Source organism: Betaproteobacteria bacterium, assembly GCA_016713305.1.
Classification (GTDB): domain Bacteria; phylum Pseudomonadota; class Gammaproteobacteria; order Burkholderiales.
The window spans coordinates 229,810-287,480 of record JADJPK010000008.1 but is presented as its reverse complement, the minus strand read 5'-3'; the positions used below and the strand labels follow the sequence as shown (position 1 = coordinate 287,480).

At 66.1% G+C, this 57,671-nt stretch carries 47 protein-coding genes and 5 pseudogenes (2 of these 52 only partly in view); 34 read left to right on the top strand and 18 right to left on the bottom strand.

Annotated features, from left to right (window positions below; all coding sequences use genetic code 11):
* Window positions 1-227, top strand: the 3' portion of a protein-coding gene (locus IPK20_11390) for a PQQ-binding-like beta-propeller repeat protein (protein MBK8017253.1). 844 nt of this gene lie to the left of the window's left edge; only the last 227 of its 1,071 coding nucleotides appear in the window; its start codon lies off the left edge, out of view; it ends in the stop codon at window positions 225-227.
* A 61-nt stretch (window positions 228-288) separates the two neighbouring features.
* On the top strand, window positions 289-639 hold the full coding sequence (locus tag IPK20_11385; GenBank protein MBK8017252.1) for a c-type cytochrome: 351 nt from the start codon (window positions 289-291) through the stop codon (window positions 637-639).
* Here IPK20_11385 and IPK20_11380 read toward each other — a convergent pair whose 3' ends face one another.
* Window positions 640-1,590 (bottom strand): helix-turn-helix domain-containing protein, encoded by a 951-nt coding sequence (locus tag IPK20_11380; protein ID MBK8017251.1) that lies wholly within the window; start codon window positions 1,588-1,590, stop codon window positions 640-642.
* A 100-nt stretch (window positions 1,591-1,690) separates the two neighbouring features.
* Here IPK20_11380 and IPK20_11375 point away from each other — a divergent pair, with 100 nt between their 5' ends.
* The 10 genes and pseudogenes from IPK20_11375 (at window position 1,691) to IPK20_11330 (ending at window position 12,421) form a co-directional block, all read left to right on the top strand.
* Window positions 1,691-3,064 carry a hypothetical protein gene (locus IPK20_11375; protein MBK8017250.1) on the top strand — a complete coding sequence of 458 codons (1,374 nt, stop codon included), beginning with the start codon at window positions 1,691-1,693 and terminating at the stop codon, window positions 3,062-3,064.
* Window positions 3,065-3,130: 66 nt separating this feature from the next.
* A complete protein-coding gene (locus IPK20_11370) occupies window positions 3,131-3,499 on the top strand; it encodes a response regulator (protein MBK8017249.1) in 369 nt (122 codons plus the stop codon).
* A 10-nt stretch (window positions 3,500-3,509) separates the two neighbouring features.
* Entirely contained in the window at window positions 3,510-3,794 is a 285-nt protein-coding gene (locus IPK20_11365; protein MBK8017248.1) for an STAS domain-containing protein, read from the top strand.
* Window positions 3,791-5,936: pseudogene (locus tag IPK20_11360) on the top strand (chemotaxis protein CheA). Before IPK20_11365 ends, IPK20_11360 begins: the two are co-directional and overlap by 4 nt.
* A gap of 843 nt (window positions 5,937-6,779) precedes the next feature.
* The gene (locus tag IPK20_11355) at window positions 6,780-8,783 is read left to right on the top strand and encodes a PAS domain-containing protein (protein MBK8017247.1); all 2,004 of its coding nucleotides are present in this window, start codon (window positions 6,780-6,782) and stop codon (window positions 8,781-8,783) included.
* Window positions 8,784-8,792: 9 nt separating this feature from the next.
* A complete protein-coding gene (locus IPK20_11350) occupies window positions 8,793-9,317 on the top strand; it encodes a chemotaxis protein CheW (GenBank protein MBK8017246.1) in 525 nt (174 codons plus the stop codon).
* 9 nt (window positions 9,318-9,326) lie between these two features.
* Window positions 9,327-10,133 (top strand): protein-glutamate O-methyltransferase CheR, encoded by an 807-nt coding sequence (locus tag IPK20_11345; protein MBK8017245.1) that lies wholly within the window; start codon window positions 9,327-9,329, stop codon window positions 10,131-10,133.
* Window positions 10,134-10,143: 10 nt separating this feature from the next.
* Window positions 10,144-10,662 carry a chemotaxis protein CheD gene (locus IPK20_11340; protein MBK8017244.1) on the top strand — a complete coding sequence of 173 codons (519 nt, stop codon included), beginning with the start codon at window positions 10,144-10,146 and terminating at the stop codon, window positions 10,660-10,662.
* A pseudogene (locus tag IPK20_11335) lies at window positions 10,659-11,739 on the top strand (chemotaxis response regulator protein-glutamate methylesterase). Before IPK20_11340 ends, IPK20_11335 begins: the two are co-directional and overlap by 4 nt.
* Window positions 11,740-11,920: 181 nt before the next feature.
* On the top strand, window positions 11,921-12,421 hold the full coding sequence (locus IPK20_11330; protein MBK8017243.1) for a BLUF domain-containing protein: 501 nt from the start codon (window positions 11,921-11,923) through the stop codon (window positions 12,419-12,421).
* 217 nt (window positions 12,422-12,638) lie between these two features.
* On the opposite strand, the gene IPK20_11325 is transcribed toward IPK20_11330, so the two are convergent.
* Complete coding sequence (locus tag IPK20_11325; protein MBK8017242.1) at window positions 12,639-14,180, bottom strand: sulfotransferase; 1,542 nt, start codon at window positions 14,178-14,180, stop codon at window positions 12,639-12,641.
* A gap of 241 nt (window positions 14,181-14,421) precedes the next feature.
* Here IPK20_11325 and IPK20_11320 point away from each other — a divergent pair, with 241 nt between their 5' ends.
* Window positions 14,422-15,264, top strand: coding sequence for a PEP-CTERM sorting domain-containing protein (locus IPK20_11320; protein MBK8017241.1), 843 nt, complete (start codon window positions 14,422-14,424; stop codon window positions 15,262-15,264).
* A 229-nt stretch (window positions 15,265-15,493) separates the two neighbouring features.
* The gene (locus tag IPK20_11315) at window positions 15,494-17,704 is read left to right on the top strand and encodes a cytochrome-c peroxidase (protein MBK8017240.1); all 2,211 of its coding nucleotides are present in this window, start codon (window positions 15,494-15,496) and stop codon (window positions 17,702-17,704) included.
* Between the two features lie 64 nt (window positions 17,705-17,768).
* Here the strand turns inward: IPK20_11315 and IPK20_11310 are convergent, their stop codons facing one another.
* The 6 genes from IPK20_11310 to IPK20_11285 form a co-directional block, all read right to left on the bottom strand.
* A complete protein-coding gene (locus tag IPK20_11310) occupies window positions 17,769-18,602 on the bottom strand; it encodes a PEP-CTERM sorting domain-containing protein (GenBank protein ID MBK8017239.1) in 834 nt (277 codons plus the stop codon).
* 202 nt (window positions 18,603-18,804) lie between these two features.
* On the bottom strand, window positions 18,805-19,791 hold the full coding sequence (locus IPK20_11305; protein MBK8017238.1) for an FAD:protein FMN transferase: 987 nt from the start codon (window positions 19,789-19,791) through the stop codon (window positions 18,805-18,807).
* Between the two features lie 57 nt (window positions 19,792-19,848).
* The gene (locus IPK20_11300) at window positions 19,849-22,380 is read right to left on the bottom strand and encodes a DUF3570 domain-containing protein (protein MBK8017237.1); all 2,532 of its coding nucleotides are present in this window, start codon (window positions 22,378-22,380) and stop codon (window positions 19,849-19,851) included.
* A gap of 112 nt (window positions 22,381-22,492) precedes the next feature.
* A complete protein-coding gene (locus IPK20_11295; protein ID MBK8017236.1) occupies window positions 22,493-22,744 on the bottom strand; it encodes a DUF4266 domain-containing protein in 252 nt (83 codons plus the stop codon).
* A complete protein-coding gene (locus IPK20_11290) occupies window positions 22,719-23,321 on the bottom strand; it encodes a TlpA family protein disulfide reductase (protein MBK8017235.1) in 603 nt (200 codons plus the stop codon). The genes IPK20_11295 and IPK20_11290 overlap by 26 nt, the downstream gene beginning before the upstream one ends.
* Before the next feature lie 13 nt (window positions 23,322-23,334).
* On the bottom strand, window positions 23,335-23,535 hold the full coding sequence (locus IPK20_11285; GenBank protein MBK8017234.1) for a PEPxxWA-CTERM sorting domain-containing protein: 201 nt from the start codon (window positions 23,533-23,535) through the stop codon (window positions 23,335-23,337).
* Between the two features lie 1,132 nt (window positions 23,536-24,667).
* Here IPK20_11285 and IPK20_11280 point away from each other — a divergent pair.
* From IPK20_11280 to IPK20_11270, 3 genes are all read left to right on the top strand, one after another.
* Complete coding sequence (locus IPK20_11280) at window positions 24,668-25,939, top strand: HAMP domain-containing histidine kinase (GenBank protein ID MBK8017233.1); 1,272 nt, start codon at window positions 24,668-24,670, stop codon at window positions 25,937-25,939.
* Window positions 25,936-26,472: a response regulator transcription factor gene (locus IPK20_11275; GenBank protein MBK8017232.1), complete on the top strand. Its 537-nt coding sequence runs from the start codon at window positions 25,936-25,938 to the stop codon at window positions 26,470-26,472. The genes IPK20_11280 and IPK20_11275 overlap by 4 nt, the downstream gene beginning before the upstream one ends.
* Before the next feature lie 578 nt (window positions 26,473-27,050).
* Window positions 27,051-27,695, top strand: coding sequence for a pyridoxamine 5'-phosphate oxidase family protein (locus tag IPK20_11270; GenBank protein MBK8017231.1), 645 nt, complete (start codon window positions 27,051-27,053; stop codon window positions 27,693-27,695).
* A gap of 132 nt (window positions 27,696-27,827) precedes the next feature.
* Here the strand turns inward: IPK20_11270 and IPK20_11265 are convergent, their stop codons facing one another.
* Window positions 27,828-28,682: a DMT family transporter gene (locus IPK20_11265; protein MBK8017230.1), complete on the bottom strand. Its 855-nt coding sequence runs from the start codon at window positions 28,680-28,682 to the stop codon at window positions 27,828-27,830.
* Window positions 28,683-29,113: 431 nt separating this feature from the next.
* Here IPK20_11265 and IPK20_11260 point away from each other — a divergent pair, with 431 nt between their 5' ends.
* Together IPK20_11260 and IPK20_11255 are read left to right on the top strand one after the other, a co-directional pair.
* Complete coding sequence (locus tag IPK20_11260) at window positions 29,114-30,133, top strand: SMP-30/gluconolactonase/LRE family protein (protein MBK8017229.1); 1,020 nt, start codon at window positions 29,114-29,116, stop codon at window positions 30,131-30,133.
* 242 nt (window positions 30,134-30,375) lie between these two features.
* On the top strand, window positions 30,376-30,846 hold the full coding sequence (locus tag IPK20_11255) for a septal ring lytic transglycosylase RlpA family protein (GenBank protein ID MBK8017228.1): 471 nt from the start codon (window positions 30,376-30,378) through the stop codon (window positions 30,844-30,846).
* Between the two features lie 30 nt (window positions 30,847-30,876).
* On the opposite strand, the pseudogene IPK20_11250 reads toward IPK20_11255, so the two are convergent.
* Window positions 30,877-31,682 (bottom strand): annotated as a pseudogene (locus tag IPK20_11250) (fumarylacetoacetate hydrolase family protein).
* Window positions 31,679-32,500 carry an aldolase gene (locus tag IPK20_11245; protein MBK8017227.1) on the bottom strand — a complete coding sequence of 274 codons (822 nt, stop codon included), beginning with the start codon at window positions 32,498-32,500 and terminating at the stop codon, window positions 31,679-31,681. The pseudogene IPK20_11250 and the gene IPK20_11245 overlap by 4 nt, the downstream one beginning before the upstream one ends.
* A gap of 357 nt (window positions 32,501-32,857) precedes the next feature.
* On the opposite strand from IPK20_11245, the gene IPK20_11240 reads away from it, so the two are divergent.
* The 6 genes from IPK20_11240 to IPK20_11215 all read left to right on the top strand — a co-directional run bounded on the left by IPK20_11240 (window position 32,858) and on the right by IPK20_11215 (window position 39,415).
* Window positions 32,858-34,339, top strand: a complete 1,482-nt coding sequence (locus tag IPK20_11240; GenBank protein MBK8017226.1) for an extracellular solute-binding protein — start codon at window positions 32,858-32,860, stop codon at window positions 34,337-34,339.
* A 200-nt stretch (window positions 34,340-34,539) separates the two neighbouring features.
* Window positions 34,540-34,986, top strand: a complete 447-nt coding sequence (locus IPK20_11235; protein ID MBK8017225.1) for a sugar ABC transporter permease — start codon at window positions 34,540-34,542, stop codon at window positions 34,984-34,986.
* Window positions 34,983-35,423 carry a sugar ABC transporter permease gene (locus tag IPK20_11230; protein ID MBK8017224.1) on the top strand — a complete coding sequence of 147 codons (441 nt, stop codon included), beginning with the start codon at window positions 34,983-34,985 and terminating at the stop codon, window positions 35,421-35,423. The genes IPK20_11235 and IPK20_11230 overlap by 4 nt, the downstream gene beginning before the upstream one ends.
* A 10-nt stretch (window positions 35,424-35,433) precedes the next feature.
* The gene (locus tag IPK20_11225; protein ID MBK8017223.1) at window positions 35,434-36,240 is read left to right on the top strand and encodes a carbohydrate ABC transporter permease; all 807 of its coding nucleotides are present in this window, start codon (window positions 35,434-35,436) and stop codon (window positions 36,238-36,240) included.
* 50 nt (window positions 36,241-36,290) lie between these two features.
* On the top strand, window positions 36,291-37,394 hold the full coding sequence (ugpC, locus tag IPK20_11220) for a sn-glycerol-3-phosphate ABC transporter ATP-binding protein UgpC (protein ID MBK8017222.1): 1,104 nt from the start codon (window positions 36,291-36,293) through the stop codon (window positions 37,392-37,394).
* Window positions 37,395-37,444: 50 nt separating this feature from the next.
* Complete coding sequence (locus tag IPK20_11215; GenBank protein MBK8017221.1) at window positions 37,445-39,415, top strand: hypothetical protein; 1,971 nt, start codon at window positions 37,445-37,447, stop codon at window positions 39,413-39,415.
* 119 nt (window positions 39,416-39,534) lie between these two features.
* On the opposite strand, the gene pbpG is transcribed toward IPK20_11215, so the two are convergent.
* From pbpG to IPK20_11195, 4 genes are all read right to left on the bottom strand, one after another.
* On the bottom strand, window positions 39,535-40,476 hold the full coding sequence (gene pbpG, locus IPK20_11210; protein MBK8017220.1) for a D-alanyl-D-alanine endopeptidase: 942 nt from the start codon (window positions 40,474-40,476) through the stop codon (window positions 39,535-39,537).
* Between the two features lie 201 nt (window positions 40,477-40,677).
* The gene (locus IPK20_11205) at window positions 40,678-43,773 is read right to left on the bottom strand and encodes an efflux RND transporter permease subunit (GenBank protein ID MBK8017219.1); all 3,096 of its coding nucleotides are present in this window, start codon (window positions 43,771-43,773) and stop codon (window positions 40,678-40,680) included.
* Window positions 43,774-43,950: 177 nt separating this feature from the next.
* Window positions 43,951-45,105, bottom strand: a complete 1,155-nt coding sequence (locus tag IPK20_11200; protein MBK8017218.1) for an efflux RND transporter periplasmic adaptor subunit — start codon at window positions 45,103-45,105, stop codon at window positions 43,951-43,953.
* Window positions 45,102-46,394 (bottom strand): TolC family protein, encoded by a 1,293-nt coding sequence (locus IPK20_11195; GenBank protein MBK8017217.1) that lies wholly within the window; start codon window positions 46,392-46,394, stop codon window positions 45,102-45,104. The genes IPK20_11200 and IPK20_11195 overlap by 4 nt, the downstream gene beginning before the upstream one ends.
* Before the next feature lie 191 nt (window positions 46,395-46,585).
* Between IPK20_11195 and IPK20_11190 the strand changes: the two genes are divergently transcribed.
* Both IPK20_11190 and IPK20_11185 read left to right on the top strand, forming a co-directional pair.
* Window positions 46,586-47,263 carry a response regulator transcription factor gene (locus IPK20_11190; protein ID MBK8017216.1) on the top strand — a complete coding sequence of 226 codons (678 nt, stop codon included), beginning with the start codon at window positions 46,586-46,588 and terminating at the stop codon, window positions 47,261-47,263.
* A gap of 99 nt (window positions 47,264-47,362) precedes the next feature.
* Window positions 47,363-48,256, top strand: coding sequence for a sensor histidine kinase N-terminal domain-containing protein (locus IPK20_11185; protein ID MBK8017215.1), 894 nt, complete (start codon window positions 47,363-47,365; stop codon window positions 48,254-48,256).
* A gap of 140 nt (window positions 48,257-48,396) precedes the next feature.
* On the opposite strand, the pseudogene IPK20_11180 reads toward IPK20_11185, so the two are convergent.
* The 3 genes and pseudogenes from IPK20_11180 to IPK20_11170 all read right to left on the bottom strand — a co-directional run bounded on the left by IPK20_11180 (window position 48,397) and on the right by IPK20_11170 (window position 51,663).
* Window positions 48,397-50,207: pseudogene (locus IPK20_11180) on the bottom strand (ABC transporter ATP-binding protein/permease).
* Between the two features lie 84 nt (window positions 50,208-50,291).
* A complete protein-coding gene (locus IPK20_11175) occupies window positions 50,292-51,098 on the bottom strand; it encodes a sel1 repeat family protein (GenBank protein ID MBK8017214.1) in 807 nt (268 codons plus the stop codon).
* A 76-nt stretch (window positions 51,099-51,174) separates the two neighbouring features.
* Window positions 51,175-51,663 (bottom strand): hypothetical protein, encoded by a 489-nt coding sequence (locus IPK20_11170; GenBank protein MBK8017213.1) that lies wholly within the window; start codon window positions 51,661-51,663, stop codon window positions 51,175-51,177.
* 601 nt (window positions 51,664-52,264) lie between these two features.
* Between IPK20_11170 and IPK20_11165 the strand changes: the two genes are divergently transcribed.
* The 7 genes and pseudogenes from IPK20_11165 to IPK20_11135 form a co-directional block, all read left to right on the top strand.
* Window positions 52,265-52,747: a hypothetical protein gene (locus tag IPK20_11165; protein MBK8017212.1), complete on the top strand. Its 483-nt coding sequence runs from the start codon at window positions 52,265-52,267 to the stop codon at window positions 52,745-52,747.
* 121 nt (window positions 52,748-52,868) lie between these two features.
* Complete coding sequence (locus tag IPK20_11160) at window positions 52,869-53,615, top strand: glucose 1-dehydrogenase (protein ID MBK8017211.1); 747 nt, start codon at window positions 52,869-52,871, stop codon at window positions 53,613-53,615.
* A 46-nt stretch (window positions 53,616-53,661) separates the two neighbouring features.
* The gene (locus tag IPK20_11155) at window positions 53,662-54,753 is read left to right on the top strand and encodes a mandelate racemase/muconate lactonizing enzyme family protein (GenBank protein ID MBK8017210.1); all 1,092 of its coding nucleotides are present in this window, start codon (window positions 53,662-53,664) and stop codon (window positions 54,751-54,753) included.
* A 176-nt stretch (window positions 54,754-54,929) separates the two neighbouring features.
* The gene (locus tag IPK20_11150; protein ID MBK8017209.1) at window positions 54,930-55,259 is read left to right on the top strand and encodes a hypothetical protein; all 330 of its coding nucleotides are present in this window, start codon (window positions 54,930-54,932) and stop codon (window positions 55,257-55,259) included.
* Between the two features lie 79 nt (window positions 55,260-55,338).
* The gene (locus IPK20_11145) at window positions 55,339-56,265 is read left to right on the top strand and encodes an MBL fold metallo-hydrolase (GenBank protein ID MBK8017208.1); all 927 of its coding nucleotides are present in this window, start codon (window positions 55,339-55,341) and stop codon (window positions 56,263-56,265) included.
* 53 nt (window positions 56,266-56,318) lie between these two features.
* Window positions 56,319-57,153: pseudogene (locus tag IPK20_11140) on the top strand (DUF3883 domain-containing protein).
* A 219-nt stretch (window positions 57,154-57,372) separates the two neighbouring features.
* On the top strand, window positions 57,373-57,671 hold the beginning of the coding sequence (locus IPK20_11135; GenBank protein ID MBK8017207.1) for a matrixin family metalloprotease. It continues 946 nt past the right edge of the window; 299 of the gene's 1,245 nt are visible here — the first part of the coding sequence; it begins with the start codon at window positions 57,373-57,375; its stop codon lies off the right edge, out of view.

Here is a 57,671-nt window from a genome sequence, read left to right as displayed (position 1 = left end):
TCGACATCCGTACCGGCGAGGAACTGTGGTCCTACGCCACCGGTTCGGGCATCGTGGGCAGCCCGATCGCGTTTGCGGTGGACGGCAAGCAATACATCGCAGTGCCGTCGGGCTGGGGCGGCTGGACGGGCTGGGCCACCTGGGGCGGCAAGGGTGGCGCTCCGCACCTCAAGGACAACCGCAAGGGGGGTACGCTGTTCGTCTTCGCGCTGTTCGACGTCAAGTAATGCGCGCCGGCAGACGGAGCCCCGCCGGACCCCGTCTGCCGCTCTCCGGAGCCATCCCAGAATGAGAAGACTGCTTTGCCTGTTTGTATGCCTCGTGTCCTGCTGCGTTCAGGCGCAAGGTCTCACCAACCCGCTGTCGCCGGACCCCGAGGTCGTGGCCCATGGCCGCAAGCTGTTCCACCGCACCGGATGCATCGCGTGCCACGGCACGAACGCACGTGGCGCGGTGGGGCCGGATCTGACCGACGACGAGTGGCTGCGCGCGCCCTCGGACGAGATGATCTTCAACACCATCCGCAATGGACGCTCGGGGACGGTGATGTCGGGCTTCGCCGGAGATCTGTCCGAAGAGGAAACCTGGACGATCATCACCTGGCTGCGGGACGAGAACCGCAAGCGCAAGGCGCCCTGATCAGCGCTGGGAAAGAGTCGCGGAAGGCAATTCGCCGAACAGACGCCGATACTGCCGGCCGAAGAGGCTCGCATTCCAGAACCCCCACCTCGCCGCGACAGCCGACACCAGCACGTCGTGACGCCCCTTTGCGGCCAGGAGATCCCGCCGCGCATTGTTGAGCCGGATGAGCCGCAGATACTCCGCGGCACTCGTCCCCACCGAGCGGTGGAAGGCGTAGTTGAGCGTCCGCACGCCCACGTGAAGGTGCTCGCAGAGTTCGGTGAGCGTCGGAGCATCGGAGGAGTGGCTGGTGACGAAATCGCGGGCCCGCTGCGTCAGTCGCTCATAGGACGAACGTGGCCGGCCGACGCCACGGACCCCGGCTCTGCCCAGATAGGCGACGAGGACCAGCAACGCTGCGCGTTCCTCGATCTGCGCCTGGACGGCGGCGGAATCCCGGCTGGCGTGGTTGCTCTCCAGGTTGGAGAGCACCGACTGGCAGAAGCGCCGCAGAGCCAGCGTGCGGTGGGCGGGCAGATCCAGGATCCGTGGAAGATTCGACAGGTGTTTCGCGTCCGCGATGTGCATCGTGGCCGCGTAGTGCAGGAGGACCGGGGCCGGCAGGGAGATGCCGCCAACCTCTGCACCCGCCGGGCAGATGCCCCACAGGTCCACGCCGGGTTCCAGGGTGAGCACCCCGGTATCGTTCAATTCCTGACCGAAGAACCGGCTACCGGCGCAACCGGACAGCGGAAACAGGCAGGCGTACGTGGGGAGATGGTAGGCAACTCTCACTTCGGTCGCCGTCGACACCTTCTCCCGGAACACCAGCGTCTGCCCGATATGCCCGACCTCGGCGGTCACCTTCCACACGCCGGGGGTGAGCTGTTCGTAACGCCGCTGGGCCGTCTGCCCGTACGCGTCCGTCACCACATCGGGGCTGGTCGTTGTGACGCGGGTCCAGTGCATGTGCCCCTCCGAGGACTCCATCCCTTGTCCGGTTCCGCTCGAGGTCTTCGCGATCGCTTGGGGACTCACGCTGGCTCCTGCCGGCTGCGGACCGCGGTGAATGCGGTCACTCACGTCGGATTATGTCCGGACAGGAAGACGCTCTGCAGGAGGGAATTGTCTTCGCCCTGCCAGATTCCGGCAAATATTTAAGAAAGGCAGATTTGCCAGCCTGCCTCCCTCCTCAAGGGAGAGATCGCGGGCCGTAGACAGGGACATTGTTGTCGGGTCACACCGGCCCCAAACCTTGGGCCGGCCGCGGGTCCGACGCTGCATCAGGAGCCTTGCAAACATGCTGCACCTCGGGGGAATGGTCGCCGCCGCACTGGCCGCGTCCATCACTTGGCTGATTTCCAACGGTCTTTCCACCGGCGGAGTCGCCGGGATATCCCTCTGGTCCGCAGCCTGCGGGCTGGCTTGGGCCGCGGGCCGTCACCGCGCAACAGATGCGCCGATTCCAACGGCCAGCGCGGATCCCGAGCCGGAAACGAAAGCTTCCTCCGAACGACTGGTCGAACTGTGCGACGGTGTCCTGCCCATCTGGGCCAAGAACATCGAATCGGCCCGGGCGCAGACCCAGGACGCCATCGAGGACCTCGCCGGCCGCTTCGCCGGCCTCGCGACCCGGCTGCAGACAGCGGACGGCACGGGACAGGCAGGCGCCACTCACCACAACGACGTGGTGTCGACGCTGAAAGGATGCGAAGACCGCCTCAACCCGGTGCGCGAAAACCTCTCGAGCGCTCACAGCGTTCAGCAGCGGATCATGAGCGATGTCTCCGCACTTGCCGCGTTCACGGAAGAGATGCGCCACATGGCCTCGGACGTGGGGCGCCTGGCCGGACAGACCAACCTCCTGGCGCTCAATGCCGCCATCGAGGCGGCTCGCGCCGGCGAGTCGGGCCGTGGCTTCGCGGTGGTGGCGGACGAAGTCCGCAAGCTCTCCAGCCAATCCGCCGAGACAGGCAAACGGATCGGTGACAAGGTGTCCACGATCACCGCGGCAATCGAAGGCGTCGCCGCCGCCGCCGCGCAGGCCGCGCAGTCCCAGGCCCACGCCACCACGGCGACGGAGTCCGCCATACAGGAAGTGCTCGACCGCTTCTCGCAACTCGCCGAAACGCTGGAGGGCGACGCGCAGCGGCTTCTCACGGAGAACGCCGCGGTCCGCGACGAAATCGGTGCGTTGCTGGTGTCGTTCCAGTTCCAGGACCGCACCAGCCAGATCCTGCAGCACGCCATCGGCGACATCACGCGCATGCACGGCGTGGTTCAGGACTCGCGCGGCAATCCGGCCGCGCTCTCCTCCCTCGATCCTGCGCGCTGGCGTGTGGAACTGGCCAGGCGCTATGCGACGGAAGAAGAACGGCACAACCATGGCTCCACGGGTTCCCGGAGCGCGGCAAGCACGGTGACGGGCGTCAACTTCTTCTAGATCTGATCAACGGATACAGCCGGGCGGCCAGGGAGCCTTCCGGACGGAATCGGCACGGAGCGACAAATGGCAAAGACAATCATGATCGTGGACGACTCGGCCAGCCTGAGGCAGGTGGTCGGCATCGCGTTGAAGGGCGCCGGCTACGAAGTGCTGGAAGGCTCGGACGGCAAGGACGCGATGGGCAAGCTCGATGGCCGCAAGGTGCATCTCATCGTGAGCGACGTGAACATGCCCAACATGGATGGCATCAGCTTCGTCAAGGCAGTGAAGGCGCATCCGAACTACAAGTTCACGCCCATCATCATGCTGACCACCGAGAACCAGCAGGAAAAGATGATGGAGGGCAAGGCGGCAGGTGCGAAAGCGTGGATCGTGAAGCCGTTCAAGCCGCCAGAACTCCTGGATGCCGTGTCCCGCCTCGTGCTTCCCTGAGCGCGGACCCATGAGCGACACGACACTGACCATTGCCGGAGACTTCGGCATCTACCGTGCGGCCGAGCTGAAACCGCTCATCGCCGCGCAGGTGGCGGACTTCGAGGAACCGGCGCTAGATCTGGGCACCGTCACCGAGATGGACTCGGCCGGTCTGCAGCTGCTGTTGTTCGCGGAACGCGAAGCGGCAGCCCGCGGCCGCACGCTGCGCATCGCGTCGGCGAGCCCCGTTGTCGCGGACGTGCTGAGCGTCGCCGGAGTGCAGGCGCGATTCACGGTGGAATCCGCCTCATGAACGAACTCGAACAGGCAAGACAGACCTTCTTCGAGGAAAGCCGCGACATGCTGCGGCAGATCGAGGATGCGCTGCTGGCCCTCGAATCCGGAACGCAGGATCCCGAAACGCTGAACGGGCTCTTCCGCGCCGCCCACACCATCAAGGGATCGGCCGGACTGTTCGGGTTCGATCGCATCGGCCGGTTCACGCACGAGGTCGAGACGGTGCTCGACCGGCTGCGGTCGGGCGAGATCGCGTTCAGTCCCGTGCTGGCCGCGCTGCTGCTGCAATGCTCCGATCACATCGGACACCTTCTCGACGAAACCGCCCAGCCCACCGAGCGGCCCGAGACCGGTGCTGCAGGCGAGGTGCTGCTGGCCAAGCTGGTCACTCTGACGAACGCCACGGCACGCTCCGACTCGCCGGCCGCCGCGACGGCCGGGCCGGAGCTTTCGGACGAAGGCCCCAAGCCGTGGAACATCCGCGTGCGCTTCGGTGCCGACGTCTTTCGCAACGGCATGGATCCGCTGTCCTTCCTGCGTTATCTCGGAACTAAGGGCGACATCCTCGACGTGAGCACGACGGCGTCCGGGGATGCCCGAAGCAGAGGCATTCGACCCCGAGTCATGCTTTCTCACGTTCGAGATCGTGATGCAGTCCGCGGGCACGAAGGCGGAGATCGTGTCGGTGTTCGACTTCGTGAAGGACGACTGCACGCTCGAGGTGCTCGCGCCGGGAGACAGGATCTCCGAGTGGATCGCTCTGCTGAAGCGCATGCCGGTCCACGAGAAGCGCATGGGTGACATGCTCGTCGAATGCGGCGCCATCACGCGCGCCGAACTGGATCGCGCCCTCCGCGCCCAGGAAGCAGGCGCGGCCGACCAGCCGCTGGGACAATTGCTCGTCTCGCAGAACGCCGCGACGCCGGAGGTGGTTCAGGCTGCCGTGTCCCGGCAGCGCGAGCAACGCTCGGAGGAAGCCAAGTTCATCCGAGTGCAGGCCGACAAGCTGGACAGCCTGATCAGCCTCGTGGGCGAACTGGTGATCGCCGGTGCGGGAGCGAATCTGCTCGCACGCCAGGCAAAGGACATGCGGATGCTGGAGGCCACCCAGTCCATCACCGATCTGGTGGAGGAGATCCGCAACGGCGCGCTCCAGCTGCGCATGGTGCAGATCGGCGAGACATTCACGCGCTTCCGCCGCGTGGTCCGCGACGTGAGCCAGGAACTGGGCAAGCAGATCGAACTGGTGATCTCCGGCGCCGAGACGGAACTCGACAAGTCGGTGGTGGAAAAGATCGCCGACCAGCTGATGCACCTCGTGCGCAACTCCATGGATCACGGCATCGAGATGCCCGATGCCCGGATGGCGGCCGGCAAGCCGGCCAACGGTACGCTGCGGCTGAACGCGTATCACGATTCCGGCTCCATCGTGATCGAGGTGATCGACGATGGAAAGGGGCTGGACCGCGACCGGATCCTGCAGAAGGCATGGGAGCGCGGCCTGGTCGCCTCCAACGCCGAACTGACCGATCAGGAGGTCTACGGGCTCATCTTCATGCCCGGCTTCTCCACGGCAGAGAAAGTCACGAGCCTGTCGGGCCGCGGGGTCGGCATGGACGTGGTCAAGCGCAATATCGAGGCGTTGCGGGGTTCCGTCACGCTGAACAGCCGTCCCGGCGCCGGCACGACCATCTCGATCCGCCTGCCCCTCACGCTCGCCATCATCGACGGCTTCCTCGTCACCGTCGGCAAGTCGTCGTTCGTGGTGCCGCTGGACATGGTCGTGGAATGCATCGAGCTGCCCGCGGAGACGCCTGCGGCCGCGGGGTACCTGAACCTGCGTGGCGAAGTTCTGCCCTTCCTCCGGCTGCGCGACGTCTTCGACATCGACGCGCCCGCGCCCGTGCACGACAACGTCGTGGTCGTGCGCAACGGGGCACAGCGCGCGGGCTTCGTGGTCGACCGGCTTCTGGGGGAATTCCAGACCGTGATCAAGCCGCTCGGACGCCTGTTCCGCAATCTTCAAGGCATCGGTGGTTCGACGATTCTCGGCAACGGCGAAGTCGCGCTCATCCTCGATGTCCAGGCGCTCATCGAGCGCGCCACACGCAAGCATTCCGCGCACGAACTGGCAGGTTCCCGCGCTGCTCAGTCCTAACGCAACGAAACGTCACCAGGAGAAACATCCATGGACAAACGAATTGGCATCGGCTTCGGCATCGTCGCCGGGCTGCTTGCTCTGGTCACCGTCGTCACGACGAACGGGCTGGGCAACATCGGAACGCGGGCGGGCGACGAAGCCTCCGCGCGGATGGCCGCGATGGACGCGGTGCGGCAATGGCGCGAGACCGCAGTGGAACGCGCTGCGGCCGTCCGATCGGGCGCGCGCGATGTCGTCGAAAGCGCGAGCCTCCGTGCCGCCGAAACTCTTGGCCGGCTGCCCGCCGGCGGCCCGGTGGATGCCGCCAAGCTCAAGACACTCGAGACGCAGACGGCCGGCGCCGCTCGCGATGCCGGGTCAGGCAAGGGTTCGCAGGAATTCGGCACGGCGCATGGTGCACTCATGGCCGGCTCTCTCGACGCCACACTGGCGCTCAAGCGTGATGCGGAATCGGCCGGCGCCCGGATGCATGACGCCGGGTCACAGACCCGCACGCTGGCATTCGTCCTGATGTTCGCAGGCCTGGGCGTGGCGGTCTACGGATTGACCGTCGCCCGTCGTACCGGCGCAGACCGGCGTGTGATCGAAGCGGCCAAGGCATTGGCGGATGGCGACGTGGGCGGGTCTGTCGAAGCCGGGGACGACGAAGCGCTGTCGCACCTCGAGCGGGCGCGCACGAATCTCAGGTCTCTGCTCGATGCGCAGGCGGCGTGGGCTCACGCTCATGCCGGCGGTTCCGTGCGGGAACAAGCTGCCGCGACCGTCTTGCCGGGCGCCTGGAAGGATATCGCGCGTGCCACCGAAGACATCCTGCGGTTGCAGGCCGACGTCGAATCGCGCATGGAGTCCGTCATCCTGGCCTATGGCGAAGGCAAGCTCGACGTGCGCATGGAATCCCTTCCGGGCGACCGGGCTCGCCTCGGAACCGCCATCGAGAGCCTGCGCGAGAAACTGGGCCAGGTCATGGAGACGCAGGCCCACGGCACGCGCATCCGCAATGCACTGGACAACGTCACGACCAACGTGATGATCGCCGACAACGACGGCACGATCACCTACTGGAACAGTTCGCTCAAGGAAATGCTCACGGGCGCGGAGTCGGACATCCGCAAGGCGTTGCCTCAGTTCGACGTGCGCACGGTCATCGGCACGAACTTCGACCAGTTCCACCGCAACCCGGCCCATCAGCGGAACGTCCTGGCCCATCTGCGCGGCACGCACAAGGCGCAGATCGAGGTGGGCGGACGCATCTTCCAGCTCATCGCCAACCCGGTGTTCGACGACCAGGGCAAGCGCCTGGGATCGGTCGTGGAGTGGAAGGACCGCACGCAGGAAGTGGTGCTGGAGAACGAGATGAGCACCGTGCGCAACGCGCTGGACCAGGTCACCACCAATGTGATGATCGCCGACAACGACGGCAACATCCGCTACTGGAACACGTCGCTGAAGGAAATGCTGACGGCGGCAGAGGCCGACATCCGCAAGGCGCTGCCCAACTTCGACGTGCGGACCGTCATCGGCACCAATTTCGACGCGTTCCATCGCAATCCGGCACACCAGCGCAACCTGCTGGGCCAGTTGCGCGGCACGCACAAGACGCAGATCGAGGTGGCGGGACGCAGCTTCCAGCTCATCGCCAATCCGGTCGTGGACGCGCAGGGGAAGCGCCTGGGATCGGTCGTGGAATGGAAGGACCGCACGCAGGAAGTCGCCATCGAGCGCGAGATCAACGATATCGTATCGGCGGCCGCGCAGGGCGATTTCACCCGCCGCGTGGCCATCGAGAACAAGGAGGCCTTCTTCAAGGCGCTGGGCGAACGCATGAACACGCTGCTCGCCACGAGCGAGGAAGGCCTGAACGAGGTGGCGCGTGTGCTGTCCGCGCTCTCGCAGGGCGACCTCACCCAGCGCATCACCAAGGACTTCCAGGGAACCTTCGGGGTGCTGAAGAACGACTGCAACGCAACCTCTGAACGCCTGAGCCAGGTGATCTCGGAGGTAAGGACGTCGGCAGATTCGCTGACCGGAGCCGCGGAGCAGGTCAGCGCCACGGCGCAGTCGATCTCGCAGAGCGCCAGCGAGCAGGCGGCGAGCGTGGAAGAGACGAGCGCATCCGTGGAGGAGATGTCCGCCTCCATCTCGCAGAACTCGGAGAACGCCAAGGTCACCGACGGCATGGCGTCGAAGGCGGCGACGGAAGCATCCGAAGGCGGGAACGCGGTGACACAGACCGTGCAGGCGATGAAGCAGATCGCCGACCGCATCGGCATCATCGACGACATTGCCTATCAGACCAATCTGCTCGCTCTGAACGCCGCCATCGAGGCGGCCCGCGCCGGCGAGCACGGCAAGGGCTTTGCCGTGGTGGCCGCCGAAGTGCGCAAACTGGCGGAGCGCAGCCAGGTGGCCGCGCAGGAGATCGGCACCCTGGCCGGCAGCAGCGTGGATCAGGCGGAGCGCGCCGGCAGGCTGCTGGAGGAGATGGTGCCCAGCATTCGCAAGACCTCGGATCTGGTGCAGGAGATCACGGCCGCTTCGGAGGAGCAGTCCACCGGGGTGTCGCAGATCAACGGCGCCATGAATCAGCTCAACCAGGCGACGCAGCAGAACGCGTCCGCTTCCGAGCAGCTCGCCGCCACGGCCGAGGAGATGAGCGGCCAGGCGGAGCAGTTGCAGGAGCTCATGGCGTTCTTCCAGATCGATTCCCGCACGGCCGCCCGGCGGGCAGCGAGTTCTCCCGGGTCCGAGCCCGGACGCCGGCAATCGATGCGCAATGCCGTTCCCTTGCGCCGCACGGGAACGGACGGCGCGGCGTTCGACGAGTCCTACTTCGAGAAATTCTAGGAGACCGGAATGAGTCGTGTCATGGAGTCCGCGGCCCATGCCGCGGCCCCGGTTCCGGCCGCCAGGCAGTTCCTGACGTTCCAGCTCGCCGGGGAGATGTACGCGGTGGGCATCCTGAACATCAAGGAGATCATCGAGTGCGGGGCGCTCACGTCCGTTCCGATGATGCCGCAGTTCATTCGCGGCGTGATCAACCTGCGGGGATCGGTGGTGCCCGTCGTCGACCTGAATGCCCGCTTCGGCCGTCCGCCCTCCGGTATCGGCAAGCGCTCGTGCATCGTCATCATCGAGGCCGAGACGGAGGGCGAGTTCCAGGACGTCGGCGTGCTGGTCGACTCGGTGAGTGAAGTGCTCGACATCGCGGACGCGGACATAGAACCGGCGCCGACCTTCGGCGCCGGCATCCGTTCCGATTTCGTGTCGGGAATGGGCAAGGTCGCAGGCCGTTTCGTGATCCTGCTGGAACTGACCCGGGTACTGGCCGTGGACGAGATGGCCGCGCTGGCTCTCGACCCGCAAGCGGTCACTCACTGAGGCTCCCGCATGGTCCTGGAAACCGCCATCACCGACCGCGAGTTCGACTCGCTGCGCACCCTGCTCTACCGGGAGGCGGGCATCACGTTGTCGTCTCAGAAGAAGCCCATGGTGTGCGGCCGACTCGGACGGCGGCTGCACAAGCTCGGCCTGCGGTCCTATACGGACTATCTGCAGCGCATCGATGGTGGCGTCGATCCCGCGGAGCTGCAGACGGCGATCGACCTGCTGACCACCAACGAGACCTATTTCTTCCGCGAGCCGAAGCACTTCGAATGGCTCAGGGAACGCATGCGTGCCGCTCCGGCGGGCCGTGCATTCCGCGTGTGGAGTGCCGCATGCTCCAGTGGGGAGGAGCCGTACACCATCGCCATGGTGGCGGCGGATACGCTCGGAGAGAGGCCATGGGAAATCCTGGCCTCCGACATCTCCACCCGTGTGCTCGACTCCGCACGTCAGGGCCTTTATCCGATGGAACGGGCCGAGCACATTCCCAAGGCCTATCTGAGCCGCTTCTGCCTCAAGGGAACCGGTCCGTACGAGGGGCAGTTCCTGATGGCGAAGGCCTTGCGCAACCGCATTCGTTTCCAGCAGGTCAACCTGCAGCGCCCGTTCGCGGAGGGCCCCCCCTTCGATGTGATCTTCCTGCGCAACGTGATGATCTATTTCGACGTGGAGACCAAGAAGTCGCTGGTCGAGCGGCTCGCTCAACGCCTGGGACCGGAGGGACGGCTCGTGATCGGCCACTCCGAGAGCCTCAACGGCGTGACGGCCGCCTTGCGCGCGGAACTGCCCACGGTGTACGCGCCCACCTGAGCCCCCGACGATGATCGCAACCTGGCAGCCCGCCATCGAGGAGATCTACCTCATGCCGGGCGATCTCCATTTCGGTCCTGCGCCGGGCCGCATCAGCACCCTGCTGGGCAGTTGCGTGTCCATCGCGCTGTGGCACCCCAAGCGGCGCATGGGGGGCATGTGCCACTATCTCCTGCCGTCGGGCCGCCGGCGGCCTGGCTCCAAACCGGGTGCCTACGCCGACGAGGCAATCGCGGAACTCGTAAGGCACATCACACGCGCCGGCAGCAGGCCCGCTGAGTATCGCGCCAGTCTCGTGGGCGGCGGGCACATGTTCCCCATGATCCGCCGCTCGTCGATCTCCGAGATCGGCGACCGGAACGTCGCCGCCGGCCGATCCCTGCTCGAGAAGAACGGATTCACGCTCTACATGGAAGACACCGGCGGCAGCGGGCACCGGCACGTGGAGTTCGATCTGGCGACCGGAGACGTCCGGGTCCGCTTTGAACGCCAGCCACCGTCCGACGAGACTCTTCGGAGACCCGCATGAGCAACAAGACGCAAGTTCTGGTGGTGGACGATTCGGCGGTCGTGCGCAAGGTGCTGACCGATCAGCTCGCGCGCGACCCGTCCCTGGAAGTGATGGCGGCCGTCGCCGATCCGTTGCTCGCCATGGAACGGATGAAGATGAAATGGCCCGACGTCATCGTGCTGGACGTGGAGATGCCCCGCATGGACGGCATCACGTTCCTGCGCAAGATCATGGCGGAACGCCCCACGCCGGTCGTCATCTGCTCCACGCTCACGGAAAAAGGCGCGGAAACGACCATGCAGGCACTGTCCGCCGGTGCGGTGAGCTTCGTGACCAAACCCAAGATCGGACTCAAGGACTTCCTCACGGAATCCGCGGCCGAACTCATCGGGGCCGTCAAGACCGCAGCGCGTGCCAAACCTCGCGCGACCGCCGCCAAGAGTCCGGCACCCGCGGGAATGGTGAATCCCGCGCCCAAGCTGACCGCCGATGCGATCCTGCCTTCGAACGCGCATGCGATGGCCCGCACCACCGAACGCGTGGTCGCCATCGGCACCTCCACGGGAGGGACGCAGGCACTCGAAGAGGTCCTGGTGGCATTGCCACGGGTCTGTCCCGGCATCGTGATCGTGCAGCACATGCCGGAGAAGTTCACCGCATCCTTCGCCCAGCGGTTGGACAGCGTCTGCCAGATCGACGTGCGGGAAGCCGCGCACGGAGATCGCGTCGTGCCCGGCCGCGCCTTGATCGCCCCGGGCGGGAAACACATGCTGCTGCAGCGAAATGGCGCCTACTACCAGGTCAACGTGATCGATGGCCCGGTGGTCAACCGGCATCGGCCCTCCGTGGACGTGCTGTTCCGGTCGGTCGCGCAGCAGGCCGGGCGGAACGCCACGGGCATCATCATGACGGGCATGGGGGACGACGGCGCGCGCGGCATGAAGGAGATGCACGACGTCGGTGCCCCGGACCGTCGCGCAGGACGAGGCGACCTGCGTGGTGTACGGCATGCCGAAGGAAGCCGTGAAGCTTGGCGCCGTGGACGCGATCGTGCCGTTGGCCGAGATCGCCAGAGAGATCAGCCGACTGGCGTGAGGACCGGCAGCCACCCGCGGGCAGACCGATCAGACCATGCCGAGGTCGGGGATGGAAGCAAGCCGGATCGGGCAGGAGTCGACCCGCCCGGGCCGGAGTCGTTCCAGGGAGACGGCACCGTCATGCAGCGTGGACTGCAGACGCGCCGCCTGAGTCACGTCGTGCCAATCGGGAGATCCCCATGAATCTGGTGCAACTGGTATACGCGAGCAGGATGTCCGGGCCGCTGTCCATGTCGGAACTCGTCCAGATGCTGGATGTGGCCCGAAGCCGCAATGCGCAAGCGGGGCTCACGGGCATGCTGACGTTCGGGGCCGAAGAGTTTCTCCAGGTCCTGGAGGGACCCGCGGATGCCGTGAACGCGCTCTATTCGAAGCTCATGACCGACCCCCGGCACAAGGATCTCGTGCTCCTCGGTTACGGCCCGATCGCCGTGCGGCAGTTCGCCGACTGGTCCATGGGCTTCTATTCGCTGGGCGACGATGGCCTTCTGGCGGAAGCCGGCTTGCCCGCGGACAGATTCGATCCGGCATCGATGAAGTACGAGCAGGCGCTGCGACTTCTGCGCGCGATGTCGGACCGGTTGGGTCGGGCCGGGTCCGGCGCCGGCCCCGCCGGGACCCGGGCGATGTCCTCCCGGCCGAGGGAAGGCGCCGCCCCGATCCGGCAAGTATCGGGCTAGACGCGATCCGACCCTTGTGCGCGGCCGCGACGCAGGTCTTGCGGCTGGCCGCTGCCTGGGACGGTCCGCACACGTCCCGGTTTCCGGGCTGGCAACCCGCGGCGAGGGGGCCCGGAACCATGCGGCAACCACCGACCCGCCAGTGCAGTGGCACCGGTCGCCATGGAATCCGGGATGGATGCAGGGCCGCGCCGGGGGGACTCCTCCGAACGGGAGATCACTCGACTCGCGCGCGATCGCCGTAGCCGTAGCGGATCACGTGCGGATCGAGCCACTGCGCGACGCCATCGAACTCCTTCGCGTAGCGGCGCCAGCGGCCTTCGGCGGATCGATACAACGGGCGCGACACGTCGGCAAAGCTCGGCGTGGATATCACCTTGCCGCGCGCATGCTCGTGAAACGAAGCCGGCGCGTCCTGCCACTCCAGCCCCATCTGCGACAGGACCGGCCCGACCGCCTGCCGCAGATCGCGCACCAGGTCCTCGTAGCGGATCTCGACGCACGCGATGTCCAGTTCGCTGCGCATGTGCTCCCAGTGCGACATCACCGCATCGTAGAACCGGGCGCCGGTGGTCCAGTCGAGGAAATGCACCGTGAGCGGATCCGGTGCGAAAGCCTGCATGAAGCAGCTCAGGAGCACGTCGCGCGGATCGCGCAAGCAAAAGACGACCGGCGACTGGGGAAACAGGGCGCGAATGAAACCCGCGTGCAATGTGTTCATGGCCGTCTTGTCCACGAACCGCTCGGAGGCCGCAAGAGCACGGCCCACCCTCTCCTCCGCCAGCGTCCAGTACTGCGAACGCAGCTTCTGCCGCCCCGCGGGCCCCACGGCCTGGAACGTCCGCGTCCAGTGCTCGCCGGGGCTTGCGGCCTGCCGCCCGAGATGGCGCATCAGCCTGGGCACGATGTCGTGCTCGTCGCTGGTCGACACTTGCGGATGGGCGTCCAGCACCTGCTCGAGAAGCGTTGTCCCCGAACGGTAGAAGCCGATCATGAACACCGGCGACCGTGCTTGGCCCTCGTCTGCCGTGTCCTCGACGAAACTGGCGGTGCAGAGGGTGCGTTCCAGCGCGAGACTCGAGGGCACGGCATTCGCGTCGAAGCGCCCGGGCGGCAGACGGGACAGCGCGAGCCGGCCCGCGCGCGATATCGACTCGAAAGCCCGCGGAGCATCTCCCTGCCGGTCCAGCACGCGCCCCAGCTCGAACAGCGCACGACCGAGATTGGGATCGCCCGGCTTCGCCCCCACCGTCTCCAACAACGAACGGGCCTCGTCGAGCCTGCCGAGTTCGATGTCGATCGTGGCGAGAAGAATCGCCGCGTTCGATGCGTCCGGCGCCAGCGTGCGGGCCCGCAGGGCGGACACGCGGGCCTCTTCATGCCGGTTCATGCGCACCAGGGCCTGTGCACGCAGGTGATGGCCGCGGGCGGCGGCCGGATGGATCTTCAGCGCCGCATCGATGACGGCCAGGGAAGGTTCGAACGCGAACAGCCCGTGCAGCTCGTGCGCGAGATCGAGCAGCGGATCGACGTTGCCGGACTTCCGCGCGGGTCGCTGCAGGAGCCGCGCGGCTTCCAGCAGGCGCTCGCGCGCCTCCCGGACGTGTCCCAGCCGGGCGAGACAGTGCCCCAGCCCGCCTAGCGCGATATCGGACTGCGGCGCGATCCGCAGGACCTCCTCGAAGCACGCCCGTGCGCTGTCGTAGTCGCCACGTTGCACTGCGGTCCGGCCCCGTGCGATCAGCTGCACCGCATCCATCGAACGATCGCTCTCCGCTCCACCTCTGAATCCCGCCGCGGCACCCCTGGCGGTAGCCCGATGATGGGCGAGCGGGGCCGTTCGCGACATGCGTCATATCGTCGCATGTGACGTCATGACGCAGTCCTGGGCAAGGCACCCAAACCTAGAATCGGCCTTCACGGTGCAACGGTCGGAAGCCCCCGCAATTCACGACAGACCGGTGCCGGAAGTCCAAACCCATCCACCAGGAGCCTCCTCCATGCAATCAAGCAAAGTCTTTCAACGGTCCGCCATCGCAACCGCTCTGACGGCCATGGTCGCCGTCTTCGCAGCAGCAGACGCGGTGGCCGCTGGCGCCGTCACGTTCCAGAGCTGGAACGGTGTGGTCGGCGACGCGTCGATCGGCGCCGGTGACACGCTCACGGCATTCAAGGATCTGCCCAAGAGCAACTATTCCGACAACCCGAGCCTGAACTTCTCCGCGTGGGCACACGCCGGCGGCTCTCCCTGGTGGACGTTCCAGCTCACCGAAGCCGTCGACACGACGATCCGCCTGGAAGCCACGACAAGCAGCGCGGCGTACAAGCCCGCGATGACCGTCTGGGCCTCCGGCAACACGAAGTTCGACGGTGGCGAATCGGCCGTGACGACCGAAGTCGCGAACAACGGCTGGGACACGCCTCACTCCTTCAATGCCGTCGGCGAACTCGGCTCGTTCGGCACCTACTGGATGAGCGGCGATGGCGTCACGACCTACTCGAACATGAAGCAGACGCTCGCCTATGGCGTGACGGGTCCTTCACACGACAGCGGCACGGGTTGGGGAGAGAGCATTCTGCAGGGTGTGCACGACGTCAGTGTCGATAACACCTACGAGAGCGGCGTCGCCGGCAGCACGGGTTCGAACTGGCTGGAGATCAGCTTCACGAACCTGCAGCCGGGCTGGTACGTCATCTTCGCCGGCGGGTCCGATCATTCGCTCAGCACCCAGAACATGACGCTCTCGGTGAACACCGCACCCGTTCCCGAGCCCGAGACCTGGGCCATGCTCGCTGCGGGCCTCGTCGGGATGGCATTCATGCGCCGCAAGCAGCGCGCCTGAGCGTCTCCATCGAAGAATTGGCGGGCCGGCAAGGTACAGGGCGCTTGGCGGTGCCACCTGTCGCTGCGCCGGCTCGCCAGCCATGCAATCGTCGAAGTCGTCTTCACGCACGTTCCGCGTCGTCGCAATGACGCGGAACCTCCAGGCTGAACGTCATGGGGCCAGGGGGAGCAGTTTCCGGTCCGCCGCCCGGCTTGCGCGAGACCTTCGAGCATCCGTCGGGTAGGTCATGTCATCACTCTCGTTTTCCAGACGCCGCACGGTCACAGCCGTGTCGGCGCTGCTCGCACTTGCGGGCATCACCGGCGCGTTCGCGCACCTCGGCCCCGTTCCTGTTTCGCTCAAGGGCGTGGCCATCCCCGAGGTTCCCGGTCTCACCACCGGACCCGACCCCATCATCGTCAATCGCCAGAAGGCGATGATCCTCGGGAAGGCGCTTTTCTGGGACATGAACGTGGGCAGCGACGGCATGGCTTGCGCGTCGTGCCACTTCCACGCGGGTGCCGATGCAAGAGTGAAGAACCAGATGGCGCCGGCCGGACCGGGCGGCGTCCCGACGTTCGACAAGGCATCCGACGGATTTCCCCGTGGTGCGAACTACACGCTGAAGCGCGGCGACTTTCCTTTCACGCAGTCCAAGGATCCGGCGATCGAGATCGAAGTCGCGGGACTCGCCAGGAAATCCGATGATGTCGCCGGGTCGGCCGGCACGTTCGGGGGCGGATTCAGGACGGTGGAACTCGCCGATGCGTCAGCCGACGATTGCAGCCGGTCGGCCGATCCGGTCTTCCACGTCGGCAGCGTCGGCGCACGGCGCGTGATCGAACGCAACGCCCCGAGCGTCATCAATGCCGTGTTCAACTACCGCAACTTCTGGGACGGCCGCGCGAACAACACGTTCAACGGCAGCAGTCCATGGGGCGACCGCGACCGCACTGCGGGCGTCTGGGTCAAGCAGGCGAGCGGCGCCGTGGCAAAGCTCAGGCTGCGGCTTTCGAACTCGGCCCTGGCTTCGCAGGCGCTGGCGCCCCCGGTGAGCGCGACGGAAATGAGCTGCGCCAACCGCAGCCTGGCGGACCTCGGCCGCAAGCTCATGTGGCGCCGTCCGCTCGAGTCCCAACGCGTGCATGCGTCGGACAGCGTCCTGGGGCCCTTGGCGTACAGCACGGGGAATGCGCTCCTGCCCGGCCTCAAGACGTACTACGTCACCCTGATCCGGGAGGCGTTCAATCAGAAGTTCTGGTCGTCGGGTGTCCGTGGCCCCTTCGGCTCGCCCAAGCCGACGGGAAGTGGTGATGTTCCCCTGCCCTACAACCAGTTCGAAGCGAACTTCGGCATGTTCTTCGCCCTGGCATTGCAGGTGTACCAGTCCACCCTTGTCTCCGACTACTCTCCGTTCGACCGCAGCCGCCGCGACGCCGAAGGCAATCCGGTGGATCTGTCTCCCGGCGCGATCCGCGGCATGCAGCACTTCCGCACCGCTCACTGCAATCTCTGCCACATCGGACCGCTGTTCACCTCGGCCGCTGTGGAAACCAACGCTGCTCTGGTGCGAAGCAACCCGATGGCTTTCGGCACGGAGACCTTCACGGTGAGCACGACTCGCAACGTGATCGGACGCACGCCGGCGATCAAGGGCACGGGCTTCGTCGACACGGGCTTCGCCGCGACAGGCGTCGTGGAGGACACATGGGATCCGGGGCTGGCAGGCAAGGATGCGTTCGGCAATCCGCTGTCCTTCGCCGAGCAGTATCTGCAGTACCTCGTCGGAAATCGGACCGCGGTCGTGGATCCCGTCGTGATGACAGTGCGCCCCTGCGACCTCCAGGTTCCCATCGCGTTCAACCTGCCGATCCCGCACCCGCTCATCTTCACGCAGGTGCAAGGTGTGGTTCCGCAGTCGCAACAGACGGCCGACTGCTACAACCCGTCCGGCGTCTATGTGCCGACACAGGCGGCCGCCGCAGCCGAGCTGGCAAGCAGCAACAACCGCAGGATGCTCGCCGTCACGGACGCGGCATTCAAGGTGCCATCGCTCCGGAACGTCGAACTGACCGGGCCCTACATGCACAACGGAAGCATGGCCACCCTGGACGAGGTGGTGGAGTTCTATTCCCGTGGCGGAAACTTCGAGGGGCGCAGCAAGCAGTTCGGCATGGTGTTTCCGCAGTCCACGCTGCAGCTCGACGCCCAGGCCCGTGCCGACGTGGTGGAATTCCTGAAGTCTCTCACGGACGACCGAGTCCGATACGAGCGCGCGCCGTTCGACCATCCGGAACTGCGCGTGCCTCACGGCAGCCCGGGCGACCACACGCGCATTCTGGGAACGAACGCATTGAGTCCGGTGCTGGGCGACGACGAGTTCATCCTGGTCCCGCCCATCGGCGCCGCCGGACGCGTCGACGCGCTGCTGCCCTTCGACACCTTCCTGGCCCCCTGACCACGAAACGAAAAGGCCGCGACGGAGCGTCGCGGCCTTTGGCCGGAAGATGAAACGCAGCGGATCAGCGCTGAGCGCGGCGACCGCGAGTCGCCAGCAGCATGAGAGCCAGTCCCGCGCCGGTCAGTGCCCAGGTCTCGGGTTCGGGCACCGGGGCCAGCGTGAGCGACGCCGAGAAGACACGGTTGGAGCCCCAGGTGCTCGGGTCTTCCGTGTACTGGCACGTATAGCACGCTCCGCCCACGGCAACCGTATAGCTGCCTGCGGCCAGCTTCCATGTTCCGGTCACGCTCTGATTGGCCGATCCATCGCCGGCGTAGTCGATGATGGGCTGGCCCTGCGCGTTGCGGTCGCCATTGACATCGACGCCCGCACCGTCGATCGCGTAACCGATGAACGTGACTTCAGCGGCATCGCCGTTGTCGTTGGCCATCCAGAAGTTGCCCAGTCCGTTCCAGGCGCCTTCCTTGTCGCCAAGCTTGCCGGTCTCGGCGGCATAGGGGGTACCGGGCAGAAAGCCCGGGTGATGCGCAAGGTAGGCAGGGGCCGTGGCGCCTTCATGGGAAGCGGCAGGAATGAGCCCCGAATACAGTGAGAAGGCCGGGATCAGATCTCCAAGTCCCAGGCCAGGATCGTTCTGCGCGCTGACGGACAGCGTGACGAACGATTCCTGCGTCAACGTGAACTTGAGGAAACGCCCCTTGTGACTGTCGCCCCAATCGGCGTCGGCGGCATCGGCCCAGGAGAAATTGGAGGCGACGCGAAGGCCGGTAAGCGTGTAGGTGTCCACTCCGTCGAACGTGGCCGGGGCCGCGAAGAAGTCGCGATTGTTGTAGCTCACGTGAGCGGAGGCGATCGATGCCGAGGCAAGCAGTGCAAGGCCCACAATGGCGCGCAGGGATGTCATGGGGATCTCCCGAATCGTTGGTGATATTGGGTGTGGTCCGGCAACGCGATGTGCTGGCCGTGTGGCTTGACGCGGCTCGCATCGAAGCGGGACATGCCGGAGCCCGCAACTTTAGGTTCGTGCAACGCACTCGGGAATGCGACGCAATGCCGCACCCCCCCCCCGGCGCGCACATACCCATGGCCCTGTCCCGTCAGCGTGGGCCGCTAGCGCTCTGCCCCAGCGTTCCGCCCACTTCACCGGCGGCATCCACCCACACATGCGGAAAGCCGAGACGCTGCAGCCATTGCGGCCCTTCGTCTTCCTTGAGCAAGGCGATGGTGGACGCGCTGCCGGCCACCAGGCAGTAGGGGCCGATCACCGTCACTGACGCGAGGTGCCGGACGGGCCAGCCCGTCAGCGGGTTGAGGATGTGCCCGTAGCGGACGCCGTCCACCACGATGCATCGCTCGTAGTCTCCGCTCGTGGCCACGCCGCCTTCGCGCACGGAAAGCCCGCCAGCCACAGCGTCATGTGCACGGGGATGACGAACACCGATCTGCCAGGGCCGGCCATCGGGTGCCGCACCGATCACGCGGATGTCGCCGCCAAGATTGACCAGACCATGGGCGATGCCGTGCTCGCGGCAGATGCCGGCAGCGCGGTCTGCGGCGTACTCCTTGACCACCCCGCCCAGATCGATCTCCATTCCCGGCGCGAAGGTGATCGACGACCTTGTCCACCGCACCTTGTGCCAGCCGACGCGCGGCAGCAGCGCCTCGACGTGGCCACGGTCCGGCAGCAGCCCGGAATCGAAGCGCCAGGCTGCGCGCAACACGCCGGACGTGATGTCGAACAATCCGTCGCTCTGGCGATGACACGTGTCGGCATAGTGGAGAAGCGACGCCGTTTCGGCGTCGATGTCGATGGTGCCCCCGTGCAGGGCGACACGATTCATTTCCGACAGGAAGCTGTCGGTCCGGTAACGCGAATATCGCTGTTCCAGCCGCTCGATGTCGGCGCGCGCCATCTGGAACGCCCGCTGCGCGGTGGTCTCGTCACGGGCATGACACTGCAGTTCGCACGGCGAGCCCATTGCCTTGAAACGGAGCGCATGGAGCCTCACGGCGATCTCCCGTCGAGCACCATGCGAGGGAACCGCACGGCCCCGGGGCCCCGGGTTGGAACACGTGCCGGGCATGGGCGCCGCATCGCGGGGGAGAATCGGGTACGGCACCGTGCACTCACGCAGCGCGCCTCAGAAGTCGAGCGACCAGCTCACCCAGAGGTTGCCCTTGCGTTCGAGCTGATAGCCGTTGAAACGGTCGCGCACGGGCTCGAGCCATTCGATCCCCAGCCTGCCGGCATCGGACTCGAACCCGGGCACGACGAAATTCACACCCACACCCACGTCGAGAAACCGCCCACCGTAGTTGCCCGGATGGTCGGGAGGACTGGTGGTCATGTGCGTCCCTTGACGGACTCCGCGCACCGCGCCCTGCGTGGAACGCAGACCGCGCAACGATACCGCGAGCCGGTCGCCCACACTGTAGCCGGTCCATACGGAAAGTTGCGTGGCATCGCCGAGCGCATACCCGGCATCGTTGTAGCCGCCCGTGCGCCGGGTGGCCATCGCCTGGGCGCCCCAGAAGAGGCGTGCGGTGCGCCCGTTGTACGTGACGCTGGGCTGGACATCCCAGGTGCCGCTGCCGGGCTGCATGCCGTAGTCGAGCGCATGACCGGCGCTCATGAGCTCCGAGGTGCTGCCCGTGGGTATGCTGAGCCCCAGTCCTGCGTGCAATTCGTGCGACCCGCTGCCCGCAATCCGGATCAACGCGGCGACGGTCGTGTCGCCGAGCCCGCCCGATCCGTGACGGTCGTGTCCACCGTGGCTGTGCGTGGCAGAGGCGTCGACGATCGCGCCGGCCAGGGGCCGCATGGTCATGGTCATGTCCATGAATTGGGGCATGATCATGAGATCGATCCGATCGGTCAGCCCGTACATGATGTCCAGCATGTGCATCTGCATGCTCATGGACGTGGGCACGAGCGAACAGGACGTCCCTTCGCAGGCCTGCGCCGTCACCTCGGCATCGCCGGCCTTGCGGTCGCCGCGTATCGTCGGGCCCGCTTGCCGCGATGCCGCGAACCGGTACGCGATCATGAGGCTGCCCTTCTCGCCCATGGAATGCCCGTACATCAACCCGGCCGGCTGCCACGTTCCCGCGTGCCCTGCGTGCGCGTGCGGCATCTGCGCGTGATCGTGGTGGGAGGCATTCTCTCCGCCCGGATCGTCGAACGAGTCTCCGGGACGCCTGGCACGGCGGCCGTCGAAATCCAGCTTGAGCCCCACGTTGAAAAGCCAGTAGTGATAGTCGGCAAAGACGTCTTCGCCCCCGCCACCGGCCTTGAGCCTGCCCCCATGCAGGTAATACTCGGCGCCGGCCTCGACCTTGAGTCCCCGGGACAGTTCGCGTGTCACCGAAACGCCGGCGCTCACTGCGCCATAGCCCGACAGCCGGTGGTCGCTGGAGTAGTGCTGAGCCGGCAACCGGCCGAAATCCAGATGCCCGTCGGGCAGGGTCGGTGCCCGCAGCGCGAAGAGGAAATAGGGCTGGTAGAAATCGGCGGCGGTCTGCGTGTAGTAGCGCATCCGCGGCGTGACGAGCCAGTCAGGGCCGATGGCCTGGCTCCAGAGTGTTTCGAAGGTGTGCGAACGGATGCTCCAGTCGTCCTGGGCAAAGCGGTAATCCAGCTGCAGTGCTGCGTCCGGACCGGCAAAGTAGTGCGACCATCGGGCGTCCATGGCCCATTGGGCGCGCGACTGCGGGCGGTTCTCCGCGACGTTGAAGACGCGCGTGAACCACAGACCGCCGAAGAGCACCGGTGGGGTCGCCGGATCGGCGAAACCCATCATCACGAGCTTGTAGGGGTTCTCCAGGAATCCGGAGCTGCGGTCGAAGGAAACTCCGAGCGAGGCGGTGGTGTTCCGGTCGATCACCTGCTTCAGCGACAGCCCCGCCGACCAGTCCTGGCGTTCGCCCTTGAAGCGTTGGACGGTGAGCCCGCCCTGATCCTGGTCGACGATGCGCGGCCCCGAAGAGGCCTGCCGATAGAGGCCGTAATCGATCCAGGCCGACGCAGGACCGAGGTTCGCATCGACTGTGCTGCTGGTGTAACCCGCCGACGCCGTCACGGTCGTGCGTTTTCCGGCGAAGTCCCACGCGTTGGCGATCCGGCCGAAGCGCGAGCGGAAATCCGGTTCGTCCGATGTGCCGAAGGCCACGTCGGTCGTCGCACGATCCCATTCGCGGGACAGCGTCACGTCCACCTGTCTTCGAGTCTCCGCCGACGCGGCCGTCATCATGTGGTAGATGTCGCGTTGCGGCACTCGGGTGGAGGCGGGACCCAGGCCGAACGGAACCAGTTGTCGATTGGTGCGGGAGTCGCTGACCGGATAGGCGGAGGCCCCGGTCACCGTAAGGAACGCTTCGGGTGCGGAGAGGATCGGTGTCGCGCCCGACCAGGTGTCCTGCACGAAGCCGAAGGCGAGCTTCAGCCGGTCGGTGAGCCTCAGCCTTGCATCGCCATGCATGCTGTCGACACGCAGCGGAGCGAGCCCCCGCACCGTTCCTCCCGGGCCCGGCCAGTACGTGCGGCCGCCCTCCTGATACTGGCTGTAGTGGATCTCCGCGTCGTCGACATCGGCGCCCGCCACCATGCCGGGCAGCGCCATGGCGGCAGCCATCAGTGCGGACGCGATGGACGAGTCCAGTGCATCCAGCGGCACGGCGCGGCTGGCCGTGAGCCGCGCCTCCAGCGTCGCGTCTCTTGCTGCCGTTGTCGAAACAGGGCGTCGCCACCCCGCTCGTCGATGTCGAAGGATCACGAACGGTTCAGGTTCAATAACAACCGCAGCCGCCGCCTCTGGCGGCAGCGCTGCCGGCGGTCGCCTCCCGGCTGCGGTAGATGTGCTGACGCATGACTTCCTGGGCAGGATGAGGCGCATCGCTCATCTGCGGTTTGGCCAGCCTGCCGCGTTCCCAGGGCTGGACGGGACTGCACCCCGCGAACGCCACCCCGGCAATGACTGCAGCAATGATTCGGAATGGAGGGCCGAAGCGGCCGTCAACGCGTGGAAGTCGGAGCGGCATGTCCGGCATCGTTCAGAAGGCGCACGATCCGTTCCCTGAGGACAGGTCCGTCGGAAGAACGGAATCCCGGGTGGACATGGCGGATGTTTCCCTCGCCGTCGACCAGCACCGACGTGGGCATCGCGGCAACGCCAAACCGGCTCGCGCATTCGCCGTCGGCCCCCTGCGCCAGCGGAAAACGCGCCGGGTGCCTCGCAAGGAAGCGCTGCGCATCTTCGCGTTTTTCATCCACGTTGATGCCCAGCACGACGAGACCACGCGAACCGAACTCGTCGTGGAGCGCATTCATGAACGGGAACGATTGCGCACAGGGAGCGCACCATGACGCCCAGAAGTCCACGTAGACGATCTTGCCCCGATACCGATCGCGCAGAGAGACGTCGTCGCCGTTCCAGGCGGTGAGATTGCATGCGGGCGCCCGCGCCCCCGGTGACTGTGCTGCGGACAAAGCGGAGAACAACAGCACTGCGAGAGCCCCGGCGACGGCCAGTGAACGCCTCGCGATTCGGGCCCGCAAGGCCGGAGAGTTCAGGACGGCACCGACCGGTCCTGCAGCGATCGGTGCCGCTCGCGACACTCGAAGTTCCGTTTCAGCGGCGCGCGCGTCGGCGGGAGGCCCCCGTCACGAGGCCCAGTCCCGCGGCCAGCAGAGCCCAGGTTTCGGGTTCGGGCACGGCGGCCACCTGGAGGGACAGCGTGAGATCGAGTTCGGACGCGACGCCCCCGAAGGCATTGCCCGATTGAGGCACGGCGTAGCTCAGGGGCGTGGCATTGCCGCCGAAGGCGATCATGTAGTCGCCCGCGCCGAGAACGATCTCCAGCGTGTTCGAGTTGGAGTTTCCCGCCCATCCGCCCGTCACATCGATCTTGCCCGTCGCCGCCTGGATGAACTCGACGGCGCTCCAGTCGCCGCCATCGCTGCCCTGGCTCCAGCTGCCCAGGGCATTGAACTGGCCCGTATAGCTGACGCCGGGAGGTGTCGTGGTATCCCGGAACACCGAGGTGATGCCCTGGGAGTCGACAACGCCGCCGATGTCCTTCTGGTTCTGCACTTTCGTCGGTGGCACACCCGAGGTGGGATTGAGGGGGTCGACCGCGGCGCTGTCGTGGGCGTCATAGACGATGACCCCGCGGTAGAGGGAGAACGACGGATTCACCCCGTATCCACTGCCTGCATAGGCGTCGGACAGGGTGATGGTGACCTTCGAGGTGCCGCCGAGGTGGAAATTCGCGAAGCCGGCCTCGTGACTATCGCCCAGCGCGTAGTACGGCGCGCCGCCCGGGTTGGTGTCGGGGACGGCCGTCCGCGTCGCGTCGGTCCAGGAGGAACTCGTCATGTTGCCGGCGATGACTTCATACCCCCACGTACCCGAGGCATAGGAACCCCCCAGCGACGTCCAGATGCCGCCGTCGGTGGAGTTCTGGTACGCGGGGGTCCAGTGGGCGGGATTGGAAAGCGGCAGATTGTTGCCGGCGATGACCTTGCCCGCGGGGGTCAGGGATTCGATCACCTGGCCCTGATTCATGTCGTAGAAGGCGATGTGCGCGAACGCGGGCGTTGCGGCGCCGAGTCCGGCAAGGGCAAGGAGGGCAGGCAGCTTCTTGAGCGTGAACATGTCGGTCTGGTCTCGATATAAGTGTTGAGCGAAGGGCTCCCGGAGCCGGAACGGAAGCGGTCCCGTGCGCGGATCTCCGCGGCCGGATTCACGTCCGGACCCCGGCGCGCGCCGGCAATTTCGCGGAGGGTTCCCGGGAAATTTCGCGAACCATCGGCTGGCAATCCGCGCGCCGGACATCACCTTGGCATCGTCGGAACTTCGCCCAGCCCGGCGCGAGGGTCAATGCGACATATTGACGCACCCCTCCGAGTCATCTGCCGCAGCCCCTTAGACTTGCGCACTTTAGACGTCTGCCGCACGAGGCATGGGCTCCACACCAAGACATCTCGGAGATTCGACGCGGGGTACGCTGCGGCGCCTGTCCACGCTGCGCTGGGTGGGCCTGGCCGTCATGGCATCCGCCGTAGGCGTGGCGAGCGCCTACCTCGACCTCGAGCTTCCGCTCGCGCCGCTCTTCGCCGTGCTGGCTGCGGCAGCGGGCCTCAATCTGTGGACCGAATGGCGCCTGCGCCGGCCGGGAGCGGTGAGCGAGAGAAGCGTCTTCGGCCAGTTGCTCGCGGACATCGGGACCTTCGCCGGCATCATGTACTTCACGGGAGGCTGGTCCAATCCGTTCGTGTCGACATTCCTGCTACCGCTCGTCATCGCCGCCACCGTGCTCAAGGCCCGTCATGCGTGGGCGATCGCGGGCGCCACGTTCGTCGCCTATTCCGCGTTGGGATTCTTCTACGTCCCGCTGCCGCATCTGCACCATGGCGGCGGCGGCGACTTCGACCTGCACGTCCTGGGCATGTGGGTGAGCTTCGTGCTGTCCGCCGGCGCGATCGCCTACTTCGTGGTGAAGATGGCCGAATCGCTCCGGCAGCGGGATCGTCAGCTGGCGGAGGCCCGCGAGCGCGCACTGCGCGACCAGCAGGTTCTGGCGCTCGGAACACTGGCGGCAGGCGCAGCCCACCAGCTCGGAACGCCGCTGTCCACCATGGCCGTCATGCTCAAGGAACTGGCGGTCGATCGTGTGGACGATCCCTCGCTGGCGTCGGATCTGCGCACGCTGCGGACGCAGGTCGACGCCTGCAAGACCATCATTTCCGACCTGGTGGCCGCGGCAGGGCAATCCCGCATCGAGAGCGGCCGCGCGGAGGATCTCCAGCTGTTCCTAGAGCGAACCGTGGAGAACTGGCGGGCGCTGCGCCCCGGGGCCGACGTGACAGTGCAACTGGAGGGCAGCCAGCCTGTCCCCCGAATCGTGGCGGAGCGCAGCCTCGCCCACACGCTCGTCACGTTGCTCGACAACGCCGCCGACGCATCCGAGGAGGGTATCGAGCTGAGAGGTACGTGGACCCCCGCGATGCTGACCGTGGAAATCCGCGACCGGGGCGAAGGCGTTGCGCCCGACGTGCTGGACCGCGCCGGACGTTCGCCTCTCAGCACCAAACCGGAAGGCCAGGGAGTCGGCCTCATGATCGCCAACTCCGCCCTCGAGCGGCTCGGCGGAAGGGTCACGCTGTCCAACCGGGTGGAGGGCGGCGCGTGTACCACCGTCCTCCTTCCTCTGTCGGCGATCTCGGCCGGATGACGACGATGCCGGATCTCCTGCTGGTCGACGATGACGAGACCTTCTGCGCCGTCCTTGCCCGTGCTTTCGAAAGGAGAGGCTATTCGGTCCGCGTCGCCCACAGCACCGACAACGCGTTGACTCTGGCGGCCGCGAAGCGCCCCGACTATGCGGTGGTGGACCTGCGGATGCCGGGAGCCTCAGGCCTCAAGCTGGTGGAGGCCATGCACCGGATGTCGGCCACGACACGTATCGTGGTCCTGACGGGCTATGCCAGCATTGCCACGGCAGTGGACGCCATCAAGCTCGGGGCCACCCACTATCTCGCGAAGCCGGCCGACGCCGACCAGATCCTGGCGGCCTTCGGAGAGTCGGCCCAGGCGCACGCCGACGACCCCGAAGTGCGCCCCTTGTCCGTCGACCGGCTGGAATGGGAGCACATCCAGCGGGTGCTGAACGAGAACCAGGGGAACATCTCCGCGACCGCGCGCGCGCTCAACATGCACCGGCGCACCTTGCAGCGCAAGCTGTCGAAGAATCCGCCGCGCACCTGAGCCGATCCGCCGCGCGGTCCCGTGGCCGGGTACGGTCCCGGCTCCCGACGACAGGATCCGACATGGGGACGGCTTGGGTTCCCCGGCTGATCGCCACCGCAGCCGGGCGGGTCTGCGAAGGCCTGTGGAATCTCGCAGTGCAGCAATGTTCAGAAAATTGCAGTCAGCCAATGCAACGCCCGATACGTTTCAGAGTCTATCTGGTCATGAACGTGACGAGCATGCCGAATTGAGAGGTTTCAAGCGCTTAGATCAGGATATTCGCCAAAAAAATGCGCATGACCCACTATGATTTCGGCCCAGTTTTGTTAAGCTGGCACGATGGCTTGAAAGAATATTTGCGGTGGGGCCCTTAAGTTCCGGTGGGCGCGGCCGCAAATAAAAGTAGGTCTCCTCCCCCCGCTAGGGGGTTTATAGGGCAACCCTCAAAGGTTGCCCTAATTTTTTTGTCTGGCCGCTTCCGCCGTCCCGCGGAGTGCCCTTCCCGAAACGTCTCGCAGTTCCCTCTTGTCGCTTCCGTTCGTGACGAGCGCTCGCACGCCGTTTATCGTTGGGATTCCCTCATCGTCGAGACTCCCATGGCGCTCAAGACACCAAGAACGACCGTCCGCCGTCTGCCCAAGCGGGCAGCGTACGATTTCGAGACCCTCGCCGGCATCCTGGATGCGTCCTTTCTATGTCACGTGGGCTACGTGCTGGACGGCCAGCCCTACGTGATTCCCACTGCCTTCGGCCGGGAAGAGCGCACCCTCTATCTCCATGGTTCCGCCGTGAGCCGCACCCTCAAGACGCTTGCCGGGGGGGTGCCCCTGTGCCTGACCGTGACCCACCTCGACGGACTCGTTCTGGCCCGTTCCGGATTTCACAGCTCGATGAACTACAGGTCTGCGGTGGTTCTCGGCACTGCAGTCCCCGTGGAAGGGCCGGAAAAGGTGCACGCGCTGGCCGTGATCTCCGATCAGATCATGCGAGGCCGTTGGGAAGAGATCCGGGGGCCATCGCGCAAGGAATTGAATGGGACCGCCGTGCTGAAAATGCCCATCGACGAGGCGTCCGCCAAGATCCGCACGGGCCCGCCCGTCGACGACGAGGACGACTACGCGCTGCCGGTCTGGGCAGGTGTTCTGCCGCTGTCGCTCGTGGCTGGCAAACCCATTCCCGACGAACGCCTGCCCGCGGAAGTTCCTCTGCCTGCCTACGTGAAGAAGTACCGCAAGGGCTGAGAGATTCATGCGTCCGCGACGGGGCAACGAGGCTGCCGTCGCGTGCTGCCTCGAGTACAACCGCCCGGTCGGGCAACGCGACCCGGCGATCCGGCCGGCAGCCGCCTCGGGCATTCCGCCGGTGGACCGCATTCACTCCATCGCGCTTTCGGGCTCCTCGTCCTTCACGTAGCGGTGCCCCCAGGCGACGTAGAGGCCGCTGGCCACGATGACGACCATGCCGATGATCGAGTGCATGTCCGGCACATCGTGGAACACCAGGTACCCCGACAGGCTGATCCAGAGGAGCTGGGTGTAGCCGAAGGGCGAAAGGGCGGAGGCCCGTTCGATCTCGAGCGCCTTGATGAGGAGATAGTGTCCGGTCATCCCGGCCGCACCCAGCAGGAGGAACGCCGGGAGATGGACGAGTTCGGGCGGCTTCCACACGTGCGGAAGCATGAAGCTCATGAAGACGAATCCGACGAAAGCCGTGTAGAAGAGCGACGTGAGCTGCGGGTCGTCCCCGCCCAGCCTCCGCGTCAGGATCTGGTACAGGCTGTAGCAGAACGCCGAGCCCAGCGCGAGGAATACGGCGGGGTTGAGCATGGCCGAGCCGGGCCGGACGATGAACAGCGTGCCGCCGAACCCGATGAGAATTGCCACCCATCGGCCCGGTGTGACGTGCTCCTTCAGCAGCCAGACCGCGAACACGGTCACCAGCAGGGGAGAGACGAAGCTCACGGCCTTCACCTCGGCCAGTGGCAGGAAGCTGATCGCGCCGAAGTTGCACAGGGTCGAGCCCAGCATGAGCGTCGCCCGGGAGAGCTGGCTCGTCGGCTGTGTCGTTCTCACCAGCTTGAGCCCCATCGCAGGCGCGAAGAAGATCAGCATGAGGCCTACGTGTCCCGCGTAACGGGCCCACACCACCATGGGCACGGGATAGCTGCGGCTCAGCCACTTGGCGGTCGTCTCGAGCACCGTGAAGCACAACGCCATGGCCAGCACCATGACGACAGCGCGCGGATGGACGCCTCGGGCCCGGTTCGGGGGAAGCGCTGGGGAGGGCGTCGCCGGTGTCTGCATCGGCCCAATGGTAACGGAGCCACCCCCGCCTGGGGGCTCCGCTGCGGCATGCGCCGAGGAGTGATTGCCACCGTCATCCTACGTCGTAGAATCGGCGGGACCCTTCGGCATGCTCGACTGCCGGGGAGTTGTCCCCTCTCCCGATCCCTGAGAGAGGCCCGGACGGGTTAATATCCTTCCGGCAACGATGTTGCATATGTGCCCACAACCACTGGAGGAGTAGAACAGCAATGGAACGCATCCAAGAGCACGAGTTCGTCGATCTCTCCAAACCCGTCGAAGGCAAATCCCAACCCGACGCCGCCAGCCGGCGCGGATTCCTGTCCAAAGTGACAGGTCTCGCGGCGCTGACGGCGATGGCGCCCGAGGCTTTCGCCCGCAACTTCATCGACCAGTACGATCCCGACGGTCCCCTCGCCCGGTATCCGAACCCGGACGTGATCGTTCTGGACAAGCGGTTCAAGTACAAGCTCGGCAACACGCCGATCGTGCGCCTCTACCGCGGCACCATGTGGGCCGAAGGCCCGGCCTGGAACGGCGTGGGCCGGTACCTCATCTGGAGCGACATCCCGAACAACGAACAGCTCCGCTGGATCGAGGAGGACGGCCACGTCTCCCGGCAGTTCCGCTATCCCGCACACAACTCGAACGGCAACACGTTCGACTACCAGGGCCGGCAGATCGCGTTCGAGCACGGCACCCGGCGGGTGGGCCGCTACGAACTGGATGGTTCCTACACGATCCTTGCCGACAAGGCGGACAACGGGAAGGAGTTCAACGCTCCCAATGACGGCATGGCGCACCCGGACGGCTGGCTGTTCTTCACCGATCCCGGTTACGGTGGCCTGATGCACTACGAGGGCGTTCGCCTGAACACGGGCAGCCCGCAGCCGATCCAGAAGGAAGCCATCTACCGCTGCGACGGTCCCGGCAAGGTGCAGAAGGTCGCGGACGAACCCTTCAAGCCGAATGGCCTGTGCTTCTCCCCTGACTTCAAGAAGGTGTACGTGGCTGACACAGGTCTGTCGCACTACTCGGAGGCGAAGAGTGTCATCTGGGTCTACGACGTGGATGGCAAGCGGCTGCGCAACGGCCGGGTGTTCGCCAGCATGGAGATGAACGGCAAGATCGGTTTCGCCGACGGCATCCGCTGCGACGAGGACGGCAACGTGTGGGCGGGCATGGGCTGGGTGGGCGACGGCTACGACGGCGTCCACGTCTTCGCGCCCGACGGTACCCGCATCGGCATGATCCGCATGCCGGAAATCATCTCGAACGTGTGCTTCGGCGGCTCCAAGCGGAACCGGCTGTTCATGACCGGCAGCACATCCCTGTATGCCGTGTACGTCGAAACCCGTGGCGGCACGCTGACCTGACCGTCCAGCACGCCGGCCCGGACCTGACCCGGGCCGGTCTCCGGGGCCCCTGTCCGGGGCCCTTCCGGAACTTTGGTATCCTTCGGGCTGTTCCGGCACACGCGATCCCTGGGCATTCCCGCGGATCGCAGACCCACAAGCCGATCAATCGCACCGCCGGAACGACCACGGAAGGAATGGAGACCATGTTACGGATCGCCATCATCGGCGTCCTGCTGGCATTGGCGGGGCTGGCGCAAGCCATGGAAGTGGAGCTCCCGCGGGCTGATGCAGAGAACGCCGATCTCACTGATTTGCAAGGGCTGGAACCTATCGCTCCCGGTCCCGAGAACACCCTGGACGCAGTGCCGTCGTCCGGCGCGGAGATGCGGCAGAAAGGCGAGGTGGGCCTTGCCAGCTTCTACAGCCACGAATTCAAGGGCCGCCGTACGGCGAGCGGGGTCCGGTTCGACCCCCTGGGCATGACCGCCGCCCACAAGACCCTCCCGCTCGGCACCTCGGTGCGCATCACCAATCTGGAGAACGGCAGGACCGTCACGGCCACCATCAACGACCGCGGCCCCTACGTCCGGGGACGGATCGTCGACGTGAGCTATGCCCTCGCGCAGCAACTCGGGTTCGTGAAAGCCGGGATGGCCAAGGTAAAGATCGAGATCATGTCCTGGGAGCCGATCCGCCACCTCCGGGACGCGGTGAATTCCCTGAGCAAGTAAGTAGCCGAACAGGCGGGAGAACCCGCCCCGTCAGTCGAAACGCGCCTCCACCCGGCCCAGCCGGTCCAGATCCATGACCACGTGGTCCCCCCGGGTGACCCACTTGGTTTCCACGACGCTTCCCAGAAACACGAATTCCCCCGCGGCCAGGGACAGACCCCGCCTCGAGCGCTGATTGGCAAGCCACGCCAGGGCGTTGAAAGGGTGGCCCATCACGTCACGGCCTGTTCCCCGCCCTGCTTCCTCGCCGTTGATGCGCGTCACGCCTCCCACCGTTGGAAGGTCGATGCCCTGCCAGTCCTCGTGCTCCTCTCCCAGAACCACTCCGGCATCGAAGAAATCGTCGGCAATCAACGTGGGCGTGTCGAGCCGGGTGTAGTCGACATAGCGCGCATCCACGATTTCCATTCCTGCCATCACGGCGCCCACCGCCTGCGCCACATCGTCGAAACCGTACGGCGAGCTGCGGGGACCAGATCCGCCTTGAGCCTGGCGACGATCTCGCACTCGACCCCCACCCGCACGAAATCGCCGTGCCTCAGCCGCGCGGGAGAACGGTGGACCGTGCGTTCGAAGACGCCGCCCGCGCACGGGTTCGGGATCCTGAGGAACGTCTGCATGACCGCCGTCGTGCAGCCGATCTTGTGACCCGTCACCGGACCGAGTGCAGCGGCCAGCCGGGCGTGCAGAACCTCTTGCATCGCATAGGCCTCGGCCTCGTCCACCGGGCGAAGATCCTCTGGCAATGCATCCAGGGGCTCGCGCTGCAATCGGCATTGCGCGAGCTTGCCGGCCGCAGACTGCAGGCGGGAATCGAGCGTGCCGGACCCGTTCATGATCGGCCTCCCTTCTTCTTCCGCGAGACAGGGCCCGGGACCGGCGCGGCGCAGCCATGCAACGCCTCGATGCCCTCGCGGATGCCCGCCTGAAGCAGCGCAGTATCCAGACCATAGGCGATCAGATTGAATCCCCTCGTGAAATACTGCCTCGCGCCAGCCACGTCGGTGACCATGAAGCCGGCCACCTTGCCGTGTTTTCGCGCCGCAGCGAGGACCCGGTCCACTGCCTTCTGGAATTTCGGATGCGCGAAGTCCGCCGGAATGCCCAGGAAATTCGACAGGTCGAACTGGCCGATCCAGACGCAGTCGACCCCTTTCACCGCCGCGATCCTGTCGACGTTCGCGAGTCCGACCTCCGTTTCGATCTGGCACATGAGAAACGTCCGCTCGTGCGCCTTCGCCATCTTCTCGATCACCGGTCCGGCCACGTAGTCGTCGTGCGCCGAACCGAAAGCCGCACCACGTCTTCCCGCGGGCGGATAGGTGCTCCAGCTCACGATGCTGCGCGCCTGGTCCGGCGTTTCCACCATGGGAACCATCACACCCATGGCGCCCGCGTCGAGCACGCGCGACACGTACTGATACGACGCAGTCGGCACGCGCACGAACGGTGCGATGGGAAGCCCGCGGCAGAGCGCGGTCTGGACCTTGATGGTCTCGAGACTGACGCCGCTGTGTTCCATGTCGAGCAGCACGAACTCCGCGCCCGCCGCCGCGCAGATCTGCGGAAGACCAGGCGTGAAGAACTCCCATGCCATGGTCCCGAACACCGGCTCGCCGCGCCCGAGCTTTCGCTTGACCGGGTTGTCTCTCATTCCTGCTTTCCCTCTCCATCGCCGCCTTCCTGCGGCGAGGCGGAATGCTACTCCACGGCGGCCCGCCTCGGCATGTCGCGCGCGGGGAAACGAAAGAGCACAGAACGCTCTGACGCAATGCGGCATCGCGGCTTCCTCCCGCATTGCACAACCACCGCCGAGCGGCGCACCCCGGCGTCGACGACTCGCGCCGATGCCATCGTCCTTGCCCGAACGTGTACGCCTTCCCATAATGCCGCCTGCGTGTGTGCCCGATCCGCATTGCCGCCACGGCAGATCGTGCTGCTGCTTCAAACCAACAAACGCTCCGGCCCCGGCCGAGAGCCAGCCAACAAATCACTGGAGGAGTTTTTCTCGATGAGCGCTGGACTGAAGCCCCACCGCATCGCAACCGCGATCGCGAAAACCGTGCTGCCGGTTGCGGCCACGGCCCTGTTCCTGAGTTCCGGCTCCGCCGCTGCCGCAGCGAGCGCCGCCCAGCGGGCGGTCGATGCCGCCAAGCCGCTGTGTCAAGGCGGCAAGACCATCACCATCGTCTGGGAGGCGGGCCTGCAGTCGCTGGATCCTCTCAACTTCTCCGGCCCGATGTGGGAGAAGGCCACCGGGTGCAAGGTCAAGGTCGTCGAGGTGCCGACAGCCGAGATGTTCACCAAGATCATGCAGGAGTACCGCGCGGGGACGGGCGCCTACGACGCCCTCAACGTGATTCCCGCGTGGATGCCCGACCTCGTGCAGGCCGGCGCGCTGGAGCCCCTCGATGCGTTCGTGGACAAGTACGGCTACCGCGAAGAACTCAAGAACATCGCGCCGACCTACCGCGACAACCAGATGACCGTGAACGGGAAGATCTACGGCTTCCCGGACGACGGCGACGTGTTCGTCATGTACTACCGCAAGGATATCTTCGCCGATCCCGCTCTCAAGAAGGACTTCAAGGCGCAATACAAGTACGACCTCGCCCCGCCCAAGACCTGGAAGCAGTTCGGCGAGATCGGCTCGTTCCTTACCGAGAAGCTGAAGTCGAAGGGCACCTACGGCGCCGCGATGTTCCGCGAAGCCGGCTATGGCAATTTCCTGTTCCAGGAGCGCTTCCGCAACGAGGGCGGCAAGTTCTTCGACGGCAACACCATGAAGGCCACCATCAATTCGCCCGCGGGCGTGAAGGTGTTCACCGACTGGGTCGCCGAGAACAAGTGGATGCCGCCCGGGGTCGAGAAGTTCGGTTTCGTCGACAACCTCGCCACGTTCGTGAAAGGCGAGAGCGCGATGACCATCTCCTGGCCGCCCTACGGACGCTTCGCGGCTGGCTATCTTGCGAACGAGAAGGCGCTCGACTGGGTGCCGAAGTCGCAGGTGGCGGGCAAGGTGGGTTACGCGATGCCGCCTGGCGGACATCCGGAACTCGCGGCAGGCTTCGCTCTTTCCGTGGCCTCTTCCAGCAAGCAGAAGGAAGCCGCCTACCTGTTCATCCAGTGGCTGAACAGCGAGGAGATCTCCAATCAGCGCGTGCAACTGCCCTACGCCCTGCGCGATCCCTTCCGCAATTCGCATTTCACCAACCCGGGCTATCAGAAACTCTGGCCGGAAGCGAAGGAATACCTTGCGGCACTTCAGGCGGGATCCAAGACAGGCCTGCTGGATCTGTCCCTCATCCAGACCGACAAGTACGAGGAAGCGCTGCGCCAGGGCATCAGCCGCCTGTGGGCCGGCGAGGACGCGAAGAAGATCCTCGACGACATCGCCAAGGAATGGGATGCCATCACGCAGAAGGTCGGCGTGGACAAGCAGAAGGCGGTCTACAACGCCTGGGCCGCGAAGGGCGGCGCCTACCCGAAGTGAGTTGAGCCGGCGCGGCCGTCCGGCAGGAAGCCGGAGGCCGCGTCCCGCATCCGGAATCGAAGCCCGGACGCGATTCGAATCGACCCGGAGGCGGGTGTTCACGCACCCGCCTTCGCTTTCCCCCAGTCCGGAGTCCGCATGTCCGCCACGGACCTGCCCACGCATCGAGCGGCCCGCCGCGGCGACCGCCGGGATCGGCCATGAGCATCGCCGCGCGGCGCCGCGGAGATCGCGCATTCCGCTATTCGCTGGTCGCACCGTCGATCTTCATCCTGCTGTTGATCGGCGTGTTTCCCCTCGTCTATCTGCTGATGGTGAGCTTTCAGGCCATCACCATGACCGACAACGACACGGCCTTCCAGGGCCTGATGAACTACCGCGCTCTCTTCGACGATGCGCGATTGTGGAAGTCGCTGCTGCACACGCTCACCTTCACCGCCATCGCCCTGCCGCTCGAACTGATCCTGGGACTCGCGATGGCACAGCTCTTCATCGAACGTCTGCCTGGCCGGCAGATCTTCATCGCCCTGCTCGTGCTGCCCGTGGTGGTCTCGCCCATCGTCTCCGGGCGACATGCTCCCTGCTGCTGGACAACCGCTTCGGTCCCATCAACCAGATCATCGGGTGGTTCGCGGGCCACGAGGTGACGATCCTCTGGACCGTGCGTCCCGATCTCGTCTACCCCGCCATATTGGCCGCGGAGATCTGGCAGTGGACGCCGTTCATGTTCCTGCTGCTGCTCGCTGCGCTCTCGGCGGTGGACAAGTCCCAGCTCGAAGCGGCTGCGATCGATGGCGCCGGCTTCTGGCGGACGTTCTTCCGCATCGTGCTGCCCGCCATCTGGCCCGTGATGGCCGTGGCGATCCTCATCCGCGGGCTCGACCTCTTCCGCCTCTTCGACATCGTCTGGGCGCTCACGAAGGGCGGCCCGGGCACGATGACGGAGACGATCTCGATCTTCACGTACGTGAAGGGCTTCCAGCAGTTCGAGACCAGCTACACGGCCGCCGTGGCCCTGCTCATCATCGTGCTGCTCACCGTCGTGATCACGCTGCTGCTGAAGCGCGTGCAGCTGTCGCGATGAGGACCTCCCCATGAAGACTGCCCTGCGTCTCGCGGCCGCCATTGCCGTCACCGCCTTCTTTCTGTTTCCGATCTACTGGCTCTTCATGAATTCGGTGAAGACCGCCGACGAGATCTACTCCTACCCGCCGGTGTGGTGGCCGGAATCGTTCCAGCTCGCCAATTACCTGGTGCTGTTCAAGGACGGCGACGCCACGACGGTGTGGAACAGCCTTGTCGTCGCGGGCACGAGCACGGTCCTGGCGATGTTCCTGGGGACGATCTGCGCGTACAGCATGGCCCGGCACCGCACGGGCGGCGAGAATCTCGCGAACTGGATCCTCTCCCAGCGGATGGTGCCTCCGATCGCGGTGGTCTTCCCGCTGTTCCTGCTCTACGTGTACTTCGGTCTCGTGGACACCTACCTGGGGCTGATACTTCTCTACACGGCCTTCAATCTCCCCTACGTGATCTGGATGATGCGGGGCTACATCCTGGACATTCCGCTCGCACTGGAGGAATCGGCGCTGGTCGACGGCTGCTCCCGCTGGCAGGTGATCTGGAAGGTCGTGTTTCCCATGTCGCGTGCCGGACTGTTCGCGACCGCGATCTTCACCTTCGTCTTCGCCTGGAACGACTTCATCTTCGCGCTCGTGCTCACGCGCACGGAGGTCACGACCTACACGGTGCAGGTCACCCACTACTTCGGCAGCCAGTCGAACTTCTGGGGGAAGATCGCCGCGATGTCGGTGCTCGGCACGCTGCCGGTGTTCGTCGTCGTCGGATTCATGCAGCGCTATCTGGTGCGCGGAATCTCCATGGGCGCGGTGAAAGGATAGCTCCCCGCACGGCGCCATGATCATGTCCAACGCCCCTCGATCCCCAAGAAATGGCTGACCTCAAGATCCAGGCACTCCAGAAGTACTACGGCTCCCTCCACGTGGTGAAGGGCATCGACCTCGAGATTCCCGCCGGGGAGTTCACCGTGCTGGTAGGCCAGTCCGGCTGCGGCAAGAGCACCCTGCTGCGGACCATCGCAGGGCTCGAGCAGGCGGACGAAGGAACGATCGAGATCGGCGGACAGAGAGTGAACGATCTCGCGCCGAAGGACCGGGACATCGCGATGGTGTTCCAGAACTACGCGCTGTACCCGTACATGTCGATCTACGACAACATCGCCTTCGGACTGCGCGCGCGAAGGACGCCTGCCGCGGAGATCGATCCCAAGGTGCAGCGGGCCGCGAAGATGCTGGGCATCGGCCACCTTCTGGATCGGCACCCGCGCCAGCTCTCCGGAGGACAGCTGCAGCGCGTGGCCATCGGCCGTGCCATCGTGCGCAACGCGCGCCTCTATCTGTTCGACGAACCTCTGTCCAACCTCGATGCCCAGTTGCGCGACGAGATGCGCGGCGAGATCAAGCGTCTGCATCAGGAACTTGGCAGGACGATGATCTACGTGACCCACGACCAGATCGAGGCCATGACCATGGCCGATCGCATCGTGCTGCTGCGCGAAGGCCGCATCGAGCAGCAAGGGGCGCCGCTGGACCTCTACGAGCGCCCTGCGACGCGCTATGTGGCGGGGTTCCTCGGTTCGCCGTCGATGAACTTCATTCCGGTGAGCATCGTTGCGGAAGCCGACACCGTCAGCGCACGTACCGCCGAGGGATCGTCATTCGCTGTCCCTGCCCACCGCGCGGCGGGACTGCGCGAATGGCAGGGCAAGGACATGCTGCTCGGGGTGCGCCCGGAACATCTGAGCCGCGCCGGCCGCGATCCGCGCCCGGGGCTTGCCCCCTGCCCCGCGGTGATCGATCTCGTGCAGCCGACCGGCTCGCGGACGTACGGGACGTTCAAGCTTGGCGGTGTGGAGGCGGTCGCGGAACTGCAGGCGCACGACGTCTCCGCTCCCGGTGAGCGCATCGAGCTCGTCATCGACATGAATCGCACCGTCCTGATCGACGCGGCCACCGACCGCGTGATCTCGGGCTGAGATTCGAATCCGGCCTTTCCCATTCATCGAACACGAGGAGAAAACCGATCATGACAGCCAGTGCCGTCAGCCGCGACATCAAGCTCGTGGGAACGACGCAGCCCGACACGCCCGGCCGGATCCTGCGCGCCGGGCCGGCCGAGGTGGAATTCGACAATGGCCAGTGCCGCTATGTGCGCGTCAACGGTGTCGAAGTGCTGCGGGCCGTCTCCTTTCTCGTGCGCGACAGGAACTGGGGCACGTACGTTCCGGCATTGAGCGATCTTGTCGTCGATCAGCGCAAGGACGGCTTCAACGTGCGCTACCACGCCGTCTGCAAGGACGGTCCGCAGGAGATCGCGTTCGACGTGGCCATTGCGGGAGATGCTGCCGGGAACCTGGAGTTCGTCGGCGAAGCCACGCCTGTCACGGACTTCCTCACGGCGCGTACCGGCTTCGTGGTGCTCCACCCGCTGCAGGGTGTGGTCGGCAACAAGGTGGAAGTGGAACACGTCGACGGCACGGTCGAACGCTCGGTCTTCCCGAAGAACGTGAATCCCGTGCAACCCTTCCTGCACATCCGCGCGCTCTCGCACGAGTTCATGCCCGGCGTGAGAGCCACGGTGCGCATGGAAGGCGACACCTGGGAGATGGAAGATCACCGCAACTGGACGGACGCCAGCTTCAAGACCTACGTGCGTCCCCTTGCGTTGCCCTGGCCCTACGTGCTCAAGGCGGGCGAGACCGTGAGGCAAAGCATCAAGGTCACGTTGAGCGGGCGGGTTCCGAAGGCTGCCGGGTCAAGACGCGCGGCGAGCGTCCAGGTCGCCGTGGGCGGTGTCACCCGCCGGACCATGCCTCCCGTGGGACTGGGCCTGCCTGCGGAAGAACTGGAGCACGCAGTCAAGGCGCTGCCGCTGCTGCGTGCCGCGAAGCCGCGCATCCTGGTGGGTCAGCACGATCCCCGCGCCGGGCATGGTCTCGCCGAGTTGTACGGCTTGCGTCTTGTCGCCGAGCAGACCGGGGCCGCCGCCGTATTGGAGATCGTGGTGGCCGGCCTCGACGACTACGCCGGGGAACTTGAGCGGCTCGCGTCGATGGTGCGGCAGTCGGGGCTGGCGCTCGACGCGATCGCCGTCTGCCCCGTGGGCGATCTCAAGTCCGTTCTCCCCGGCGGCGATCGGCCTCCTGCACCACCGCTTCCCGGCCTGTATGCCGCCGCTCGAAAGGCTTTCCCGGGCATCAAGCTGGGCGGCGGGATGCTGTCGTTCTTCACGGAACTGAACCGGAAGCGCCCGCCCATCGATGCGCTCGATTTCATCATGAACACGACATGTCCCATCGTGCACGCGTCGGACGACCGCTCGGTGATGGAAACGCTGGAGGCGCTGCCGTTCCAGATCGCGACGGCTCGCGCCACCATCGGCAAGATCGAGCATCGCGTCGGTCCCAGCGCAATCGGCTGCCGCGACAACCCGCACGGCGAGACGTTCACGCCCAACCCCGGCAACGAGCGCGTTTGCCTCGCGAAGATGGACCCGCGGATGCGCGGCCTCTTCGGCGCCGCATGGATCACCGGTTACGTGGCCACGCTGTGCCGCGCCGAGGTAGGCGCCATCACCCTCGGCGCACCGACCGGCCCGCTCGGCGTCATCTATCGCAGGACAGACTACGCGCAGCCCGGACTCGACGATGCCGGCGCCGTCGTCTATCCCGCCTATCACGCCGTCTCGAGCCTCATGCGGATGTCGGGCTCGAAGCTCGTGTCGGTGGAATCCTCCGACCGCAGCGCGGTGGAATGTCATGCGGTCAAGGTGCCAGGCGCGACGCTGCTGTGGCTGGCCAACCTCACCTCGTCCCGGCAGTCGATCGATTTGACGGGAACGGAGGGCAGGCAGGCGTTCTGCAGCGTGCTCGATGAAGGGAGCTTCGATACGGCCGTCACACAGCCAGCGAAGTTCCAGGGCCGCTATCGTGCCCTCGCCCATGGCCGGGTCACGCTGGGTTCTTACGGCGTTGCATGGATCTGCCTGAACGATTGAAGTGCGGCGCGGGCGCGCACGAATCGCCGGGTCCGGAAACGAAAACGCCGCACGGGAAAGTGCGGCGTTCTTTTTTTCATCCGGTCACGGGGCTGACGTGATTCCCCGCTTCGTCGCGATCACATCCGGCGCGTATGCACCCGCCGGCCATCGTGACGCGAACGAAGATACTTGTGGACACGCGGGCCGGTCGCACGCACTCGTACCGGCTGCGGGTCGCGAACGCCCATCTCGATTTCCAGCCAGTTGCGGATGCGGTTGGCGTCGGCGATGCGGGAGAGTTTGCCCCACGAATCCAGCAGAACGATGATCACCGGCTTGGTGGCGATCTGCGCCTGCATGACGAGGCAACGCCCCGCCTCGGAGATGTAACCGGTCTTGGACAGGCCGATGTCCCAGGTGCCTGCCCGCACGAGGCCGTTGGAATTGTTGAAGGTCAGCACGCGGTTGCGGGCGCCCCCCTCCAGCGAAACATAGTGGGACTCGGACGTCGTGAATTCGCGAATCAGCGGATGCTTGAGACCGGCTTCCACGAGCTTGACGAGGTCCTGAGCCGTGGAAACGTTTTCCGGATGCAATCCGGTGGAATCGACGAATCGGGTGTCCCGCATGCCCAGTTCGCGCGCCTTCTTGTTCATCGCCGCCACGAAGGCAGGAAATCCACCCGGGTAGTTGCGGCCCAGCGCGGAAGCCGCACGATTCTCGGACGCCATCAAGGCCAGCTTGAGCATCTCGCCTCGCGTGAGCACGGTGCCTGTGCCCAGACGCGAGCGCGTACCCTTGATGAAATCGAGATCTTCGTAGGAGATCTCGAGTTCCTCGTCCAGCGGCAGCTTGGCATCCATGACGACGATGGCCGTCATCAGCTTGGTGATGGACGCGATCGGCATGACGGCCTGCGGATTCTTGGCGTAGAGCGAGGCCCCCTGCTCCTGGTCCACGACGATCACGGAATTCGATTCGAGCCGGGGAGGCGTGCCTCCGGGCTCCCATGCCGCCGCCGCTTGCGAGAGCGTTCCCGCAAAGAGCGCCGACACACACCAGGCCACCAACTTGCGCATTTGATCCCTCGAAAACGATGGGGCGGCACCAAAACAGGGCCGCAATCCCTGAAATATCGGTTCAGTCAGGTCGCGCTTGAGGGCATGACCGGGGACGGAACACCCGGAACAGCCACGGCTGCGACAAACGCAAAATACCAAAAATCAGTGACTAAGCCCAGTGTCCGAAGACAATTTCTCGCCTTTTGGGTGGGCTCGGCGTCATTCACGCGCCCGCTCCGCCACCAACTTCCCGGCGATCGCTGCAAACGCTAGGGGCAGCAAAAGCAAGGTAAATGCCGTGGCGGATACGATTCCACCGACGATCACCAGCGCGAAAGGCCGCTGGGTTTCGGAACCGATGCCGTGGGACAAGGCGGCGGGGAGCAGCCCGAGCCCCGCCATCAGGGCGGTCATGATGATCGGGCGCAGCCGTTCGGCCGCCCCTTCCCGCACGGAATCTTCCACCGACGCCCCGTTCCGCAAGCCCTCCAGGAAGCGCTCGACCATGATCACGCCGTTCTGGACGGAGATGCCGGCCACGGCGATGAAGCCGACCGCGGCCGAGATCGACAGATGCATGCCCGCGATCGCAAGTGCGGCGACACCCCCCACCATGGTGAAAGGCACCATGGCCAGGACCAGGAGAGCCACCGGCATCGACCGGAAGGCCCAGAAAAGGAGCACGAAGATCCCCAGCACCGACAGAGGCACGATGACCTTGAGCCGGGCGACGGCGCGCTGCTGGTTCTCGAACTGGCCGCCCCAGGTGAGGGAATAGCCGGGTGGTAACCGGACCCTGGCCGCCACGGCCTGTCTGGCTTCCGCCACGAAAGTCCCCTGATCCCGACCCAGGAGGTTGGCCTTCACCGCGACGGTGCGGCCTCCTGCTTCCCTCGAAATGCGCGCCGCGCCCTGCCGCACTTCGATGCTGGCGACTTCTCCCAACGGAAGCGTCTGACGGGTGCCGGGAAGCATGACCGGTACCTCGGACACATCGTCGACAGCCTGCCGGTAGGACTCGGCGAGACGGACAGTCACGTCGAAGGACCGCCCGGACTCGTGGAATGCGTTCACGACCGCTCCCCCCATCGCCGTGGCGACGGCCTCATTGACGTCCGCCACGTTGACTTCCAGCCGCGCCAGTTTCTCGCGGTCCAGCGTGACCGCCAGTTCCGTCGCCCCGCCGACGCGGATTTCCGCGACGTCGGTACTTCCTGCGATGCCGGCCAGAATCGCCGCCACCTGTTCACCCTTGTCCTCCAGGATCTCCAGGTCGGGCCCGAAGATCTTCACGGCGATCTCGCCCTTCACACCGGAGAGCGCCTCCTCCACGTTGTCCTCGATCACCTGCGAGAAGTTCGTCGGCACGCCGGGCATCGCGCGGATGCGCCGCGACATGTCCGCGACCAACGCCTCCTTGGAGTCGAACCGCCACGAGGCGCGCGGCTTGAGGTCCGCCATGATCTCCATGTTGTTCGGGCCTTTGGGGTCGGTGCCATCGTCCGGCCGGCCGACCTGGCTCACCACGTTGTTCACCTCCGGATAGCTGCGCAGGATCTCACGCACCGTGCGCTCGATTTCCTTGGTTCGGTCGAGCGCCGTCGAGGGCGGCAGCGTGATGGTGAGCCAGAGATTGCCTTCATCCAGTTTCGGCAGGAACTCGCTGCCGAGCCGGGTCGAAGCGAAGAGCGTGGCCACCAGGACCGCCGCGCTGAACACGATGACGGCCGGCCGCCGGCGCCATGCCCACGAGAGCGAAGCCGAATAGCGGCCCCGCAACCATTGCATCCACCTGCTGTGCTTTTCCGCCATGTCGGACGAGCGCACTGCGTAGGACAGCAGCGCGGGAACGAGGGCGAGCGTGAGCAGAATGGCGCCGGCCAGCGCGAACGACAGCGTGTAGGCCATCGGCGCGAAGATCTTTCCCTCCACGCGCTGGAACGTGAAGATCGGCAGGAAGGCGAGAATGATGATCGCCTTGGAGAAGAGGATGGGGTGCCCCATCGACCAGGCGGTATTGCGCAGCACGTGCACGCGCCACGCGGAAGCGTTGGCGTGGGCATGCGGCTCGTCCGCGGCAAGCTTCACCATGAGCGCCTCGACCAGCACCACCGCGCTGTCGACGATGATGCCGAAGTCCACCGATCCCAGCGAGATGAGATTGGCCGACACTCCCTTCAGGTCCATGAGGATGAAGGCGAACAGAAGCGACAGCGGAATGACGCACGCGACGATCGCCGCGGCTCTCCAGTTGCGCAGGAACATCAGAAGTACGCCGACGACCAGCACGGCGCCCACGGCAAGATTCTCGGTCACCGTGTGCACCGTGTGGCTGACCAGTTCCGTGCGGTCGTAGTAGGGAACGAGCTTCATCCCCGGCGGCAACCGGGGCTCCAGTTCGCGGATGCCCTGCTTGAGCGTCTGCACGACAAGGCTCGCATTCTGCCCCTTGGTCATCTGCACGATGCCCTGCACCACGGAGTCGGCGCCGTTGAACGCGACGATGCCCGAGCGCGGACGCTGACCCACGCCCACCTCGGCGATGTCCGAGACGAGGACGGGAACGCCCTGACGGGAAGCCACCACGACGCGGCCGATGTCCTCCACGGTGCGGAACAGTCCCAGCGAACGCACGACGAGCGCCTCGTCGCCCCGGCGCAGAAGACCGCCTCCGGCATTGCCGCTGTTTGCCGAGAGTGCCTCGGTGACCTGGTCGAGCGTCACCCCGTGCTTGCGCAACGACTGCGCGTCCACGCGCACCTGGTATTCCTTCACGCCGCCGCCCACGCTCACGACTTCCACCACGCCCAGCAGACGCTTCAGTGCGGGCCTGATCACCCAGTCCTGCACCGCACGCACCTCCGTGAGCGGCATGCCGGGCGGCGCCTGGATGACGTAGCGATACACCTCGCCGACCGCGTTGGTGAGAGGCGCCAGGGTGGGAGTGACACCGGGCGGCAGCGAAATCCCCTGGAGTTTCTCCAGCACCTGCTGGCGTGCGAAGTAGTCGTCGGTGTTGTCGGCGAAGGTGACCGTCACGACCGACAGGCCGAAGATGGAGACGGACCTCACCTGGGTGAGCCTTGCCACACCGCTCATCTCCCGCTCGATCGGCACGGACACGGCACGCTCCACCTCCTCGGGCGCCTGTCCCGGATAGGGCGTGACGATCTGCACCTGCACATCCTGCACGTCCGGGAACGCCTCGATGGGCAGACGCATCCAGGCAAATCCGCCGGCGATCGCGACGACGAGCGCCGCGACCACGACGAAAAGGCGCTGCTGCAGCGCAAAGGTGACGAACTTCTCGAGCACGTTATCGGGCGCTCGTTCGTCCGGGCGCGATGCCCGGGCCGCCGAGGATCCGCGTACCGGGCCGCAGGTCTGGCGGCTCCCAGGAACGGCGGTGCCTTCCCGCAGCGCAGCCGTCCCGCTCGCGATGGCCTGCCAGACGGCGAACCGGCATCGCAGGAGTCCCGGACGCGGCGGGCATCAGCTCCCCTGCAACTCTGAATTCAGGAGCGATGCGCCGCTCACGACCACCCGCTCGCCGGCCGCCACGCCGGAGCGCAGATAGGCGAATTCCCGGCCTTGCGTGGACGCCGTCACCTGACGCCGTTCGAACTGCCCCGGCCGTGTCTCGACGAAGACGTAGCTGTTGACCCCTGCCGTGACGATGGCCGCGATCGGCACCCGCACGCGCGGAGATTGCGCCTCCATGACGGGCGTGACGCGCGCGTACATCTCCGGTTTGAGCAGCCGGCCGGCATTGTCGATCCGGCAACGCACCTGGATGCGACGCGAAGCGGGGTCGAGGACGTCCCCGACGTACACGACGGTGGCGTCGAATCGGCGACCGGAGTAGGCATCCACCTCCACGCTCACGTGCTGGCCGGTGCGCAGCACCCCGATGTGCTGCTCCGGCACATCGATGACCACCCGGAGGTTTTCCGGATCCGAGATCACGAACAGGGGCTCCGCCGTGTCCGGCCCCACCAGGGTCCCCGGATTGATGGAACGCTCCGTCACCACGCCGGCAAGGGGTGCACGGATGGGAAGCTCGCCGTTCTCCGCCGGGCCGCCCGACGACAGCAATTCAAGCCGGCGGCGCGCGCGACCGAGTTCGACCTCCGCTTCGCGGAGATCGGTCTCCAGCGATTCGAATTCACGTCTGGGCATCACCTCGCCCTCGAAAAGCACGCGTGCCCGATCGAACGCCTGTCCCTTGTGTCTCGCCTCGAGCTCGGCGCGCCGGACATCCGATACGGCCTGCGCGTATTCGGGCGACGCGATCACGGCCAGAAGATCACCGCGGCGCACCCGCGTGCCCAGCGTGGCTGCGATGCGTGTCACCCTTCCTGCCATGGGAGCGCCGAGCCGCGCGGTCCGGTCCTCGTCGTAGGCGATCCTTCCGGGAAGCGCCTCCAGCAAGGGCTCGGCGTCCAGTATCGCGTCGGACGTCCGGAGAAAGGCGAGCTGGGGGGCGCCTGCGGGGAATCGCAAGGTGGTGCCGTTGGATTCGGACGGCGCGGTGGGCTGAGGCCGTGCGGCGGGCGGTTCGCCGGACATGCGCGGCAGGGTCCACGCCGCCGCGGACACGACCAGGATGACGGCGGACACCGATCCCCAGAGCTTGCCGCGCGTCATCGGACACTCCCGGTCTGTTGCCTGGCGGCCTGCCAGCTCGCGAGGGCGCGGGCGTAGTCGGCACGTGCATCCACGGCGTCGACGCGCGTCGCGTACAGCACCCGGCGGGCATCCAGCAGATCCAGCACCCCCAGCGCGCCGTTCCTGTAGGCGAATTCGGCGGCGTCGGCCGCCCTGACCGCCTGCTTGAGCAGTTCGTCGTCGAAACGGCGAATCCGATCCCGGGCCCCCGTCAGTTCCGCTCCGGCACGTCTCAGCTCCGCGAGCGCCGCGGAACGCGTGCGCTCGAGATAATCGAGGGCGATCTGACGGTCCGCCTCGGACCGGCGGACCTCGCCCTCGAAGCCGTAGTTGAGGAACAGGGGAAGGCTCACCCCGACCCCGATCGTGTTGTTCTGGATCTGTGTCGGGTAGCGTTCGTACTGGACACCCACGGTGATGTCTCGCGTGCGCAACGCCCTGGCCAGTTCCCGCGCGCGATCGGCTGCATCGACCCGCCGGCGCGCCGCGCGGACGTCCGGCCGCTCGTCGAGCGCCGTTTCGTCCAACGTCGATTCGTCACCCGCTCCCGCGGCATACGACGGCCACGCGTCCTCCGCCGCCAGCAACACGTCGGGCGCCTGCTCCCCGATGAGATAGGCGAGAACCTCGCGGGCGCGATCGCGATCGGTCATCGCAATGCGCCGCTCGTTCTGTGCGCGAAGCTCGTCCACCTTGATTCTTGAGAGATCGGTCGGCGAGATGTCGCCCGCCTCGAGCCTCAGCCGCGCAGCCGCCACGGTCTTGGCGAACAGCGCGATGGTCTCGTCCGCAATGCTCACGCGGCTCTGCGCCTGCAGCAGATCGTAAAAGGCAAGACTCACGGCCAGTGTCTGGCGACGTGACGTCTCCGCCAGATCGTCCCTTGCCGCGTCGATGCCAATGCGTGTGATGCGGTCTCGAAGCTCGCGCTTGTTGCCGCGCTCGAAAAGCTGGGACAGCTGCACGACGCTGTCCATCGGCTTGTTGAACAGCGACCCGGAACCGGGATGCCGCGGATCGAATCCGGAGGTGCCCAGCGACAGCGCGGGATTGGGCCGCGCGCGAGCGGCAAGATTGTCGGCCTCCGCCGCGGAGACCGCGCCGCGAGCGATCGCGATGTCGCGATTGCGCGATGCCGCCAAGCCGACAACCTCGGACAACGAGAGGGTGCGAACGGTCCTGTTCGCACCCGGCGAGGGAGCCGCATCGACTGCCATCCCGGCAGACGGCAACACCATGACCGATGCCAGCCCCGCGAGCAGCGGCACGACGTGCCTCCAGCACCATGCCGCTGTGGGAAAGGAGCCGATCCGCGCATGCGGTTCGCACCTCGAGGCCTTCACGTCATCCACCTACCGGACCCCGGTCGCCACTGCATGCATTTTCAGACCTTCCCTGACTCGACGCCCCGCATCGTGTCAGGTTAGCCTTACGGCGAACTTACTTTCCCGTGCTGCCCATGCGCCTGCTCATTGCCGAAGACGACCCGCTCATCGCGGACGGACTGATCCGCGCCATGAGGACCGACGGATACGCGGTCGACCACACCACCAGCGGACTCGAAGCGGACGAAGCGCTCAAGCAGTACACCTACGATCTGGTGATCCTCGACCTGGGCCTGCCCCGCCTGGATGGACTCGAGGTTCTGCGGCGCCTGCGCACCCGCGGAACCGCCGTTCCGGTACTGGTGCTCACGGCCCGGGACGCCCTGCAGGATCGCGTGAAGGGTCTCGATGCGGGTGCCGACGATTACCTGGTGAAGCCGTTCGACCTGCCGGAGCTGGAAGCGCGGGTGCGTGCACTGCTTCGCCGGCAGAGGCCATCGTTGTCCGGGCGCCTTCACATCGGCGAACTGATGATCGACATCAGCGGAAGATCGGTCTACCACGGCAGCCAGCGCATCGACCTCTCGGCACGCGAGTTCGGCGTGCTGGAACTTCTGGCACGGCGCGCAGGACGCGTCGTGAGCAAGGAACAGCTTCTGGAATCCCTGACGGGGTGGGACGACGACGTGGGCACGAATGCGATCGAGGTCTACGTCCACCGGCTGCGCAAGAAGCTCGAGCCGGGCGGAATCAACATCCGCACCATCCGCGGCCTGGGCTATCTCCTCGACAACGCGACACGCAATGACTGAGCGGGCCTCGCTGCGCGGGCGCCTGCTCGCCCGCCTGCTGGCGCCCATGCTGGGTCTTCTGGTTCTCAGCGCGGGCACCGCCTCGCCGGTCACCGCGGTTTGCCTGCGCCGCTTCAGCTGCCCGCGCCCGGCGTCGCGCCGGTCTGTTCGGATGCCGTCTACAACGGCGACCCGGTACGGCTGGCGGCGTACCGCCCGGCGGACATTCCCGTGATCGTCCAGGTGGCGGAAACGGTCACGAAGCGCGACGTGCTCGCGTTCGAGATCATTGCCAGCATGCTCGCGCCGCTGCTGCTGCTGATGGTGCTGGGCGCGGCGGTCATCTGGATCGGCGTCGAACAGGGCCTGGATCCGCTCACCCGGATCGCCACCCAGTTGCGGCACCGCTCCGCGGACGATCTGGGCCCCATGGACGAATCGCAGGCACCACGCGAGGTGCGTCCTCTCGTGCAGGCATTGAACGGCCTGCTCGAAAGGGTGGATGCGATGCTGACCGCTCAGCGGCGGTTCGTCGCGGATGCCGCGCATCAGCTGCGCACGCCGATCGCCGGACTGAAGACGCAGGCAGAAACGGCGCTGCGCGCGACCGATGCCGATTCGATGCGTTCCATCGTCGCGAACATCGTGACCGCCGCAACCCGCATGTCGTCCCTGGTCGTGCAGCTCCTGTCGCTGGCGCGGGTCGACCCTTCCGAGGCGGCCAAGGGCGCTTCCGGTCTCGTGGACCTGGAACCTCTCGCGCGCTCGGTCACGGCCGATTGGATCGCTCGGGCAATCGAGCACGGAATCGACCTGGGGTACGCCGCGGCAGACGGATCGCACGCGGTGCTGGGCGATCCGGTGATGATCCGGGAACTCATCGGCAACCTCATCGACAACGCAAGAATGCACGGCGCAACGATCTCCATCACCGGGAACGATTCGGGAAGGGGAACGAGAGTCGTGGTGGCGTTTCCGAAGGCGAGGCCTCAGGGTCAGGCCTCCGGTCCCTAGAAGGTCCCGGGGAACGAGACTCCGGTCCCCGCGAAAGGGAGGCCACCTGCGGCGGCCAACGAATCGATCTGCCGCGGCCAGGAGCCGCAACTCCATTGATCCGGGACCAGGGGGACCGGAGCCTGGAGGCTCCGTCCGAGTCAGCCCTGCTCCCCTTCTTCCTGCTGCAACCGCCACATCTGCGCGTACGCGCCGTCCGCTTCCAGCAACGCACGGTGAGTGCCGCGCTCGATGATGCGGCCTCCCTCCATCACCAGGATCTGATCCGCATCCACGATGGTGGACAGCCGGTGCGCGATGACGAGCGTCGTGCGATCGCGCGCGATGCGGGCCAGTTCTTCCTGAATCGCCTTCTCCGACTTCGAGTCCAGGGCGGACGTCGCTTCGTCGAAGATGAGGATCGGCGGGTTCTTGAGGATGGCACGTGCGATGGCGACGCGCTGTGTCTCTCCCCCGACAGCTTGAGGCCCCGCTCGCCCACGCGAGTGTCGTACCCCTCGGGCAACCGCGCGATGAAATCATGGATGTGAGCGGCTCGCGCCGCCTCGATCACTTCGTCACGCGTCGCCTCGGGACGCCCGTAGGCGATGTTGTAGTAGATGCTGTCGTTGAACAGGACCGTGTCCTGCGGGACGATACCGATCGCGCCGCGGACGCTGCGCTGAGTGCAGCCGCGAATGTCCTGGCCGTCGACCGACACCTGCCCCTGCTGGACATCGTAGAACCGGTACAGCAGACGCGCGAGCGTCGACTTTCCCGAACCGCTCGCGCCGACGACGGCCACCGTATGTCCGGCCGGCACCTGGAAACTCACGCCGTGCAGGATCTTCCGGTTCGGCTCGTAGCTGAAATGGACATCCTCGAACGCGATGCCTGCACCGCGAAGCTGCAGGGGCACCGCGCCCGGGCGGTCCTCGACTTCGCGGTTCTGGCCGAGCAACCGGAACATCCTGTCCATGTCCGTGAGCGACTGCTTGATCTCGCGGTAGACCATGCCCAGGAAATTGAGCGGTATGTAGAGCTGGATCAGCAGACCGTTCACCAGCACGAGATCGCCCAGTGTGAGCTTGCGCTCGACGACACCCTCCGCCGCGAGCAGCATGAGCAGCGTCACCGCCACCGCGATGATGAAGCTCTGGCCGATGTTGAGCAGCCCGAGCGAGGCCTCGTTGCGCACCTCTGCCGATTCGTACTGGCGCAGATGCTCGTCGTAGCGCCTTGCCTCGAAGTCCTCGTTGTTGAAGTACTTGACCGTCTCGTAGTTGAGCAGGCTGTCGATGGCGCGGGTGTTCGCGCGCGAGTCGAACTCGTTGGCCCGCCGGCGTATATCCATCCGCCATTCGGTGATGGCGATGGTGAAGCCGATGTAGACGATCACCGCGCCGAACGTGACCGCCGTGAACCGCCAGTCGAACTTGGTGAGCAGCACCACCGCCACCAGGCTGAATTCAAGGATCACCGGAATGATCGAGAACAGCATGTACGACAGCAGGCTGGAGATGCCGCGCGTGCCCCGCTCGATGTCGCGGGACACTCCGCCGGTCTGGCGTTCGAGGTGAAAGCGAAGACTCAGCGAGTGCAGATGCCGGAACACTTCCAGCGCGACCCGGCGGATGGCGCGCTTGGACACCCGCACGAAAACCACATCGCGCAGTTCCGCGAAGAGCGTCGTCGACAGCCGCAGCGCACCGTACATCACCACGAAGGCAATCGGCACCGCCAGCACCGCAGTGCGGGAATCGAGCGAGTCCACGATCTCCTTCATGATCAGCGGCACGCCCAGGTTGGCGAGCTTGGCGGTCACCAGGAACGCGAGCGCCAGCGCGACGCGCCAGCGGAACTCCAGCAGGTAGGGGACGAGGCGGCGGACAACCCGCCATTCGCTGGAAGCGGGCGCGGCAGGTCCGCCGACCGGGGCATGAACGGCAGAGGCGGGGGCGTGATGACTCATGGGGGGTATATCGGGACGCGTTCCGGAAAAACAAAAGGCGCGGCTCTCGCCGCGCCTTGGCGCAACTTCAACCCGCCGGGCAGCTTACCACCCCAGCCGCTGGGAGAATCCGAAGTGGAAGTGTGACGTGCCGGGGTAACCCCAGCCCCATCCCGCGAACGGGCCCGGCCCCCACAATCCTGGATGTCCGAAGCCCGCGCCGTAACCGTATCCGGCACTCCAGCCGGGTACCACACCGTAGGGTCGGCCGAAGGGATCTGCCCAGAGCGGCGGCGGGGGAGCAAGCAAGGCGCGCCGGTCCCGCGGGCGCCATCCGTGCCGCATCGCGCGTTCGGCCCGCAGATCGCTCAACGTCGGACCGCGTTCGGCGGCAGTCCCTACCGCGTGGGGCGGCAAAGGTGCCGCTGCCACGGCGCCGTTGTCGCGTGCGCGGTCATACCACAGCTCGCTTTCCTTGAATTCCTCGGCCGAGGCCCCAGCCCGGGCCAGCAGCTTGGAGAGCTCCAGTTGCGCCTGGGGATGACCTTTCTCGGCGGCGGCGCGGAACCACTGTTCCGCCATTTCGTCGCTGCGGGACACGCCGTCTCCCCGCGCGTACTGGTTGCCGATCCGGTAGGCGGATTCCGCATCGCCGTTCTCGGCAGCCACCCTGCGCCAGCGGATGGCCTGGTCGTAGTCCCGCCGGCCCCCGAGTCCGCGCTCGTGGATGTCCGCCAGCACTGCCGCTGCGCGGGCATCGCCACCATCAGCCGCGGGCACGAGTATCCGGAGGGCGCCGGCGTAGTCCCGGCGCTGAAGGTGGCTGTCCCACTCGCGCGGCGGGTCCGTGGCCAGGGCAATCCCGGACACAAGGGGCAAAAGGGCGGCAAGCAGGGCCGGGCACGGCTTCACGATGGAACTCGGGCAGTCTTCGCCGGGAAACCGGCAACGGAGGTTGGACCGCAAGTGCCTCCGCGGATTCCCGGGCTCAGGCCAGCACGACCAGGAGACTGACGAAACCGCCCGCGAGCATCACGCCAGCAAGAACGTACACGAAGCCCTTGGGCTGAGTCGCGTGGGCATAGACATGGATGGCGGCCACTGTCGCATTGCGGCCATTCGCGCCGCTGGACGAAATGCCCTTGAGCCGGTATCGCCCCGGCGCATCCACCCGGAAACGTTCGACCGGGACGGCATCGTCGAGCAGACCGCGGCTCTGTTCGGGAAGCACGTCGCGGGTCCAGACCCAGCTTCCCTCCCGCTCCAGCTCCACCCTCACCAGCTGGCGTTCACCCCGGGAGGGGCCCAGATAGGCCGAGACTTCCACGGGGCTCATCCGGGGCTCGAGATCGAACACGGCTTCGCCCGGTACTCGGCACTTGGCGAGCAGCCGTCCACCGAAGATGGTGGTGTAGGCGAAGTAACCGATCGCGAGCAACAACCCGCCAAGGGTCACGGTAAACAGAATGATGGGCACCAACGTCATCCGCAGCCAGGGGTCTCTGGGGGCACTCCTCCGGCTCCGGCTCCTCTGTCAGGTCTCGGGAATCACCGCCGCGGGCGTCACTGTCGACGCCGCGAGCGCGCTCGGACTCGGACAGGGACGGCCTGCGGCACCCTGGGGCCGGCACCGCCGGATGCGGCGGCGAGCACGGCATGCAGGAGTTTTCCGAACAGCGCGATCACGGTCATGGCGGCCTCCTGTGGCGGCATTGCGTCCCCGTCCGGGACTCGCAGGTTCATCAGCAGGTTGCATGCCATCGATTCCCTTTGTCGTTCGGGCCGACAGGTCCACCGTGGGGGCATGGCGTCAACACGAGCGTCACGAAAGGGCGAAACGCAAAGCATCGGTGCCGGGCGCCGCTGTTGGCGTCCCATGGAGGCGCGGCTCCACGTGACTTTCGGCCGGCGGATCGGAAGCGCCGTACAGCGTTTCGACATCCGGTGGCGGCGCACGGACTGCCGCGGACGCTCGCGACTGGACAGCATCACCGGGAGAAGATCAAATAGCCGGCTCCAAAACTCATCCGCCTCCCCACCCCATGCAAGCTTCCGGACGCTCACGCAAGTGGAAGTGGCTGTTCTGGCTCCTGATCGTGCCTGCCCTGCTCTTTGCGCTGTACGTCTGGTTCGTCATCTCTTGGAGCTACTCCACCGGCGAGCGCGCGGGCTACATCCAGAAGTTCTCCCATCGCGGCTGGCTCTGCAAGACCTGGGAAGGAGAGATCGCCCTCATCACCATGCCCGGAACCGTGGCCGAGAAGTTCTTCTTCACGGTGCGGGACGATGCCGTGGCCGCGCGCATCAACGCCTCCATGGGGCAGCGGGTGACGGTCACCTACAACCAGCACATCGGCATTCCCACCGACTGCTTCGGCGATACCCAGTACTTCGTGACCGACGTGAAGGTGGTGTCCGATCCGAGCCTGCTCTTTCCGCCGCCGGCGCCGGCAAAGTCCGAACCCGCTGCTGCGAGCCCCGCACCGGCCACGCCCTCAACGGCGACGGACCCAGGCGCGGCACCGGCCTCGCCGCCGGGCGCCCCGGCTGCGAACCGCTGATGCGGATGGAAAGCGGGCCGACAGCCCCTCCTTCGATTCGTTCCGCCTGCCTGTTCGGCCGCCGCCCGGCGGCACAGGCCCGGCGGATCCCTGAAACACGACCAAGGAACAGAGCAGCGACATGAACAGGATTCTGGTGGTGACCGGCGCCGGCCGCGGCATCGGCGCATCCATCGCCCGTCTGGGCGCCCGCGAGGGCTACGCGGTCTGCGTCAACTACGCGCGCAATCAGGAAGCGGCGGAAGCCGTGGTGGCGGACATCGTGGCCGCCGGCGGCCGCGCCATCGCCGTGCAGGGTGACGTGGCAAAGCGCAGCGAAGCCGTGCGTCTGTTCGACAGGGTCGATCGCGAGCTGGGTGCCGTGACGGCCCTCGTGAACAATGCCGGCGTGACCGGACCGCTGGTGCCGGTGGAAGACATGGACGAGAAGGCGCTGGACCAGATATTCGGCGTCAATGTCGCGGGCCTCTTCTGGTGCTGTGGCGAGGCGGTGCGCCGCATGGCCCGCAAGCACGGCGGCCAGGGCGGTTCCATCGTCAACGTGGGGTCCATCGCCTCCCGCTACGGCGGCATGCCGGGCATGATCGCCTACTCGTCGTCGAAGGGCGCGGTGGACAGCTTCAGTGTCGCCCTGGCCAAGGAAGTGGGCCACGAAGGCATCCGGGTGAACTGCCTGAGACCCGGCACGACCCGCACCGACATCCTCGAGCCGCTGGGCGGCGATGCCCTGATGGCGCGCGTGGCGGCATCCACACCCCTGGGCCGGGTGGGCGATCCGGACGAGATCGCCGAAGCCGTTCTGTGGCTGCTCTCCGACCGCGCGTCGTTCACGCACGGCGCGATCCTCGACGTATCCGGCGGCCGCTGACCCCGCCGACAGCGTCCCCCGCTTCACACATCACCGGAGCTTTTCCATGAGCACGATCCAGGACGTTCGCGCCGACCTCTACCGCATTCCTCTGCCGGTGACGCTGTCCGACAGCACGCACGGCGACATGACCCACTTCGAATTGGTCACCGTCCGGTTGCGCGACAGTGACGGGGCCGAAGGTTCCGGCTATACCTTCACCGTCGGCGCCAACGGCCGCGCGGCGCTCCACACGGTGATGCATGACCTGGCACCCGTGCTGAACGGGCAGCGCGGCGATCTCATCGAGCAGCTCTGGTACAAGATGTGGTGGGCTGTGCACTACGGTGGCCGGGGCGGCTCGGCGGTGCTCGCCATCTCCGCCATCGATGTGGCCCTGTGGGACCTCAAGGCGAGAAAGCTCGGTCAGCCGCTGTGGACCCTCCTGGGCGGCTTCGACGCCAACGTGCCCTGCTACGCCGGCGGCATCGACCTCTGGTTCCCCCTCGACCGCTTGCTCGCGCAGACGGACGACAACCTGGCCAAGGGATTCCGCGCGATCAAGATGAAGGTGGGCCGTCCGAAACTGTCCGAGGACGTCGCACGGGTGAAGGCCATGCGCGAACATCTGGGCGAGGACTTTCCGCTGATGGTCGACGCCAACATGCGCTGGACACCTGACGAAGCGATCCGCGCCGCGCGCGCCCTGCAGCCGTACCACCCGGGATGGATCGAGGAGCCGACCATTCCCGACGACGTGGCAGGCCACGTGCGGATCGTGCGCGAAGGCGGTCTTCCCGTCGCGACTGGCGAGAACCTCCACACGCTCTACGAATTCCAGCAGATGATCAGCGCGGGCGGCGTCACCTTCCCGGAGCCGGACGTGACCAATTGCGGCGGCATCACCGTCTTCATGAAGGTTGCTCGCCTCGCCGAGAGCTTCAATCTGCCCGTGACCTCGCATGGTGCGCACGACATCACCGTGCATCTGCTGGCCGCCGCTCCCAATCGTTCCTATCTCGAGGCCCACGGCTTCGGTCTGGACAAGTACATCGCCCAACCGCTGGAGATCCGGGACGGCTGCGCGATCGCGCCCGACCGCCCGGGGCACGGCATCGAGTTCGACTGGAAAGGACTCGAGGCGCTGCGGGACCGCTGACCCGGCGACGCGTGGCCGCGGAAGGCTGGTGAAAGGATTCCGCGCGATCTTCGCGATCGTGGCCAAGGGCGTCCGCTGCGGAACCGGCCACGGAGCCGGCGCGTGCGGTTCGGCCACACCACGCCGTGCCGCAGCCGGCGGCCGCCGTCGCCTGCAGCGTTCGGAGATACGACAGGATGGACCAGACCGCTCCGCCCGACCGCCGGGAGCACGAATTGACGATGCACGTGTTCGCCGTCTCCGCGGGCATGGTGGGCGTGTGCCTCACCGCCATCGGCATACTTCGCCTCATCGCCTCGCAGACGAGCGTGCAGTCGGTCGGGGACGATCTGCTCGCGATCGATGCGCTCGTGTTCGTGCTGTGCGTCTGCCTTGCGTTCTGGTCGTTCAAGACGCGCCACCACCGTACGCGTCAGCGGCTGCGCCTGTGCGTCGACTCGCTGTTCCTGTTCGGACTCGCGGGCATGGGCGGCATCTGCGCCATCATCGCGTACGCCATCTTCTGACGCCCGCGCCCCGGTTTGACGGCCCGACCGCGCAGGCTGCGGGACTCGCACTCCCCTTCATGGGTCCGGAGGCCTGTCCGTGACAACGCACCTCTCCGTCCGTCTTCCGGGCACGCTGCGGTTCCTCCAGCGCGACTGGCTCAGCGCCAATCATGTCCTGCTGTACGGCCCGGACCGCAACGTTCTCATCGATGCGGGACATGTGAGTTCGGCGGCAGAAACAGTGACGCGGGTAACGGGGGCCCTGGACGGCCGCCCCCTGCACGACATCGTTCTCACGCACACGCACTCCGATCACATGGGTGGTTGCGCAATGCTCAAGCGCACGTTCGGCTGCCGTATCACGGTTCCGGAGGGCGAAGCGGAGATGATCCGCGCGTGGGACACCCGGGCGCTGTGGCTCGACTACGCCGGGCAGCACGCCGAGCGCTTCGATTTCGAAAACGTCATCCGCCCCGGCGATCGCATCGAGATGGGCGGCATCGAATGGGAGACGATCGCCACACCCGGCCACGACATGGGAGCCGTCGTCTACTGGTGCGCCCGGGAGGGCATCCTCATCTCGGGCGATGCGCTGTGGGAGCGAAGCTTCGGCATCGTGCTTCCGGGCGAAGGCTGGCGCGACCGCCTTGCCGCCGCGCGCGACACGCTCTTCCGCCTGAGATCGCTGGGCGCGCGGATCGTCATTCCAGGTCACGGCGACATCTTCACGGACGCGGACGGAGCCATCGAAGCGTGCCTGTCTCGTGTCGCAGCCTTCGAACAGGACGAGCGGCGCATGGCGCGCAACGTGGTCAGGGTGATGTTCGTCTTCGCGCTGCTGGAACGGCCGGGCATGACCGAAGAAGACGTGCTGACATTGTTCTGCGAGGTGCCGCTCTTTGCCGAGTACGCGGCCCGCTATTTCGATACGCCGCCCAGCGATCTCGCCCTGGCCACGATGGAAGAATTGGCGAAGGCAGGAACCCTGGAGCGCGGTGGGGACGGGCGATGGTTCGCGCGGTGAACAGATTGCAGACGTCCACGGTCAAGCGGACATCCACGTGAGGCAAATGTCGAATGGCACAGTCTGGATGGACACGTGGAGAGGTGGAAGCAATCGTCGACGACTATTTCTCGATGCTGGCTCTGGAACTCGCTGGACTACCCTACAACAAGGCAGCCCACCGCCGCGCGCTCAGACTCCGGTTGGAAGACCGGAACGAGCCATCCATAGAATTCAAGCATTGCAATATCAGTGCCGCATTGCTGGATGCGGGATTCCCTACATCGCGGGTTACAAGCCTCGTTCCAACTACCAGACCATCCTGGCGGAGGTAGTCGCCGAAAGGATGTCGAGCGCGAGCAAGCTGCAAGAACTTGCACAGGCCGATGTAGACCGTCCGATGGTGGTGCCAGAAGTAGAGGATATTCTGGCAATACTGTCAGACCGACCTTCACCGGCTGCGATGGCTGCCAAGACAGGGGAGCCTGTCGTGGCGCCGATCCGATTGCCTATCAACTATCTCGAGAGGGAAGCGCGGAATCGTTCGCTCGGTCTTGCGGGAGAGATCTTCGTCATCAACTATGAGCGTGCGAGGCGATTCATGCAGGCCGGGAAACGCTCCGGAAGGTCGAGACACTTCTCGTGTCCCGGACCCCAGGCTATGACGTCCTTTCCTACGACGCGCATGGAGAGGAACAGCTCATCGAGGTAAAGACAACGAGATATGGAGCAAGCACGCCCTTCTACGTGACTCGAAACGAGGTCACCACTTCGGAGCGACGTTCCGCCGCGTACCACATCTACAGACTCTACGATTTCCGCTCCGCACCTCGGCTTTACACGCTTCCGGGCGCGATTGGCCGAAGTTGCCGACTCTCGGCTGTCAGCTTCCTGGCTACACCCGCGTAGACGTCTGCACCACTCGCTGTCACGCTCCTAGTCAGGCAGTCGGTTCGGCACTTCGTCGGAAACCGCGAGCGCCCTCGATCGCCGGAACACCATCTGACCGACCGCACCCGCCCTTGACATCTGTCAAGCTCACGCAGGCGCATTTCCGCAAAGGTAGCAGGTAGCGTGGCGGAGTGAACTCGTCACCGTGTCGCGAACCCCTGCCTGGAGGAGTACGAGATGAATCCGATTGACCGGAAAGGCGGTTCGCGCGCAGGGCACCTGCTGTCGATTCTTCTGCTCTGGGCGGCCGCGTTCGCCGCGAACGCCTACGTGATGACCACCGACAACGAGCTTGGCGGGAATCCCAGACTCGCCAAGCGGACCTACCAGGTCTTCATCGCCGACGATCCGGCGCACCCGGGCAGGCGCGATGAGGTCGTGGCCGCCCTGAACACCTGGCGCGATGCTCTCGCCGCGCGCGGCGTCACACTGGAGCTTCGTGCGGGCAATCCGCCGCAGACGCCCTTCGACCGGAA

Excerpts from the sequence above, each read along its gene's own strand:
- IPK20_11385 (MBK8017252.1), top strand. The coding sequence starts at position 289 with ATGAGAAGACTGCTTTGCCTGTTTGTATGCCTCGTGTCCTGCTGCGTT.
- IPK20_11380 (MBK8017251.1), bottom strand. The coding sequence starts at position 1,590 with ATGCACTGGACCCGCGTCACAACGACCAGCCCCGATGTGGTGACGGAC.
- IPK20_11375 (MBK8017250.1), top strand. The coding sequence starts at position 1,691 with ATGCGGTCACTCACGTCGGATTATGTCCGGACAGGAAGACGCTCTGCA.
- IPK20_11370 (MBK8017249.1), top strand. The coding sequence starts at position 3,131 with ATGGCAAAGACAATCATGATCGTGGACGACTCGGCCAGCCTGAGGCAG.
- IPK20_11365 (MBK8017248.1), top strand. The coding sequence starts at position 3,510 with ATGAGCGACACGACACTGACCATTGCCGGAGACTTCGGCATCTACCGT.
- IPK20_11355 (MBK8017247.1), top strand. The coding sequence starts at position 6,780 with ATGGAGTCCGTCATCCTGGCCTATGGCGAAGGCAAGCTCGACGTGCGC.
- IPK20_11350 (MBK8017246.1), top strand. The coding sequence starts at position 8,793 with ATGAGTCGTGTCATGGAGTCCGCGGCCCATGCCGCGGCCCCGGTTCCG.
- IPK20_11345 (MBK8017245.1), top strand. The coding sequence starts at position 9,327 with ATGGTCCTGGAAACCGCCATCACCGACCGCGAGTTCGACTCGCTGCGC.
- IPK20_11340 (MBK8017244.1), top strand. The coding sequence starts at position 10,144 with ATGATCGCAACCTGGCAGCCCGCCATCGAGGAGATCTACCTCATGCCG.
- IPK20_11330 (MBK8017243.1), top strand. The coding sequence starts at position 11,921 with ATGAATCTGGTGCAACTGGTATACGCGAGCAGGATGTCCGGGCCGCTG.
- IPK20_11325 (MBK8017242.1), bottom strand. The coding sequence starts at position 14,180 with ATGGATGCGGTGCAGCTGATCGCACGGGGCCGGACCGCAGTGCAACGT.
- IPK20_11320 (MBK8017241.1), top strand. The coding sequence starts at position 14,422 with ATGCAATCAAGCAAAGTCTTTCAACGGTCCGCCATCGCAACCGCTCTG.
- IPK20_11315 (MBK8017240.1), top strand. The coding sequence starts at position 15,494 with ATGTCATCACTCTCGTTTTCCAGACGCCGCACGGTCACAGCCGTGTCG.
- IPK20_11305 (MBK8017238.1), bottom strand. The coding sequence starts at position 19,791 with ATGCCCGGCACGTGTTCCAACCCGGGGCCCCGGGGCCGTGCGGTTCCC.
- IPK20_11295 (MBK8017236.1), bottom strand. The coding sequence starts at position 22,744 with ATGCCGCTCCGACTTCCACGCGTTGACGGCCGCTTCGGCCCTCCATTC.
- IPK20_11285 (MBK8017234.1), bottom strand. The coding sequence starts at position 23,535 with ATGATCGCCTTCGGCGGCAATGCCACGCCCCTGAGCTACGCCGTGCCT.
- IPK20_11280 (MBK8017233.1), top strand. The coding sequence starts at position 24,668 with ATGGGCTCCACACCAAGACATCTCGGAGATTCGACGCGGGGTACGCTG.
- IPK20_11275 (MBK8017232.1), top strand. The coding sequence starts at position 25,936 with ATGACGACGATGCCGGATCTCCTGCTGGTCGACGATGACGAGACCTTC.
- IPK20_11270 (MBK8017231.1), top strand. The coding sequence starts at position 27,051 with ATGGCGCTCAAGACACCAAGAACGACCGTCCGCCGTCTGCCCAAGCGG.
- IPK20_11265 (MBK8017230.1), bottom strand. The coding sequence starts at position 28,682 with ATGGTGCTGGCCATGGCGTTGTGCTTCACGGTGCTCGAGACGACCGCC.
- IPK20_11260 (MBK8017229.1), top strand. The coding sequence starts at position 29,114 with ATGGCGCCCGAGGCTTTCGCCCGCAACTTCATCGACCAGTACGATCCC.
- IPK20_11255 (MBK8017228.1), top strand. The coding sequence starts at position 30,376 with ATGGAAGTGGAGCTCCCGCGGGCTGATGCAGAGAACGCCGATCTCACT.
- IPK20_11245 (MBK8017227.1), bottom strand. The coding sequence starts at position 32,500 with ATGAGAGACAACCCGGTCAAGCGAAAGCTCGGGCGCGGCGAGCCGGTG.
- IPK20_11240 (MBK8017226.1), top strand. The coding sequence starts at position 32,858 with ATGAGCGCTGGACTGAAGCCCCACCGCATCGCAACCGCGATCGCGAAA.
- IPK20_11235 (MBK8017225.1), top strand. The coding sequence starts at position 34,540 with ATGAGCATCGCCGCGCGGCGCCGCGGAGATCGCGCATTCCGCTATTCG.
- IPK20_11225 (MBK8017223.1), top strand. The coding sequence starts at position 35,434 with ATGAAGACTGCCCTGCGTCTCGCGGCCGCCATTGCCGTCACCGCCTTC.
- ugpC (MBK8017222.1), top strand. The coding sequence starts at position 36,291 with ATGGCTGACCTCAAGATCCAGGCACTCCAGAAGTACTACGGCTCCCTC.
- IPK20_11215 (MBK8017221.1), top strand. The coding sequence starts at position 37,445 with ATGACAGCCAGTGCCGTCAGCCGCGACATCAAGCTCGTGGGAACGACG.
- pbpG (MBK8017220.1), bottom strand. The coding sequence starts at position 40,476 with ATGCGCAAGTTGGTGGCCTGGTGTGTGTCGGCGCTCTTTGCGGGAACG.
- IPK20_11200 (MBK8017218.1), bottom strand. The coding sequence starts at position 45,105 with ATGACGCGCGGCAAGCTCTGGGGATCGGTGTCCGCCGTCATCCTGGTC.
- IPK20_11190 (MBK8017216.1), top strand. The coding sequence starts at position 46,586 with ATGCGCCTGCTCATTGCCGAAGACGACCCGCTCATCGCGGACGGACTG.
- IPK20_11160 (MBK8017211.1), top strand. The coding sequence starts at position 52,869 with ATGAACAGGATTCTGGTGGTGACCGGCGCCGGCCGCGGCATCGGCGCA.
- IPK20_11155 (MBK8017210.1), top strand. The coding sequence starts at position 53,662 with ATGAGCACGATCCAGGACGTTCGCGCCGACCTCTACCGCATTCCTCTG.
- IPK20_11150 (MBK8017209.1), top strand. The coding sequence starts at position 54,930 with ATGGACCAGACCGCTCCGCCCGACCGCCGGGAGCACGAATTGACGATG.